At 37.6% G+C, this 57,671-nt stretch carries 52 protein-coding genes, 2 tRNA genes and 1 pseudogene; 37 read left to right on the top strand and 18 right to left on the bottom strand.

Annotated features, from left to right (window positions below):
- The first annotated feature begins 280 nt into the window (after window positions 1-280).
- A tRNA-Asp gene (locus BUC06_RS18130) sits at window positions 281-354 on the top strand.
- 33 nt (window positions 355-387) lie between these two features.
- Window positions 388-461: transfer RNA gene (locus tag BUC06_RS18125), tRNA-Asp, on the top strand.
- A 228-nt stretch (window positions 462-689) separates the two neighbouring features.
- On the opposite strand, the gene BUC06_RS18120 is transcribed toward BUC06_RS18125, so the two are convergent.
- Window positions 690-1,370, bottom strand: coding sequence for an aspartate/glutamate racemase family protein (locus BUC06_RS18120; RefSeq protein WP_073335413.1), 681 nt, complete (start codon window positions 1,368-1,370; stop codon window positions 690-692).
- Window positions 1,371-1,692: 322 nt separating this feature from the next.
- Between BUC06_RS18120 and BUC06_RS18115 the strand changes: the two genes are divergently transcribed.
- The 3 genes from BUC06_RS18115 to BUC06_RS18105 are packed head-to-tail and all read left to right on the top strand — an operon-like array spanning window position 1,693 to window position 2,986.
- Entirely contained in the window at window positions 1,693-2,130 is a 438-nt protein-coding gene (locus tag BUC06_RS18115; RefSeq protein ID WP_073335412.1) for a hypothetical protein, read from the top strand.
- A 4-nt stretch (window positions 2,131-2,134) separates the two neighbouring features.
- Window positions 2,135-2,413, top strand: coding sequence for a hypothetical protein (locus BUC06_RS18110; protein WP_139263392.1), 279 nt, complete (start codon window positions 2,135-2,137; stop codon window positions 2,411-2,413).
- A gap of 18 nt (window positions 2,414-2,431) precedes the next feature.
- Complete coding sequence (locus tag BUC06_RS18105; protein ID WP_073335410.1) at window positions 2,432-2,986, top strand: XAC2610-related protein; 555 nt, start codon at window positions 2,432-2,434, stop codon at window positions 2,984-2,986.
- A gap of 303 nt (window positions 2,987-3,289) precedes the next feature.
- On the opposite strand, the gene BUC06_RS18100 is transcribed toward BUC06_RS18105, so the two are convergent.
- Window positions 3,290-3,676: a hypothetical protein gene (locus tag BUC06_RS18100; RefSeq protein ID WP_073335409.1), complete on the bottom strand. Its 387-nt coding sequence runs from the start codon at window positions 3,674-3,676 to the stop codon at window positions 3,290-3,292.
- Between the two features lie 158 nt (window positions 3,677-3,834).
- On the opposite strand from BUC06_RS18100, the gene BUC06_RS18095 reads away from it, so the two are divergent.
- Together BUC06_RS18095 and BUC06_RS18090 are read left to right on the top strand one after the other, a co-directional pair.
- Window positions 3,835-4,593, top strand: a complete 759-nt coding sequence (locus BUC06_RS18095) for a response regulator transcription factor (protein ID WP_073335408.1) — start codon at window positions 3,835-3,837, stop codon at window positions 4,591-4,593.
- 113 nt (window positions 4,594-4,706) lie between these two features.
- The gene (locus tag BUC06_RS18090; RefSeq protein ID WP_083564120.1) at window positions 4,707-5,744 is read left to right on the top strand and encodes a L,D-transpeptidase; all 1,038 of its coding nucleotides are present in this window, start codon (window positions 4,707-4,709) and stop codon (window positions 5,742-5,744) included.
- Here the strand turns inward: BUC06_RS18090 and BUC06_RS18085 are convergent.
- The 3 genes from BUC06_RS18085 to BUC06_RS18075 form a co-directional block, all read right to left on the bottom strand.
- Entirely contained in the window at window positions 5,737-6,264 is a 528-nt protein-coding gene (locus tag BUC06_RS18085) for a hypothetical protein (protein WP_073335407.1), read from the bottom strand. The genes BUC06_RS18090 and BUC06_RS18085 overlap by 8 nt on opposite strands.
- A 2-nt stretch (window positions 6,265-6,266) precedes the next feature.
- Window positions 6,267-7,589: a PDZ domain-containing protein gene (locus BUC06_RS18080; RefSeq protein ID WP_073335406.1), complete on the bottom strand. Its 1,323-nt coding sequence runs from the start codon at window positions 7,587-7,589 to the stop codon at window positions 6,267-6,269.
- Window positions 7,590-7,711: 122 nt separating this feature from the next.
- Window positions 7,712-8,350 (bottom strand): alpha/beta hydrolase, encoded by a 639-nt coding sequence (locus BUC06_RS18075; RefSeq protein WP_073335405.1) that lies wholly within the window; start codon window positions 8,348-8,350, stop codon window positions 7,712-7,714.
- 225 nt (window positions 8,351-8,575) lie between these two features.
- On the opposite strand from BUC06_RS18075, the gene BUC06_RS18070 reads away from it, so the two are divergent.
- The gene (locus tag BUC06_RS18070; protein WP_073335404.1) at window positions 8,576-8,998 is read left to right on the top strand and encodes a hypothetical protein; all 423 of its coding nucleotides are present in this window, start codon (window positions 8,576-8,578) and stop codon (window positions 8,996-8,998) included.
- 47 nt (window positions 8,999-9,045) lie between these two features.
- Here the strand turns inward: BUC06_RS18070 and BUC06_RS18065 are convergent, their stop codons facing one another.
- Window positions 9,046-9,690 carry a response regulator gene (locus tag BUC06_RS18065; protein WP_073335403.1) on the bottom strand — a complete coding sequence of 215 codons (645 nt, stop codon included), beginning with the start codon at window positions 9,688-9,690 and terminating at the stop codon, window positions 9,046-9,048.
- Window positions 9,680-11,650 (bottom strand): tetratricopeptide repeat-containing sensor histidine kinase, encoded by a 1,971-nt coding sequence (locus tag BUC06_RS18060; RefSeq protein WP_073335402.1) that lies wholly within the window; start codon window positions 11,648-11,650, stop codon window positions 9,680-9,682. Before BUC06_RS18060 ends, BUC06_RS18065 begins: the two co-directional genes overlap by 11 nt.
- 197 nt (window positions 11,651-11,847) lie before the next feature.
- On the opposite strand from BUC06_RS18060, the gene BUC06_RS18055 reads away from it, so the two are divergent.
- A complete protein-coding gene (locus BUC06_RS18055) occupies window positions 11,848-12,264 on the top strand; it encodes a hypothetical protein (protein ID WP_073335401.1) in 417 nt (138 codons plus the stop codon).
- Window positions 12,265-12,345: 81 nt separating this feature from the next.
- On the opposite strand, the gene tyrS is transcribed toward BUC06_RS18055, so the two are convergent.
- Window positions 12,346-13,641, bottom strand: coding sequence for a tyrosine--tRNA ligase (tyrS, locus tag BUC06_RS18050; RefSeq protein ID WP_073335400.1), 1,296 nt, complete (start codon window positions 13,639-13,641; stop codon window positions 12,346-12,348).
- Between the two features lie 145 nt (window positions 13,642-13,786).
- Between tyrS and BUC06_RS18045 the strand changes: the two genes are divergently transcribed.
- On the top strand, window positions 13,787-14,347 hold the full coding sequence (locus tag BUC06_RS18045) for an RNA polymerase sigma factor (protein ID WP_073335399.1): 561 nt from the start codon (window positions 13,787-13,789) through the stop codon (window positions 14,345-14,347).
- Window positions 14,348-14,436: 89 nt separating this feature from the next.
- Here BUC06_RS18045 and BUC06_RS18040 read toward each other — a convergent pair whose 3' ends face one another.
- Complete coding sequence (locus BUC06_RS18040) at window positions 14,437-15,069, bottom strand: hypothetical protein (RefSeq protein ID WP_073335398.1); 633 nt, start codon at window positions 15,067-15,069, stop codon at window positions 14,437-14,439.
- Between the two features lie 115 nt (window positions 15,070-15,184).
- On the opposite strand from BUC06_RS18040, the gene lipA reads away from it, so the two are divergent.
- Window positions 15,185-16,051, top strand: a complete 867-nt coding sequence (gene lipA / locus BUC06_RS18035) for a lipoyl synthase (protein WP_073335397.1) — start codon at window positions 15,185-15,187, stop codon at window positions 16,049-16,051.
- A 599-nt stretch (window positions 16,052-16,650) separates the two neighbouring features.
- Here the strand turns inward: lipA and BUC06_RS18030 are convergent.
- On the bottom strand, window positions 16,651-17,511 hold the full coding sequence (locus tag BUC06_RS18030) for an AraC family transcriptional regulator (RefSeq protein WP_073335396.1): 861 nt from the start codon (window positions 17,509-17,511) through the stop codon (window positions 16,651-16,653).
- Window positions 17,512-17,706: 195 nt separating this feature from the next.
- Between BUC06_RS18030 and BUC06_RS18025 the strand changes: the two genes are divergently transcribed.
- On the top strand, window positions 17,707-18,909 hold the full coding sequence (locus BUC06_RS18025) for an MFS transporter (protein WP_185116985.1): 1,203 nt from the start codon (window positions 17,707-17,709) through the stop codon (window positions 18,907-18,909).
- A 163-nt stretch (window positions 18,910-19,072) separates the two neighbouring features.
- Here the strand turns inward: BUC06_RS18025 and BUC06_RS18020 are convergent, their stop codons facing one another.
- Window positions 19,073-19,453 (bottom strand): SpoIIAA family protein, encoded by a 381-nt coding sequence (locus tag BUC06_RS18020; protein WP_073335395.1) that lies wholly within the window; start codon window positions 19,451-19,453, stop codon window positions 19,073-19,075.
- 117 nt (window positions 19,454-19,570) lie between these two features.
- Here BUC06_RS18020 and BUC06_RS18015 point away from each other — a divergent pair, with 117 nt between their 5' ends.
- Window positions 19,571-20,776, top strand: a complete 1,206-nt coding sequence (locus BUC06_RS18015) for an NAD(P)/FAD-dependent oxidoreductase (protein WP_073335394.1) — start codon at window positions 19,571-19,573, stop codon at window positions 20,774-20,776.
- Between the two features lie 75 nt (window positions 20,777-20,851).
- Here the strand turns inward: BUC06_RS18015 and BUC06_RS18010 are convergent, their stop codons facing one another.
- The 3 genes from BUC06_RS18010 to BUC06_RS18000 all read right to left on the bottom strand — a co-directional run bounded on the left by BUC06_RS18010 (window position 20,852) and on the right by BUC06_RS18000 (window position 24,496).
- Window positions 20,852-22,048 carry a vWA domain-containing protein gene (locus BUC06_RS18010; protein ID WP_073335393.1) on the bottom strand — a complete coding sequence of 399 codons (1,197 nt, stop codon included), beginning with the start codon at window positions 22,046-22,048 and terminating at the stop codon, window positions 20,852-20,854.
- 17 nt (window positions 22,049-22,065) lie between these two features.
- Window positions 22,066-23,667 carry a DUF4139 domain-containing protein gene (locus tag BUC06_RS18005; RefSeq protein WP_073335392.1) on the bottom strand — a complete coding sequence of 534 codons (1,602 nt, stop codon included), beginning with the start codon at window positions 23,665-23,667 and terminating at the stop codon, window positions 22,066-22,068.
- 154 nt (window positions 23,668-23,821) lie between these two features.
- Complete coding sequence (locus BUC06_RS18000) at window positions 23,822-24,496, bottom strand: SIMPL domain-containing protein (RefSeq protein ID WP_073335474.1); 675 nt, start codon at window positions 24,494-24,496, stop codon at window positions 23,822-23,824.
- A gap of 366 nt (window positions 24,497-24,862) precedes the next feature.
- Here BUC06_RS18000 and BUC06_RS17995 point away from each other — a divergent pair, with 366 nt between their 5' ends.
- The 4 genes from BUC06_RS17995 to BUC06_RS17980 all read left to right on the top strand — a co-directional run bounded on the left by BUC06_RS17995 (window position 24,863) and on the right by BUC06_RS17980 (window position 28,780).
- Complete coding sequence (locus BUC06_RS17995) at window positions 24,863-26,644, top strand: tetratricopeptide repeat-containing sensor histidine kinase (RefSeq protein WP_073335391.1); 1,782 nt, start codon at window positions 24,863-24,865, stop codon at window positions 26,642-26,644.
- A gap of 10 nt (window positions 26,645-26,654) precedes the next feature.
- Complete coding sequence (locus tag BUC06_RS17990; protein WP_073335390.1) at window positions 26,655-27,374, top strand: PA3715 family protein; 720 nt, start codon at window positions 26,655-26,657, stop codon at window positions 27,372-27,374.
- A gap of 58 nt (window positions 27,375-27,432) precedes the next feature.
- Window positions 27,433-28,167: a LytR/AlgR family response regulator transcription factor gene (locus tag BUC06_RS17985; protein WP_073335389.1), complete on the top strand. Its 735-nt coding sequence runs from the start codon at window positions 27,433-27,435 to the stop codon at window positions 28,165-28,167.
- Between the two features lie 73 nt (window positions 28,168-28,240).
- Entirely contained in the window at window positions 28,241-28,780 is a 540-nt protein-coding gene (locus BUC06_RS17980; protein WP_073335388.1) for a lipocalin family protein, read from the top strand.
- A gap of 214 nt (window positions 28,781-28,994) precedes the next feature.
- On the opposite strand, the gene BUC06_RS17975 is transcribed toward BUC06_RS17980, so the two are convergent.
- A complete protein-coding gene (locus BUC06_RS17975) occupies window positions 28,995-29,468 on the bottom strand; it encodes a DUF7832 domain-containing protein (RefSeq protein ID WP_073335387.1) in 474 nt (157 codons plus the stop codon).
- Window positions 29,469-29,585: 117 nt separating this feature from the next.
- Here BUC06_RS17975 and BUC06_RS17970 point away from each other — a divergent pair, with 117 nt between their 5' ends.
- From BUC06_RS17970 to BUC06_RS17955, 4 genes are all read left to right on the top strand, one after another.
- Window positions 29,586-30,836, top strand: coding sequence for a CinA family nicotinamide mononucleotide deamidase-related protein (locus tag BUC06_RS17970; RefSeq protein ID WP_073335386.1), 1,251 nt, complete (start codon window positions 29,586-29,588; stop codon window positions 30,834-30,836).
- Between the two features lie 85 nt (window positions 30,837-30,921).
- Window positions 30,922-34,320 carry a polysaccharide deacetylase family protein gene (locus BUC06_RS17965; RefSeq protein ID WP_073335385.1) on the top strand — a complete coding sequence of 1,133 codons (3,399 nt, stop codon included), beginning with the start codon at window positions 30,922-30,924 and terminating at the stop codon, window positions 34,318-34,320.
- 78 nt (window positions 34,321-34,398) lie between these two features.
- The gene (locus BUC06_RS17960) at window positions 34,399-36,456 is read left to right on the top strand and encodes a M13 family metallopeptidase (protein WP_073335384.1); all 2,058 of its coding nucleotides are present in this window, start codon (window positions 34,399-34,401) and stop codon (window positions 36,454-36,456) included.
- A gap of 333 nt (window positions 36,457-36,789) precedes the next feature.
- Entirely contained in the window at window positions 36,790-38,886 is a 2,097-nt protein-coding gene (locus BUC06_RS17955; RefSeq protein WP_073335383.1) for a M13 family metallopeptidase, read from the top strand.
- 63 nt (window positions 38,887-38,949) lie between these two features.
- Here the strand turns inward: BUC06_RS17955 and BUC06_RS17950 are convergent, their stop codons facing one another.
- The gene (locus BUC06_RS17950) at window positions 38,950-39,996 is read right to left on the bottom strand and encodes a hypothetical protein (RefSeq protein WP_073335382.1); all 1,047 of its coding nucleotides are present in this window, start codon (window positions 39,994-39,996) and stop codon (window positions 38,950-38,952) included.
- Window positions 39,997-40,534: 538 nt separating this feature from the next.
- Here BUC06_RS17950 and BUC06_RS17945 point away from each other — a divergent pair.
- From BUC06_RS17945 to BUC06_RS17900, 10 genes are all read left to right on the top strand, one after another.
- Window positions 40,535-40,981, top strand: coding sequence for a type VI secretion system contractile sheath small subunit (locus tag BUC06_RS17945; RefSeq protein ID WP_073335473.1), 447 nt, complete (start codon window positions 40,535-40,537; stop codon window positions 40,979-40,981).
- A gap of 21 nt (window positions 40,982-41,002) precedes the next feature.
- On the top strand, window positions 41,003-42,364 hold the full coding sequence (locus BUC06_RS17940; protein ID WP_073335381.1) for a DUF5458 family protein: 1,362 nt from the start codon (window positions 41,003-41,005) through the stop codon (window positions 42,362-42,364).
- A gap of 28 nt (window positions 42,365-42,392) precedes the next feature.
- Window positions 42,393-42,902 (top strand): hypothetical protein, encoded by a 510-nt coding sequence (locus BUC06_RS17935; protein ID WP_139263391.1) that lies wholly within the window; start codon window positions 42,393-42,395, stop codon window positions 42,900-42,902.
- 153 nt (window positions 42,903-43,055) lie between these two features.
- A complete protein-coding gene (locus tag BUC06_RS17930) occupies window positions 43,056-44,090 on the top strand; it encodes an A/G-specific adenine glycosylase (RefSeq protein WP_073335379.1) in 1,035 nt (344 codons plus the stop codon).
- A 44-nt stretch (window positions 44,091-44,134) separates the two neighbouring features.
- Window positions 44,135-44,692 (top strand): gliding motility lipoprotein GldD, encoded by a 558-nt coding sequence (gene gldD / locus BUC06_RS17925; protein WP_073335378.1) that lies wholly within the window; start codon window positions 44,135-44,137, stop codon window positions 44,690-44,692.
- Window positions 44,693-44,719: 27 nt separating this feature from the next.
- On the top strand, window positions 44,720-45,643 hold the full coding sequence (locus BUC06_RS17920; protein WP_073335472.1) for a PfkB family carbohydrate kinase: 924 nt from the start codon (window positions 44,720-44,722) through the stop codon (window positions 45,641-45,643).
- Window positions 45,644-45,730: 87 nt separating this feature from the next.
- Window positions 45,731-47,095: a peptidylprolyl isomerase gene (locus BUC06_RS17915; protein WP_073335377.1), complete on the top strand. Its 1,365-nt coding sequence runs from the start codon at window positions 45,731-45,733 to the stop codon at window positions 47,093-47,095.
- A 94-nt stretch (window positions 47,096-47,189) separates the two neighbouring features.
- Window positions 47,190-47,693 (top strand): hypothetical protein, encoded by a 504-nt coding sequence (locus BUC06_RS17910; RefSeq protein WP_073335376.1) that lies wholly within the window; start codon window positions 47,190-47,192, stop codon window positions 47,691-47,693.
- A gap of 110 nt (window positions 47,694-47,803) precedes the next feature.
- Entirely contained in the window at window positions 47,804-48,748 is a 945-nt protein-coding gene (locus tag BUC06_RS17905; protein WP_073335471.1) for an NAD(P)H-dependent flavin oxidoreductase, read from the top strand.
- A 15-nt stretch (window positions 48,749-48,763) separates the two neighbouring features.
- A complete protein-coding gene (locus tag BUC06_RS17900; RefSeq protein ID WP_073335375.1) occupies window positions 48,764-49,534 on the top strand; it encodes an alpha/beta fold hydrolase in 771 nt (256 codons plus the stop codon).
- 593 nt (window positions 49,535-50,127) lie between these two features.
- Here BUC06_RS17900 and BUC06_RS17895 read toward each other — a convergent pair.
- The gene (locus BUC06_RS17895; RefSeq protein WP_228423812.1) at window positions 50,128-50,748 is read right to left on the bottom strand and encodes an HD domain-containing protein; all 621 of its coding nucleotides are present in this window, start codon (window positions 50,746-50,748) and stop codon (window positions 50,128-50,130) included.
- 22 nt (window positions 50,749-50,770) lie between these two features.
- A complete protein-coding gene (locus BUC06_RS17890; RefSeq protein WP_073335374.1) occupies window positions 50,771-51,070 on the bottom strand; it encodes a rhodanese-like domain-containing protein in 300 nt (99 codons plus the stop codon).
- Window positions 51,071-51,213: 143 nt separating this feature from the next.
- On the opposite strand from BUC06_RS17890, the gene queG reads away from it, so the two are divergent.
- The 6 genes and pseudogenes from queG to BUC06_RS17860 all read left to right on the top strand — a co-directional run.
- The gene (gene queG / locus BUC06_RS17885) at window positions 51,214-52,158 is read left to right on the top strand and encodes a tRNA epoxyqueuosine(34) reductase QueG (RefSeq protein ID WP_073335469.1); all 945 of its coding nucleotides are present in this window, start codon (window positions 51,214-51,216) and stop codon (window positions 52,156-52,158) included.
- A 350-nt stretch (window positions 52,159-52,508) separates the two neighbouring features.
- Window positions 52,509-53,192 (top strand): TIGR02117 family protein, encoded by a 684-nt coding sequence (locus tag BUC06_RS17880; protein WP_073335373.1) that lies wholly within the window; start codon window positions 52,509-52,511, stop codon window positions 53,190-53,192.
- Window positions 53,193-53,198: 6 nt separating this feature from the next.
- A complete protein-coding gene (locus BUC06_RS17875; protein ID WP_073335372.1) occupies window positions 53,199-53,846 on the top strand; it encodes a murein L,D-transpeptidase catalytic domain-containing protein in 648 nt (215 codons plus the stop codon).
- A 303-nt stretch (window positions 53,847-54,149) separates the two neighbouring features.
- The gene (locus BUC06_RS17870) at window positions 54,150-54,401 is read left to right on the top strand and encodes a hypothetical protein (protein WP_139263390.1); all 252 of its coding nucleotides are present in this window, start codon (window positions 54,150-54,152) and stop codon (window positions 54,399-54,401) included.
- A 107-nt stretch (window positions 54,402-54,508) separates the two neighbouring features.
- Complete coding sequence (locus tag BUC06_RS17865; RefSeq protein ID WP_228423810.1) at window positions 54,509-55,549, top strand: efflux RND transporter periplasmic adaptor subunit; 1,041 nt, start codon at window positions 54,509-54,511, stop codon at window positions 55,547-55,549.
- A 24-nt stretch (window positions 55,550-55,573) separates the two neighbouring features.
- Window positions 55,574-57,577, top strand: a pseudogene (locus BUC06_RS17860) (efflux RND transporter permease subunit); the annotation flags it as partial.
- Window positions 57,578-57,671: the final 94 nt, after the last annotated feature.

Raw genomic sequence — 57,671 nt, 5'->3', positions numbered from 1 at the left:
TTAATTGAAGAGTAAAAATATTTAAGAATTTTATGTTTGAGACTCTGGTATTTACAATGATTTTTTATGAGATTTAGTAAAATAATTTGCGAAAAATAAAAAAAGACCTATATTTGCACCAGTAAAAACAAACAATCTTAATCTTGTTTAAAAAAGTGACCTATTCGGTGACCTAAAAATAAGAGAACGATATAAAGCTTATGGATAGGGAGTTTTTCAAATAAGAACAAGTCCCGTCCGGATCGCAGAAGTTTTTATTCAATTTCTTTTAAAAAAAATTGATCCGGTAGTTCAGCTGGTTAGAATGCCGCCCTGTCACGGCGGAGGTCGCGGGTTCGAGTCCCGTCCGGATCGCAGAAGTTTTCATCAATTTACTTTAAAAAAATTGATCCGGTAGTTCAGCTGGTTAGAATGCCGCCCTGTCACGGCGGAGGTCGCGGGTTCGAGTCCCGTCCGGATCGCAAGATCTTTTCAACCCCTTCAATTGTTTGAAGGGGTTTTTTATTTGTGTCATTGCATTTAAAAACAAATTAAGCCTTTATTTATATTGTAATAAGATTGGTGCAAAAAGTTAGAGATAGAATCATCTGTTTTTAGCGCAAAGCCAGATTCTAACAATAAATATAATCAGGATACAAAGAGGAAAGTTTCTTCGCCCTATTTTTTAGTTATTCCGACGAGAACAATTTCTACGAAACAATATACTCTACAATAGCTTCACAATGTATTTTTGTCGTATCAAAAACAGGAACAGAAATATCATCCTGACTGATTAGTAAAGGAATCTCCGTACAACCCAAAATAATACATTCTGCTCCGCTGTTGACAAGGTCTTCTACAATCGAAATGTAACTGGCTTTTGTTTCCGGATTAATGAGGCCCACTCCCAGTTCATCTTTTACAGTCTGCTGAATATAATCTCTTGTTTCCTGATTTTCCGGAACGAGAACTTCAAGTCCATATTCTTCAAGTTTATTTTTGTAAAATTCCATTTCCATGGTAAACTTTGTTCCGATTAATCCAGCCTTTTTAAAACCTGCTTTTTGTATAGCCCTTGCGGTTTCTGTTCCTAGATGGATAATCGGCAGTTTTAGGGTATTCTGAAGCTCATCAGCAAAGAGGTGAGCGGTATTCGCACACAGAACAATGCTATCGGCTCCGCTGTTTTTAAGATGCTTGCAGGCATTCAGTAATAAATCAAAGGAATGGACCCAGCTTTTAGCCTGGATATCTCCAAAATTCAGAGAGTAGATCATGCATTCGGCGGCATTCAGTCCTCCCAGTCTTGCATTAACTCCTTCATTGATGAACTTATAGTAATCTAATGTAGATACCCAGCTTATTCCGCCTACCAATCCTATTTTTTTCATGAATTTTGCAATTTACCATTCACGACAAATCTAGACAAAAGTTTCCATTGTATCCCGTACATTTGTTGGTATATTGATGATTTCAATGATGGATGAGCCGGTTGAAACTTTTAGATCTGTTAATCCATATCCGTACACTGCTCAGGTATCTATGTTGATTGAGTTTGAGTTATCGGCAAATAAAAGTTCGTTCTTTTTCAAACGAGTGTTTGCCAGGAAAAGAGATATGATAGTACCCTATTTATAGTTATTTTTGTTCAGAAGAAGCATCGAACCAAACGATTTATTGTTATAATATTATTGAAAACTATAAACACCAACAATGTCAAGAAGAAAATTTATTCTGCTTTCCATCCTTAAAACCTGGTTTATTGCTACCATTATTTCTACAGTGATTCTGATGGTTTACATGATGATTACGGAAGTTCCGAATAAACAAACCAGAACCTGTGATATGAGCGGCCTTGCGTATAGCCTTCTGATCATGTGGATTTTGTCTTTGGGTATTGTTTCCTTCAGCAGTCTTTTTTCTCTTTTAAAAGTTTTTCATGGAAAGATAAAAAGAGGGCTGTGCTGGTTTTTACTTCCCATACTTACGGCGGGATATTTTTTTATAGCCATTTCTGAGGGAAAAATCGATGGGGAAGGAGTGATCTATTTTTTGATCTCCAATCTTCCGTGGTTTCTTCTGTGGGGATTTTATTACTCCCGATTTAATTTTTTGTTTAAGTCATCATTAACAACACCATACAACCGATAAAAAAATGAAAAAATTGTTTTTGTTCCTCGCAATTATGCTGTATACCTTTGTCCTTAAAGCTCAGCCACTCACCTTAAAATCTGTCGACGCAGATAAAGAATTCAGGTTAAAGCTATATTACGGAAATGCTGGTAAAGGAGCTTTTGTGCAGTATGAAGGAAAGAAAGGCATTATTCCACTGCGGGTTAAAAGTTATGTATTAGATACCCTTCAGGCAAGGAATAACCAGCCGGACCGTCATTATTTTGTATGGGAAGAGATGGTGAATGGAAAAGTACACTGAACATATCAATTGCTGCAAATGAATCATCTGATTGCTGATGCATCTTACATCAGGGAACAAGATCGAAGACATTTCTTACTTGATCTTGCAGAAATTCATAATGAAAAAGAGGATGGTAATGATCAATACCTTTTGCATGGTGCATTAATCTCATTTAATCATTTTTATAATAGTAATTTGCTGATCGAATATCCGGATGGAAAAAAGATGACTGCCGAGCTTCCTTTTCCGGACAATCCTGAGGCAGCCCAACAAAGTATCATTGAGGATTATAACTTCGATGGCTATGATGATCTCGCCTTCACGATTCCCGATGCAGGAATGGGTGTATACCACAGGTTTACGATTTATCTGTACAATCCGAAAAAGAAACGGTTCGAGAAATTAAAGGAACCGGATTACTCACGTTCAGACTGTTCGTGTCTTTGCGATGTTGATGCAAATAAAGAAAAGAAATTATTACAGACTGGTTGCCGTGGTGGTGCTTCATGGCATCAGGACTCATACCGTTTTGACAAAAATGGAATGTTACAATGGATTGGTAAAAGGGATTTGTCCGAGGAGATTGAGTAAATGAGTAGTGATCTTTGGAGAAAAGGATTAAAGATTCTGGATAACAGAATCCATATAGTTTAAGGCTTAGATAAAGGGAAATACTGCAAAGAAAAATTAAGAACCTTAACTCCCTCCGCATTCAACATCTGAAAAATCTCAAACCGTGAAACGCTTCCAAGTCGGAAGCATACTCCAAAAAACAACATTCCCAATCAATATCCGTAAAAAAAATTACTGCCCAAAAAGACAGTAATAGACAAAGATCAGCTGATATGATATTTCACACAGTTTGCGGTTTTTTTACTACAGAAATTAATTTCGTTATTGAGAAAGCTGATCTCTAAGGGCTGCTTTAATCCGGCCGCTGTTATTGAATATTTTCAGTCTGAACTGACCCTCATGGGCGGAGTTATTTACGATAAAAACTTGATGTTTGAAATCTACCTTAACTTTGACCGAATCGTTTTTTGGCAGCTCCTTTATTTCACGGTTATTGATGACATATTGAAGTGGGTCTTTCTGCGAAGAATTGTATAAAACCACTTCGAGATTCTCCTTTGACGAATTTTTAATGTTTAGATTTTTGTAGGCAGGAATTTTCCATCCATTGCGGTAAAGATGTCTGCCACGGGTAATCTGAAAAGAAGATAGAATAATAACAAAAACTGCTAAGAAGATAAATAGTGAGCAAAAATAGATATTTTTCATTTTTCGGACTATTGATTTGTTTTGGTACAGAACCGACTTTATTTTTGGTAAAATTATATTACGTCATTTTGATAACCGCTACACTTTTGTGTAGATTTGCTTAAATAGGATAAAAACTACACTTTTGGGTAGTGATTGACCGGTTGATTAACAAAGGTATGGAAGAAATCAATAAATTTTTTAATAATAAAAATAATGTACAAAGCGATGCAGCAATTGATCAAAGCCAGGTCGGAGATTATTTGCAGGCCGTAAAGGCATTTTCCAGACTCACTTATCAGAGCCTGTATGTCATCGATTATCAGACCAGAGCTTTTGAATATGTATCTGAAAATCCGCTGTTCTTGTGTGGTAAATCTTCGGAAGAGGTCAAAGAATTGGGCTATGCTTTTTATTTTCAGAATGTAAAAACTGAAGATGTGGAATTGCTGATCAGGATCAATGAGGCTGGATTTGAGTTTTATGAAAATATTCCGGTGGAGGAGAGAAAACTGTATTCTATTTCTTACGATTTTTATCTCATCAACAACAAAAAGAATATGGTTCTGGTGAATCATAAACTCACCCCGATGTTTCTTACTGAGGAAGGGCAGATCTGGAAAGCTTTATGTATTGTTTCCCTTTCAAACAGTACATCTTCTGGTAATGTTGTGGTGAGTAGAGAGGGTTCGGATGAACTTTGGAAATATGATCCTGTAGCGAAAAGATGGGGGAAAGATGAAAAAATAAAGCTTTCTCAGAGAGAATATGAAATTCTGAGATTATATGCCAGCGGGCTAACGATTAATGAAATTGCAGAAAAACTGTTTATCTCTGCTGATACTGTAAAATTTCACAGAAAAAAACTCTTTGATAAAATTGGAGTTAATAACATTGCTGAGGCGCTTTCTTATGCTAAAACTAATAAGTTGCTGTAACACAATACTCTTCGGTACCGTTTTTTTACGGTATTTTTTATAATGTCTTTTATGATTCAAAATTAGGTCTGATATTTGCAATGGGTAATCAAACTAAATGACCTGTTTTATTTATGAAAAACATATCTGTGAAGAAATCATTTTTATACGCATGTATCTGTGCCACGTTCATGGTCTCATGTAAAAAAGAAATTGAAAAAGTAAGCGATACTTTTAAAGATACCATGTCTTCGTCCGAAACACCAGTTGTCGAAAAAGACTCTATTAAAAAAGATTCAGTCATCCAAAAAGAATCTGTACCTCCTGCAATGCAGGAAAACGGTTTTTATAACGCATTTGTACTTCCCAAGGACAAGAAGCTCAGAGACTCTGTTTATGCAGAATTCAGCAAAAAATACAGTGAGAAAGAGCGTTATGCTATCTTGGCCCTGAACAGACTTGATTCTAAAAATAGATTTAACGCTGATACCTTAGTGGTTCCTGCCAAAATAGATACGACGCTGATGTCTTACTCACCTTTCCCGATGCAGTTGGATATTCTGAGCGGAGTAAAAAAGTTTGTGATCTTCTCCTACCCAATTCAGGCTTATGGAGTGTATTCTAACGGAAGCCTTGTCAAATGGGGGCCTACAAGTATGGGGAAAAAAGCGGCCCAGACCACAAGAGGCCTTACTTTTGCCAACTGGAAAAAGAAACTGTCAATCTCAACGGTTAGCAGCGAGTGGAAACTTCCCTATAATTTCAATATTCACAATATCGGTGGTATCGGATGGCACCAGTATGATCTGCCGGGTTATCCTGCATCACACTCATGTTTACGTCTGCTGATGAAAGATGCCCAATGGTTATACTCCTACGCAGACACTTGGATTCTAAATCCGGGAGGGGCAACCACCAAAGCTAAAGGAACAGCGGTAATGGTCTTCGGAGATTATAAATGGGGGGGACGAAAACCATGGAAAAAGCTTTTGGATGATCCCAATGCAAATAATATTTCAGTGGAAGAAATGACCCAACTCCTGGAACCTAGTGTTGACAAAATGATCAAAGAACAGGACAACAGAGAAAAAGTATCAGATTCTATCAAAGCCGCCAAAGCTATGGCAATGCCGGCCCAGAGTGAAAAACCTGCAGAAATTCCTGCTAATTGATTTTCTTCTCAAACTGTGAAGTAGATTCTTCAGCAAATCTTCTTAGCTTAAGCATTTCTTCTTTGCCCTTATATTGTCCGAACCGGGCAGCTACATAAGTAAGAAGAATGAAAAACAACATAACAAATGAAGCGCTCAGGGCCCACGGGAACTCAGCGCTTTTTATCTGTTTTTCCACGTAGAACATCGTGAAAAATGTCATCCAGAGAATAGAAAATGAAAAATACAGGAACATAAAGAACGTCCATACTGCAGAGCTGGGACCAAATATTCCCCGTATGGCAATATCATCCTCCTCAACCTCTATTCTTAAAGAAAGACGGGGTTTCCAGTAATTATCATATTTTGTTTCTACCCAGATGGTAGCTACTTCCTTGTTGATGTTTCCCGAAAACTCATCCTTATGTTCCGCAAGGTATTTTTTTAATTGCTCTGCATATTCATCTTTGGTAAGATGGGTAAACATTTTGAATCTCGGGCGAGTTCTAATTTTATCTATTGTGCTTTCTTTAGTTTCCATATTTATTCTTGATAGGGTATAGGATCTTCCAATACAAAATTAAAGGTCATTTCTTTATTCTTTCTCTGAATCACCATGGTGATGTTTTTTCCTTCTTCAGATTTCATCAGGTCCATGATTTTTTCCATCGTCATATCTGCAGTCTTGCTTCCGTTAATAGTTAATACACGGTCATCTTTCTTCACTCCTGCTTTAAATGCTGGGGAGTCCTTTCTGACGCCGGCAACAGAAAAAATAGGTTTTAAGGTGAATTTATACTGGAATTTATTGGTTACCGAAATTTCTGTACCAGCTTCCGATAATTTTTTCGGTTCAATTTTTACACGGTCTTCCTGCCATTCCAGTCCATCCTGTTTAAAATCTAATCCACTCATATTAAAATGAAAAGGATCGTCAAAATTCTTGTTTTTTTTAAGATACAATTTTCCGCCCGTATAATCAAAAATTACTGAAAATCTGCGCATGATTTCTCCACCTAAAGATCCCTTTCTGTCCGCGACCAGATTCACGTGTTGGATAGAATATTCATCAGGCATTGCTGTGAGCGGTTTTTCAAATTTAAAGTCCTGCAGATAAAAATTATGGATTCTGCTTCTTTTACCATAAATGTCTCCATTGAATCCCCGCCCCAGATAATCTTCAATATTAGGTCTGTTGTACACAAAATCTTTGATGAGGGCAGGGAAGAGCCAGATGGCATCACTGTTTCCAAGATCAATCAACAGTTTTGAACTTTTTTTGTCATTGGTCATCTCAATATCTGCATAAAGATAGGGTTTATCTTTCTCTATGCTTAGGGGGAATTCCGTATACTTTCTGATCTTCTTTTTAAGTATATCACCATTTTCATAAACGGTTATTTTTTTTGCCGTATAATCTATTGAAATAGGATGGTTTTTGAAAAAATGGTACCCGATCACTCCATTCACTGGAATTCCTATATGAGAGGAAATATTAAATTCTTCATCGGTGATAATGAACAAAAGCATGGAAGAATTAATAATCTTGTTACCTATTTTCGCAAGGTTACGGTCAGATTTAAAACCGTCTATGCTTACGTTTCCTCCTAATCCCGAAAATTTTATTTTCTCAACATTTTCAAACTTGATTTCTTTATTGTCAAGACTGAAAAGAATGGTTTCTGCCACCCCCGTATCCAACATAAAAGTAAGGTCTGCACCGTTAACATTAATTGGTATGAAAATGAGGTTATTAATAAGCTTAAAAGGAATAACCGCTTTTTTTACATTAACCAACTCAAAATTGTTCTGAGCATCAATAAAAATGCTAAAGAATATGGTCAGTAAAAAAAGCTTAAGTTTCATTTACTGAATTTAGTGAAATAATTCTTACTGTAAATAAAAAAACATTCCAAAAACAGGAATGTTTATATCAACTGCAATGAAACAGCAGTAAGTTTGAATTTTATTTAAAATAGATGCTGGTCTTATTTCGAAAAGAAATCCATCAGGTCCATATAGTTTTTCTGATTTACGCCGTGTCCACTCATATATTCTCTGAATGTAAAATAGCAGCTCAGGTCATACAGAAGATCTGCCGCTTTTCTGCCCCATTCCATAGGGATCACCGCATCATCTGTTCCGTGGGATACAAAAAAGCGAAGACGTTCCAGTTTCTTTTTATCCTTTACAATACCGTCCAGCAATTTTTCCTCCGGATAACTGCTCAGACAAGCCACATAACTAAACATATCAGGATGTTTTAATGCCAAAGCATAACACAATATTCCACCCTGACTGAAACCACATAAATGCACTTTTCCTTCGGTAAGCCCATAATGATTCACAACTTTCAATATATTTTCCAACACGCCATCCAACGATTCCTTAGCCTGAGCAACATCTATGAAGTTTTCAGGATTATTAAAATCTATGTCAAACCAGGAATACCCTTCAAACTGAGTATCTCTTGGTGCTCTGAAACTTACAATAAGCCAGTCAGCGGGAAGAGTCTCCCTGAAGCTGAAAAGATCCTGTTCATTACTGCCGTACCCATGAAGCATAAAAAGTACAGTAGTATTAGGAGTGATATGTTCCGGTTCTCTTACTATATAATCTAAATTCATACAGCAAATATAATTAATAAATCACATTGTAAAATTCAAAACATGATGCTGTATTTTAATATTTCATCATTAGTGGTTTGTTAGCTTCAAAAGGGGCTGATCCTGCAATTGTGCTTTTTGCTGATTTGATATTATTTACAAAACATTGTTGGAAATTTTTCATAAAAGTTATTTTTATATTAATAAAAAACTTATATTTGAAACATTAAAAATCTATTTGGAGAAATGAAGCAATTTTACAAATCAAAAAGTTTACTTAGACTTTCTTTTTTATTCGTTCTATTATTTTCTGTAATGACCGTGTTGAATTCTTGTAAAAAGGATAATGATGAAGAAGAGTTTGCAGATCATGTTGTTCAGTTTGAAGTAAAAACAACTACCGGAGGTGTTATCAGAGCTATTGTAACACAAGTAGGAACCGTTAAAACTGATATTTTCGATCCTGTAGGAACTACCTGGGCAAGCGGTGAATTTTTCGTAAATTCCAGCCAGGCACAGTTAAACCTTGATGCTAAGGCAGATCTTCCTAGTGCAGATTCAGAACTGGTGGTTAATCTTTATATAGACGGGGAAATCGTAAGAACCAAAAAAATGGTTGGAGCAGGTCCTTTAGTAGCTTCTATTGATTACAGCTTCTTAGAATTATAAGTATCATTTACTTAATATATATAAAACCGCTTTCAGAGCGGTTTTTTTTATATACCGTTTTCAATCATATTCTGCTGGATGGCCCGGTGAATAAGCTCAGTAGAATTTTTCGCCTGAAATTTCTGCAGCAGATTTTTACGGTGGGTATCTACAGTAAGCGGACTTAAAAAAAGTTCATCTGCAATGATCATGCTGGTTTTTCCTTCTGCTACCATTTGCAGGATCTGCTTTTCTCTCTTTGTCAGCCTGGGTATCGGCAGATCATTTTGAGTAGGCTTGCTGATCATTTGTCTGGTCTCATTGCAGAAGACAATATCTCCGGAATAGGCTCCCTGAATGCATACCACCAGTTCATCTATCGATGTGTTCTTAAGAATATAACCGCTCGCACCGTTTTGTATAGACTGCATGATAATACTTCTTTCAGAACGGTTACTGAACATGATCACCGAAGTTGCGGGTGATATTTTTTTAATTTCTCTGCAAAGTTCTGTACCATTGGCATCAGGAAGGGTAATATCCAGAAGAATGATATCTACTGTATGATTCCTGATAAATCCAATGATCTCTGAACCTGTGGTGAAACTTGCGGAAACGGTGAAACCGAGCTGAGTGCTTAACATCATTTTTAGCCCTTCTATGACAATAGGGTGATCGTCTACAATGGCAATATTTATTTTTTTATTCTCCATCAATCTTAAGTTCAATATTAATAGTTGTACCCTGCGGGTCAGAGCTGACCTCCATTTTTCCTTTCAGGTAATTGACCCTGTTTTTTAAATTACGCAGTCCCATACTTTTAGTATGTTCAATCCCTGTATCAAATCCCTTTCCGTTGTCTTCAATGGTAATCATAAAACGGTCATCAGATTGGGAGCATTGGAGCAAAATACTGGTAGCTTCGGCATGTTTCAGGGCATTCGCCAGTAATTCCTGAACGATTCTATAGATATTAAGCTGAATAGGTAAAGGTATTTTTTTTTCAATATCAATAGCCTGAAAGTCAATGTCCAGATCTTTTCTCACATAAAATTCACAAAGATCATTTAAAGCCGTTTCCAAACCAAAATTCAAAAGTGATTCGGGCATTAAGTTTCTTGCGATATGACGAAGTTCACTTACAGAATGGTCTAGCTGTCCCAGGATCTTATAAAACTCTTTATCTTTTTCAGCCGGTAAATGATGGGAAGACCATGTAGAGAAATTAATTTTAACTCCGGCAAGCATTCCGCCTAAACCATCGTGCAGGTCTCTGGCAATACGTTCCCTTTCTCTTTCTTCACCATCAAGAATAGCTCTTGTTAGGGAGAGCTCCTCCTTTTGTTTAATGTCGTTGATTCTTTGTTCGGATATTTTTTTATTTTTTCTAAATAAGATAAAAAGGAAAATCAAAAGGCTTAAAACTAATAATAATATAAGACTAAGTCCCCACAGATACGAATTTTTCTTATTTACTTCCAGATTTTTCTGGTTCCGTTCAGCATCTAAGATGGCTATTTTCTTTTCTTTTTCAGCGGCATTGAATTTTGCCTCAATTTTATTGATCTCAAGCCTTACATTCGCACTGCTCAGGCTATCATTGAGTTTCGAATACTTTTGTTCCCATACCAAAGCTTCCCGGACATTTCCCATTTCTTCATTCAATGCAGAAAGTTGCTTATAGATGGTTTTTCTGTTGTTAAGATCGATGGCAAGAGATTTCTCTGCTAAAATATTTTCCAGTACATTTTTGGCTTCACTGTATCTTTTCAATTTCTTTAAAATATCATATTTGTTGAAATAGAACATTTGTGCCTGGAGATTCTGATTGAATTTTTTGGTATAATAGAGCCCTTTTTCAATAATGGGTAATGCCTCTGAATTTTGCTGTTTCGTAATTAAGTAAAGCGTTTTACCATAATAAAAAAACGAGTTGGCTGAAGACTCTGGATAAGGCATAATCAATTTTTCAGCTTTATCCAGAAACTTTTTGGCTTCATTTCCTTTCGCCTGATAACAGAAATTGCTGGCAGAGTTGAGGTAGGTATAAAATAATTCAGCAGAATCAGGATAATCTTTTTCAAGAATTTTTATAGCCTGTTTGTTGTAGTTTCCAGCCTTTTCAAACTGTGCATTATAAGTAAGGATGATCGCCAGTTGAGTATAGGCAAATCCTAAGTTTTTGCTGTTTCCATATTTTTTTATCAATGGAATACACTTTTCTACCACGGTTTTCACCAAAAAAGGGTAGCCCTCCTTATCTTTTTGGGTAACTCCATAGCCATACCAGGCCAAAGATTGATAGAAGTCAGATTCCCTTGTTTTTAATTTTGATAATACCTTAATGGCCTGTTGATAAGCATGAGCGGCTTTTTCTTTATTTCGGTCCAGATGGTATTGACCTTCGTAGTAATCATATTTTCCGGTAAGAAAAGCATCATGGGTAATGAACGTTTTTCCATGTTCCAGGTATTTTTTGCTTAAAAGAGAATCACTGTTTCTGTAATAATTTGATAAAAGAAAAGATGCTGTTGCTTTTGAAGTATGGGCAGCTGTACTTTTTGTGACATTCTGTAAGCTGTCTAAATATAATTTCTCATTAAGAGGGAAAACTTGCTGGGACTGTAAAGCAAAAGATAATAATATGCTTAGTAGAATCAGTAATCTCTTCATTGGGTATCAGTTCTGTAAATGGATTTGGATGCTCAATTTAATTAAAAATTTCAGTAAATAAAATACCTGATTTTAGGTAGAAAAAAATACACATTTTTCAGGATTGATAAAGTTAGATCACTCTGATAGCTTTGCAGGTACCAAATCGTTGATCATAGAATATTAAATAAATAACTTACATTTTAAACAAAAAGATTATGAAAAGAATGAAATTGAACCAGCTGCTTAGAGGAACATTGGCAGTATTGCTGACAACCCTGTTTTTTGGATTGGTGACCTCTTGTAGTAATGATGATGACGATGACAACAGCCCGGCAAAGAAAAGTCATAAAGTTGTTTTCAAAGCTATAGCGTCCTCAGGAAGTAATATCGATGTAGCGGTATATGGAATTGATGGTAATCCAACCACGGCTTCAAGCCTTAGCGGAACAACATGGACCAGCACGGAGGTAACGTCAGAACCAGGAGCATATAATGCGAATGTTGCGGTCAATGCAATCGGGGCAAATGCCTCTTCTACATTGAAGGTTCAGATATGGGTAGATGGCGAATTGAAAAAAGAAGGATCTTCCAGCGGACAGTATTTATCGGCTTCTGCCAGTTATGTATTTTAAAACTAAATAACTTTCATGAATAAAAACCGGCGCTGAGATCAATCTCAGCGCCGGTTCTTTTATTTTTATAAGGTATTGAAATTAAATAACCTTTACAATGAAATAGCTTTTCTTACCTTTTTGAAGCAGTAGAAATTTACCATCAATAAGGTCACTTTCATTGGCAGTATACGTGTCATTTACTTTCTCTTTATTTACAGAAATAGCATTTCCTTTGATCTCTCTCTGAGCTTCACTTTTAGATTTTAAAAATCCTGATTTTTCAGAAAGAAGATCAACAATGTTAATGCCCAAAACATCAGTTTTCGCCACTTCTTTTTGTGGAACACCGTCAAAAACTTCAAGGAAAGTTTCTTCATCCAGACTGACCAGATCTTCAGCAGTAGAACGTCCGAAAAGAATTTCCGAAGCCTTCAGAGCTTTTTCATATTCTTCTCTGCCATGTACCCAAACCGTTACCTCCTCAGCCAGTCTCTTCTGAAGTTTTCTTTCGTGAGGAGCGGTTTTGTGCTCTTCAACTAAGGCTTCAATTTCTTCTTTTGCTATGAAAGTGTAGAATTTAATGAATCTTTCTGCATCTTCATCCGTAGCATTCAGCCAGAACTGGTAGAATTTGTACGGCGATGTCTTCTTTTTGTCCAGCCAGTAATTCTCTCCGCTTTCAGACTTTCCGAATTTGGAACCGTCAGCTTTAGTGATCAGAGGAACCGTTAATGCAAACGCTTCTCCCTGAGCCTTTCTGCGGATCAGTTCAGTACCGGTAGTGATATTTCCCCACTGGTCAGAACCTCCCATCTGAAGCTTTACATTATTATTTTGATACAAATGAAGGAAATCATATCCCTGAATAAGCTGGTACGTGAATTCCGTAAAACTCATTCCGTCTGCTCCGCCATCTCCCGAAAATCTCTTCTTAACAGAGTCCTTCGCCATCATATAATTAACCGTGATGTTTTTCCCTACATTTTTAGCAAAATCAAGGAAAGAAATATTCTTCATCCAGTCGTAATTGTTCACCAATTCTGCTTTATTAGGACCATCACCCTCAAAATCCAAAAATTTTGACAGCTGGTTTTTTAAACAGTCTACATAGTGAAGAAGAGTCGCTTCATCCAGCAGGTTTCTTTCTGCAGATTTTCCTGAAGGATCTCCGATCATCCCTGTAGCACCTCCCACCAAAGCAACCGGCTTATGTCCGTGCTGTTGGAAATGGGCTAAAATTTTGATCTGGATAAGACTTCCGATATGCAAAGAATCAGCAGTCGGGTCGAAACCAATATATGCAGTAGTTACCTCTTTATTCAGCTGTTCATCGGTTCCTGGCATCATATCGGCAAAAAGACCACGCCATTTTAGTTCTTCTATAAAGGAATTCATCTATACTTTTCTTTAAAATTTTATGGTGCAAAGATAGTAAATTCAGGAGTATCGGTAATCGATGAAACAAGGCAAAAAAAATAAAGGATAAAAAGGCGGATTTGCCCCTTTGCCCTTTCACTTAAAAAAATTATATTTGTTAGTAATGAACGACGAACAGCTATTTCTGCTTATTCAAAAGGCAAAAGAAAAGGACCAGAAAGCCCAGACCAAACTCATCAATGTTTTTTGGGTGGATGTTTTCTCTTTTGTGATGAAGAAAGTAAAAGATGAAAATGATGCAGATGAGATCACGGTAAATGTTTTTTCAAAAGTGCTGTCCAAACTGGATATGTACGATCCCCATTTTCAGTTTAAAACCTGGATATTAACCATTGCCCAAAATACGGTCATTGATTTCTGGAGAAAAAGAAGTCGTGAAAACCAGGACCCAACCGAAAATCTGGATGAAGTTAAAAATCAATTCGCAAAATCACCTGAAGAGCTCATGATCTCTAATGAAGAGCAGAAAAAGATCATCAAAACCATAGAATCGCTGGATGCCAATTATCAGGATATTATCAAATTAAGATTCTTTGAAGAGAAAAGCATCAAAGAGATTGCAGAAGAGCTCGGAATTTCCGTGGCCAATACAAAAGTAAGGGTCATGCGTGCCAAAAAAGTCCTGGCAGAATTACTGAAAAACAATGAATTTGATGATCACTAGAATATCAGATCGTTAATTTGTTCTATCAATTCAAAGTGAGTTGTTTTAATTATTGTAATGACTTAATAAAAATTTGAACTTTCAAAATGTTAGAAATAAACTTCTTCCTTTGTCTTTGGAAGAACAATTTTTCTTTGATCCTTTTGATGTCTGTTTTGCAGATCGATCTTTAATCCCTTTTTAAAATAAGTTTCCTGCTTCGACTTCCCATATTCTTTGGTGTTTTCTACCTCCTTTTTATAGTTAAGCTGACCTGTAGAAAGGTTGAAATCTACTTCTGCCCAGTAATCTCCCGGTCTTCCTGATTCTGAAGAATAGCCTATCAGTTCAAAATGTCCGTTCTGCAACCTGTATTTATCTGTGTAACCCCATTTCCAGCTGCTTCCGCCTGCCTGAGTGATGCTTAAAATTCCTTTTGAAATCGTTGTACTCTGATAAGGGTCGCCCATCATACCTCCGCCGGCACTTTCTAAAATAGCATTTCTTGATTTGCTCAGAATCATCCACGTACCGCCACTTTTCTTCAGAATCTGAATTTCGCGGATGTTGCCCAGTTCACCCTCATCTGCTGTATTATAAATAACCACCTTTTCAGGAATTTTATCACCATCCAGATCGCCCTCGACAGTTTCAATGATTTCCGAACCTGCCGGCTGAAGTTCTTTTTGAGCAAAACAAAATGTACTGATCATAACGGATAGGGTAAAAAGAATCTTCTTCATAATTTAAATTTGGTATTTTAAAAGTACAATTATATTTTGAATTATCTGTTTCATCAATTTCTCCGGTAGATGGTTTCCATTAAAAATTCCTTAACTTTGAACTTCAATTTTAGAAATGGAAAATTTAGTTCAAGATACTACCGTTCAAAAACCAAAGTGGATCCGTGTAAAACTTCCTACCGGAAAGAACTACAGGGAGCTGAGGACTTTGGTAGACAAATATAAATTAAATACCATATGCCAGAGCGGAAGCTGTCCGAATATGGGAGAATGCTGGGGAGAAGGAACGGCGACGTTCATGATCTTAGGAAATATCTGTACCAGAAGTTGCGGATTTTGCGGGGTAAAAACAGGAAAACCGCTTGATGTTAATTGGGATGAGCCTGAAAAAGTGGCCCGTTCTATCAAATTGATGAAGATCAAGCATGCTGTACTTACTTCTGTAGACCGTGATGACCTGAAAGATATGGGTTCTATCCTTTGGGGTGAAACGGTGAATGCTGTAAGAAGAATTTCTCCGGGAACAACAATGGAGACTCTTATTCCGGATTTCCAGGGACTTACCAAACATATTGACAGACTTGTGGAAGTCGCTCCTGAAGTGATCTCTCACAATATGGAAACCGTAAAACGTTTGACACGAGAAGTAAGAATCCAGGCTAAATATGAGCGTAGCTTGGAAGTATTGAGATACTTAAAAGAAGCAGGCCAGAGAAGAACAAAAACCGGAATGATGCTTGGTTTGGGTGAAACTAAAGATGAGGTTTTCCAAACGATTGAAGATATCAGAAATGCTAATGTTGATGTGATCACCCTTGGGCAGTATCTTCAGCCAACTAAAAAACATTTACCGGTGAAAAGATTCATTACACCGGAGGAGTTTGATGAGTTGGGTGACTTTGCAAGAAGCTTAGGTTTCAGACATGTGGAGAGCTCTCCACTAGTCAGAAGTTCTTACCACGCTGAAAAACATATTCACTAAAAATACAGCCGCTTCAGAAACGAAGCGGCTTTTTTTTGTTTAAAAATTTAAGGTATTAATAGATAGGGGCTTCAGAAGCCTCATTCACCACTAATTTTTTCAATATTAAAAGTCGCGAAAGTTTTATAACACTTTAGTTATTTTTAAGTTAAATACTTTGCAAATAGGAAGTGAATTTAAGTTTTTTGACAATCGAAGATTTTCGTAATGACAAAAATATGTCGGAGTTGAATTCCCCTCCCTTGGAGGGGTGGCAAAAATTCAAAGAATTTTTGACGGGGTGGTCCAGCACTTATCCATTCTGAAGCGGCTTTTTTATTTAAAAATTTGAAGGATTAATAAATGAAAAAGGATTTGGTAGTTTCAGTTCTCAATGGTTTTTTCAACCACAAAAGTCGCGAAAGTTTTATAACACTTTAGTTATTTTTAAGTTAAATACTTTGCAAATAGGAAGTGCATTTAAGTTTTTTGACAATCGAAGATTTTCGTGATGACAAGAATATGTCGGAGTTGAATTCCCCTCCCTTGGAGGGGTGGCAAAAATTCAAAGAATTTTTGACGGGGTAGTCCAGCACTCATCCATCATGCACCCAAAAAAACTACTTCCTCACCTCAATATTCCTCAGATACTTTTTCCTAAATTCCGAAGGCGTTTCACCCGTATGCTGCTTGAATAATTTATTAAAATAGGACAAGCTCTCGAAACCCACCTGAAAACAAACTTCCGTTACAGAGTAATCTTTCAGCAGAAATATTTTAGCCTGATTGATTCTGTAATTATTCACAAAATCGGTGAACGTCATATTCGTCTGTTTTTTAAAATAACGACAAAAAGCAGGTGTGCTTAAACTTACAATTTTTGCAATTTCGTTGACGTTGGGCTTTTTATCATAATTTTCATGAATATAATCATAGATGGTTCCCATTCTGATTTTATCGTTCAGAAACCACTTGATTCTTGTATCTTCTTTGTTCAGTTCTTTGACCTCATCGGAGGAAGCTAGAATTTGCAGAATTTCAATCAGTCCGATCAGAGAATCGAACGAACTTTTTTCCTTGATTTCATGAAGCTTTTCAACGACTTCTTTTTTGGTTTCTCCTGAGAATGAAAGCCCCAGGTAAGATCTTTCCAGAAGTCTTTTAATATTTTCAAATTCCGGAACGGGCAAAATAATATCCTGGAGAAAATTTTCTCTCATCTGCAGAACCATCTGTCTGCATTCTGTCTGAATGCCGTAATCAAAATTCAGATGAGGAACATTGGAACCAATCAGGACCAAATCACTCTCTGTAAAACCTGAAATATCCCTTCCGACGTGACGAATTCCATTAATGGCTTCTACATACACCAATTCTATTTCAGGATGATGATGCCAGAAAAAGCAGTTCTTTAAAGACGGTGAAAAAAGTTTAAAAGATTTGCCGTTTTCAAATTCTATAACCTCTTTCTGGATTTTCATCTTGTTCTCATTTGATTGTTTCTGATTTTAAAATTACACAAAAAGGTTAATATGGAGCAAATTTTTATCATTTCAAGAGAAGTAAAAACCAATATTTCTAGCGATTTTTGCACTTTCAAATTGATAATGGACAACCATTTTTAATGTTGGAAAAAATCGTTTAAAATTAAATTCGAAAAAAGAAGTTTACTCACAATGAAGATTGATAAAAGAATTATACCGCTGGCCATAGGTGGACTGGGAATCGGAACTACGGAATTTACCGTTATGGGACTCCTTCCTGATATTGCCAATACCCTAAAGATTACCATTCCTGAAGCAGGACACCTGATTTCGGCTTACGCAATGGGAGTCGTGATCGGAGCTCCCATTCTGATCGGATATTCTGTGAAATTTCCGCCTAAAAAAGTCTTGATGGTTTTAATGATCCTCTTCACTGTTTTCAACGGGCTTTCTGCAGTGGCTCCCGATTATACCAGTATGCTCATCATCAGATTCATGTCCGGACTTCCTCACGGAGCATTTTTCGGAGTAGGAACGGTAGTGGCATCCCGGATGGCAGGAAAAGGGAAGGAAGCATTTTATATATCCTTAATGTTTACTGGACTTACGGTCGCCAATCTGGTCATGGTTCCGCTTGTAACTTACATCGGACACGCTTATCATTGGAAACTCTATTTTGCAATTGTAGCATTGATCGGCCTTTTCGCCATATTGTTTTTGAAATTGTGGCTTCCTGCGATAGAAACGAATCAGGATACCCACTTCCTCGAAGAACTGAAATTTCTAAAAAAGAAGCAGTCGTGGCTGGTTCTGGGAATTACAGCCATTGGATTTGGTGGACTTTTCACATGGTTTAGTTACATCACTCCTTTAATGACAATCGTTGCCGGAATCCAAAGCAACCAGATGGCTTACGTGATGGTGCTGGCGGGTGCGGGAATGGTTGTTGGAAATCTTGCCGGAGGATTTATTTCCGATAGGCTAGGACCCGAAAAGACATGTGCATTATTGATTTTTCTGATGATGATCTCCCTTGGAGGAGTATTTCTGTTTGCAGAACATCAGAATATAGCCCTTATTCTGACATTTGTTTGTGGAGCATTGTCCATGTCTGTGGCGGCACCTATTAATATCATGATGATGAAGGCAGCTCCAAAAAGTGAAATGATGGCTGCGGCATTTATGCAGGCTGCTTTTAATATTGCCAATGCAATGGGAGCATTTTTAGGCGGAATTCCTTTAGAATACGGATATTCATTCAAGTATCCTTCATTAGTGGGCGTTGGAATGACCTTCATTGGTCTGGCAATAAGCTTAAGATACAGATATCTGTATGGAAGAGAAACTCCTTCTGACAATGACACAACTGTGGAATGCGTGCCCTGTGATAAATAAAAAACAGGAAAGCAGTAAGGTGAATCGAATCAATTGACGATTTCTGCTTTGTTTTCTGAACTAAATTATCTGATGAATTAAAGCATCAATAATATAAATGAGACCCAGAAAAAAGACTTTGTTCAAGTAGATGAACAAAGTCTTTTTTGATGATGAATTACGTTTACACCTCTACTTCATCTCCATTTTTACACCAATACAGTGCGTTGTATAAATTCTCTTTAGGGAAAGATTTAAACTCTCCCGGCATCAGAACACTGAAAATATCGGTAAAGTTCTGTACAGCTTCTTTGTCTGTAACAATGGCCGCGCGATTCCACTTGGAAAGATTTTTTAGTCCTAAAAGAGCATCTTGAAGCCATGCTCCCATTGTAAATTTATCCAGATCCGTGTCCAAGTATAAAAGGTAATTCAACTCTCCGAATTCGTCTACTTTCTCTTTTACATGAGGAATGACAAGGTTTTCAAAATCTTCTCTCGTTATTTCTCCCGTTGCATTAAATGCGGCAACATTTTCCGGAGCTTCTGGAATAATCGTTATCATAGTAAATTATTTTAATGTGGTTGGATTTTAAAACTGGGTACAATAATTGCACCATAAACTGATAATAAATAGTTAAAATACTTATAAGTGTTATTTTTTTAAATATAATATTCAATTATGGATCTAAAATCAAACGAACCTTTCTGGCTCATAAAGAATGGACTTATAGAGTCTTATCCGTCACTGAAATCAAATGAAGAATGTGATGTTTTAATTATCGGCGGAGGTATCACCGGAAGTCTTATCGCCCAGCAAATGATAAAAGACGGTTATAAAACAATCCTGATTGATCGACGTGAAATCTGTAATGGGAGTACTTCAGCTACCACTTCGATGCTGCAATACGAAATTGATGTTCCCCTTTATGAACTGATTGAAAAGATCGGGGAGAAAGGAGCGGTCGAAAGTTATAAAGCCTGCTCTGATGCAATAGATACTCTTGAAATGCTTTCTAAACTGATTAGATCTGACGCAGGGTTTAAACGAAAAAAGTCATTGTATTTCGCGGCAAAAAAGAAAGATGTAAAGTGGCTCAAGGAAGAATACAAGGCAAGGAAAAAGGCTGGATTTAATGTGAAATGGCTGGAAGCAGAACAAATTCTAGATCAGTTTGGGTTTGAAAATACCCATGGCGGTATTCTGTCTAAACAGGGAGCCAGTATCGATGCTTTTAAGTTTGCTCATGAGCTGTTTACCCATAATGAAAAAAAAGGATTAAAAATATTCGATAAAACTGAAATGAAAAAGGTAGAATATCATAAAGGTTTTAATCTGGTGACAGTAGACAGCGGTTATCAGATCAAAACGAAAAAGATCATCTACTGTATCGGTTATGAGAGCAAAAATCTGATCAAAGAAGACTTCGTAGATTTAAAAAGTACCTTCGCCATTGTATCAGAAATTGATGACGATAAATTTAAAAATATAAGCAGCACACTGGTTTGGAATACCGATGAACCCTACATCTATATGCGGACAACAGATGACGGAAGGCTTCTCATCGGTGGCGGTGATGAAGATTTTAATGATGCTCAAAAACGGGATGCTCTTCTCGATAAAAAAGAGAAAGAGATCCTGAAAAATCTAAAGAAAATAAAACCGGATTATCAGTTTTATACAGATTTTGTATGGGCCGGAACTTTCGGAGAAACTAAAGACGGGTTACCCTATATCGGAGAGCATAAAAAGTTTAAAAATTCTTATTTTGTCCTTGGTTTTGGAGGAAATGGAATTACTTTTTCTGTAACCGGAATGGAAATGGCTTCCCAGTTTATGAAAAATAAAAAACATTTGCTTTCTGAATATTTTAAGTTTGGAAGATAAAAACCTGATGGCTTCTAAGCCACCGGCACAGGAATAAATTAAAGAAAAATGGTGGCTGAAAAGCCACCATTACTGTTATTTAGAAGTATATCCGCTCATTTTTGCCCGCTCCAAAATTGATTTCTCAATCGCTTTTCCAAGATCGTCGGAATCCGGATTTCCCCGTTTTTTCATTTCGGTATCAATATATTCCTGACGTTTTCTGGAAAGTTCTTCAATCTCCTTCTGAATCTTTCCACGTTCTGCAGATTTTCCGGCCACCGCTTTTATAATGTCTTCCTTACTTTTACCCTTTAGTTCAGCCGGAAGTGCATCATCTTTTACGGTGGCAATAAATCCGGCATCCTTTTCAGCTTTGTCTACCAAATCCCAGTGATCATTTTTATAAGCGTTTTTCTTAGACTTCGCAACCGTTCTTTCTACATAGTTGGAAACCGATTGTACTTCCGCATTTCTGTCCTGTGCAGCCTGTTTTTGTTTATATTCAGAGCCGTGACTTCCATAATAGAGGTAGGTGTCGTTCAGTTTTGTATTACATTCTGAGATTCTCACATCGTAAGGCGTTTCAATGTAAACGACTTTCCTGTCACTGTCGATATTGAAATATTTTCCGCCACCAACTACAGCTCCGTTTTGCCAGAATGTTTGGGTTCCTTCCTCTCTGCTTCCACAGAAAATGGTATTGGTGTAAATATTTTTGCTTTTCGCTTTGGAGATCACTTCTTTGTAATTCACTCTCCCCTGATCAAATGGTTCATTGCCGGCAATGTAGATTAGTTTCATGCTCTTTTCGTTGCCGTCCCAATTCAGATTCATCGAGGCGTCGCGGATTACGGCACCACAGTATTCACTTCCGCCATTGGTTCTCAGAGCAAATAATTTCTCAGAAACCAGATCCAGATCCTGCGTAAGAGGAGTGACCTGACGAATATAGTTATCATCACGGATGCCGTCATTTCCATATTCATAAAGGGCAATTTCAATCTGTGGAGCCTGTCCGTTGTACTTCAATGTAGTTAAAGTATTCACGATATTCCAAAGCCTTGATTTGGCCTGATCAATCAATCCGTCCATACTGTTGGAGGTATCCAGCAGAAGCGCAACCTGAATTTTGTTGTCCTTTGCTGGTGTGGATCGCTCTGTAACAGAAGCATTCTGTACCACTGCAGCGCGGTCTTTTGTATGGCTGCCTGAGCAGCGGATGTCTGAAAAACTGCCTGAGCTCAAAAAAGCGGTAACAGCGGTCAATGCTAAGATTTTTAAAGTTGTCATATTATTTTTTTTATTGGTTATCTGCTGTAATATTGAATCTGCATCTCTTTCGGGTACTTCACTTCATAAGAGAAATTGATTTTATCCGAACCTCCGCTGCTGATGTTTCTGTTCCAAAGGATACTTCCCGTTTTGTCATCAAGACTTCCGTTTCCGATCTCTAATGCTTTTACCAGGATTTTTGAATTTTCACTGATTGGAAGCTGATCAAGAATTTCCAGTTCGATGCTTTCTTTCGTATTATTTCTGATGCTGATCTGGTAAGATTCCGTTTCCCATTTATTGCTGTTGAAGTTTTTCTGAGAAGTTTTATCTTCCAGTTTGATCCTTTTTACTGTGATTCTTTCGTCCACACCCAGAGAAATAGGGAATTCATCTTTCACGTAATTGCTGGCGATGTTTGTTTTTCCAATATAATTATCATCAAAATAAATATTGGCTTCTCCGGAGATCAGGTTAAGATTCTGCCAGTTTTTAATAAAGGCCATCAGGAATACCTGATTGTTCAGTTTTGGAACGGTGTGGTACTTGTACGATGCATCAATCTGTTTTTTATCAAGGATCACATACTGTTCTTTTTCCTGGCTTAAGATCGTTTGGTTATAATTAAGCTCATACATTACATTCATCTGATTATCCGAAACGGTGGCCACAGGGATTTGACTTGGCTGAGCAGCAACCTCATCTCTCATCTGATAGGAATTCACTTCTTTTGCTGCAGCTTTAAGCTTGTAGCCTGCAGTTTCAGCCTGAGCATTATAAGCAGTATATTCAGCGACATAAAGTGGAGATAAAATAGGTCGGTCCTGGTTATAAGAAGGTCTGTAGGTAGAAACAAACAGTTTTATATTGTTCCAGTCCTGTCCGGTTTTTTGATAGATCTTTCCTTTATAAACCATTTCAAGAGGTTTCTTAACCGATTCTGCACGAAGATCATAAGAAGGAACCCAGCCTGCATCAGAAACGATATAGCTTACTCCTAAATTCAGACTCGTTTCATTGTCTGCAAGAATTTCCAGAAGAAGCTCTTTCCTGTTGGTGTTTTTGTGGGTCTGCTCTTCTGCAAACTGATGATTTATTTTAGCAATACCTTCGTCCAAAACTGTTTTCTGTTCGTTCAAAACAAAAACCTGATTGTCGATTTCCAGCATTCTCTTTCTGTAAAACTCGGTCAGTCTGATCAGTTGTTCCTGCGGAGTGGATTTGTCGTTGGTAGAGACCTTTAAATTGTCATTAATGATATTCTGTTCACCCGTCAGGTTCTTGATCTGGATATTCAGTAAATTAACCTGTCTCTGTAATTTTTTCCTCTCGCTATCCAGTTTTTTCTCTCCGTCAGACAAATCCTCATTTTTCAAAAAATGGCTTTGTGGAGTAATGGAAAGAAGCGTTGTATTTTTTTCAAGATTGATCCTGTAGGTATTTTCGTCCAGATTGTTGGGAAGGTTGACGATTCTCACACTGTTTCTTCCTTTCTGCAGATTGACGGTAGTGCTTCCAAACACTTTTGCCCCCTGAAGGAATACAGTCGCCTGTTTTACATCGATTTCTTTTTTTATTTCCTGTGCTCTTAAAAATGAAGCAGAGAATACGATGAGTAATATTAAATAGCGTTTCATAGTATATTATTTTAAATTCCTGAAGTAAAATTATCGGTATTTAAGACTGAAAACCGGGAGACTTGGTGAAACATGACTTTCACTTGGTGAGTTTTTAAATCAACTTTAAAAAAGAAAAACAGCCCTTTCGGACTGTCTCTTAAATCTGTTACTTCTAAAGGATTTCGTATCTGGTTTTGATGCTGTATTTCAGTTTGATATTCTCAATATTATCGAAAGAAAAATCTACTGTAGCGTCGGCGGCTTCCAGCTGCATATTTCTGACACTGCTTTTGTAGTCTACAGGAAGAACCATATCACTGGTGTAGTCTTCAATTTCCACGATCTCAATAGCAGCTCCGGTTTTTTTACCCATACTTTCCAACAGATAATCTGCCTTTTCTTTGGCTGCCTTTAAAGCATTGATTTTAACGGTTTTCTTAAAGTCTGCAATTTTGGTATTCTTCACTTCCGCAACATTCAGATTGCTTACCCATTTCTGGTTCAGATCTTCAAATATTTTGCTGATATTTGATTTTGTACTCGCCTTGAACTGATAGCTTTTCGTGAATTTTCCATTTTTAGCATAGATATTCTGGTACATGGATTTAAATTTAATATCCTCGTTCTTCACGCTGGCATTCTTTAGCGTTTCAAACAGTTTCTTTTCATTATCCGCCAGATCGTTTTTGTTATCCGCTTTGATGCCGATACTGAAGATGATCTCATCCGGTTCCACTTCCATTTCTGCAATCCCTGTTACTTCAATAGCATTTTTCTTTACCTCCTGTGCATTCACAAAACTTCCCAGGGTAAAGATTCCGATCAATAAAAAATGTCTTAATTTCATAATTTCTTGTTTTAAATTCTGAAGTAAAATTACTGCGATCTGAAACCCGAAATTGCGAGACTTGGTGAATGGAGGTTTTGACTTGGTGGATGGCAAAAAAAAAGATAATTCCTTTCGGAGTCGTCTTTTAAAAGTTTTTTTGTAGTATGATTTGAATGATGATAAAAATTTTTAAGTTTTAAAGAACACTGTTGGATCATATAATAATGAACCCGATAACAGAGTCTGTTGCTTAATTGTTACCACTGGAAAATTGAATGATCAGCTTATTCATCAGCTAACTTGGTGAAACAGAGTTTTGACTTGGTAAAGAATAGAAAACGATACCTAAAGTTTTACTTACTTTGCAGTAAAGATTTGAAATCCGTGAAATTAGTTTTTAAAATACTATTGATCTCTGTTCTTGCTGCCGGAAACTTCTGTACAGCACAGGATTCCACGCGGGTTACCCAAGCCTATAAATCTGCGGCTAAGCTTAAAAAAGCAGTAGACAATAATGATAATAAGGGCGTAGCCGACTCTTACGTAGGGATTGCCAGCGGTTATTACAATCAGGGAAATTATGCTAAAAGCGAAGAGTTTTTAGTTAAAGCCAGAAACATTTACAAAAACCTCAACGATAAAAAGAATCTGGAAGCTGTCACCCGGAAAATTGCCCAATCCCAAGAGAAGCAGAATAAGATAACACCGGCTATCAGCAATTACAGCATGGCCGCTGAAATGGGCTACACTGAAAAAAGCAGGGCGGTGAATACTAATGATGCTGCAAGGCTTTCTTCTCCTACATCGGAGCAGAAGGTAGAGGCCATTCAGGATAACATCAATATAGGTCTGAAAGAAAAGGATAAAGGGGATCTCGCGGCGAGCTACAGCCAGATGGCCGATGTGAATATTCAGCAGAAAGACATTCCCAAAGCAGAAGAAAATTTGAATAATGCTTATAAAGTTTCCAAAAAAGCAGCCCCTCAGCAGGCTTTGGAAATCAACCAGAAGCTGACCAATTTTTATGTTGAAAACAGAAATTTTGAAAAAGCCATTGAAGCTAAAAAGAAAGTTCTGAAAGAAGATTTTGTCAAAGAGAATTCGCAGGAAAAAGTTAATCAGATTCAGGAGCTGGCAGATATTTATATTAAAAAAAATGATCCAAAAGAAGCGGCCACTTTATTAGAGAATGCCTACAAAATCGCTTTGGAAAAAGGACATACACTGGAAGCGCAGAAAAGTGTAAAAAGACTGGACAGTCTTTATGATAGAGCAGGTAATACAGATGCCTCAGTTTCGCTGTACAGAGATTTTCTGGGGAAACTTCCTGACCTTGTATCTAAAGACAGAAGTCTGGTAGACAATAAGATACTGGAAGATACCGAACAAAGGATTTCTCAGCTTGAAAAGGAAAAAGAACTGAAAGATGCACTTATCCATAAGAAAAATGTATTCAATTACAGTCTTATTGCGGTGCTGATTCTCCTTACCGGTCTGGTTATCTTTATTTTCAGAATGCTGAAAAAAGTTCAGATTAAAAATAAAAAAATCGCACTGCAGTCGCTACGCCGCGAAATGAATCCTCACTTTATCTTTAACAGCTTGAATAGCGTCAATCACTTTATTGCGACGAATAACGAGCTGGAAGCCAATCAGTATCTGACGAAGTTCTCAAAGCTGATGCGTGGCGTTATGGAGAACTCTGCCGAAGATTTCATCCCTTTCCAGCAGGAACTGGATCTGCTTCAGAATTATCTTGCCTTAGAAAAAACACGTTTTGCAGATAAATTCGATTACGAAATTGAAGTAGATGAAAATCTCAATTTGCATAGCCTGAAAATTCCCGGTATGCTTGTTCAGCCTTTCCTTGAAAATGCAGTCTGGCACGGATTGCGTTACAGAAGTGATAAAGGATTTTTGAAACTGAGTTTTGAAAAAGAAGACCAACTCTTAAAGATCACGATCGAAGATAACGGAATTGGGATTGAAGAAAGCAAAAAACAGAAAACCCAGCACCAGAAGAGCAGGGAAGGTCGCGGAATGAAAAATACCCTGGAAAGGATTAAGCTGCTGAATGACCTCTATAAAAAAGAGATTCATTGTGTCATTATTGATAAGGAAAACAGTAATGGGGTGCTCGTGAATATTAAAATAAAACTAGGGTAAAGAACAAAAGATGAAGAAACATATATTAATCGGAATATTGATGTGCTCATGGGCAGGAATATTACACGCACAGGAAATCAATCTGGCCCGTTTTGAGAATATAGTGAAGAGCTTAAAGCTTGATAAAACAAGGATCAAAGGAGAATTCTGTATCGAAAAGAAAATGCCGAACGCAGAAGATTCCTATATCGCTGTTTTCCCCATTCTTCAGGGAAAAGAAGAAGAAGATTTTTTCGTGGTCCGTAATTATATTGTCATTACAGATGAAAACGGAGCCATCAAAAACCAGTATGTCGATCCTGTGGAAATTACTTCAGATGCTATTATGCTGAGAAGTATAGCAATCGATACCGGATTGTATACCATCAGCAATGGAATTCGCGCCTTTGGTGTAAAAGTGAGCGTTCAAAATGGTAGCCAGCCCAATCCCTATTCCTCAGAAACGATCTCCCTGTATTATCCGGCGGGAAAAACACTAAAAAAAGTGTTGAATGAATTTGAATTAAGCAATTACAGTGCAGAATGGGATACCAGATGCACAGGCGAAGCTGATGATAACCATTCTGTCATTATGATGGATAAAACAAAAACCAATAATTTCACGGATCTAAAAATCAAAACTATTTCTACTGCTAAAAATAGCAAGGAGGTCAATGGAGATTGTAAGGAAAATGAAACCTCAAAAACTTCCTACCGAATCTTAAAATTTAAAAACGGAAAATACCATTAACCGATTGACTCACCCAATACCTGCTCCTTTTTATCTGCAACCTCTAACCTGAAAAAAAATGAAAATAAAATCCGTAATCGTAGACGATGAGATTATTGCAAGAGAAGTTCTGAGAAACTACCTTACAAAATACTGTCCGCAGGTAGAAATCCTGGGCGAGGCTGAAAATATTAAAGAAGCCGTTCCGCTGATTGCCGAAAAGCAACCTCAGCTGGTTTTTCTGGATGTAGAAATGCCATTTGGAAATGCCTTTGATGTATTAGAAGCTACTAAAGAATTTTCTTACGAAACGATTTTTATCACCGCATTTTCACAATATTCGCTCCAGGCACTCAATAAATCCGCCAGTTATTATATTTTAAAACCAATTGATATTCAGGAGCTTATTTTGGCAGTGAATAAAGTAGCAGAGAGCCTTGAAAGTAAAGAAGAACTCAATAGAAATAAAATTCTCCTTGAAAATTTAAAATTAAAACCTGAAAAACAACAGCTGATCCTTCCTACACTGCAGGGATTCGATGTTGTAAAAACAGAAGATATCCTGAGGCTCCAGGCAGACGGAAACTTTACACAGGTTTGCCTCACCGACGGTTCAAAAAAGATGGTCTGCCGTTTCCTGAAACATTTTGATGACCTTCTGGAAAATCCATTTGTCAGAGTTCATCGTTCCCATATCATCAACACCAGATTTGTAAAATCCTATCATAAAAGTGGGACCATAATGCTTTCTGACAATACGGAAATTGAGGTCTCCGGTAGTTTCAAAGATCAATTCCTAAAGGTTTTTTCTTAGAATTTATTCTTTTTAAAAGCTTAAAGGCACTGTTTTTGAAGTTTTCATGGCAATCATTCAAATATATCCAACTATGAAAACGTTTAAGAAAATTGCTATTCCAGTAGCTTTAGGTGTTTTAGGCCTTATTGTTTACAGTTCATGTTCTACAGGAATTCCAAAAGGAGCAGCAGCTGTTACTAATTTTAACGCTAAGAAATATCTCGGAAAATGGTATGAAATTGCCCGTTTTGATTATAGATTCGAAAAAAATATGGACAATGTCACTGCCGAATATTCGGAGAACCCTGATGGTTCCATTCGCGTAGACAATAAAGGCTATGATTATATAAAAAAAGAGCACAAAGAATCGATCGGAGAAGCCCGATTCGTAAATGACAAAACGGAAGCCCGTCTTAAAGTTTCATTTTTCAAACCCATCTGGGCCGGCTATAATGTTATTGATATCGACGAAGATTATCAGTATGCATTAGTTGCAGGAAGCAGCTTGAAATACTTATGGATCTTGTCAAGAACACCCTCTATTCCGGATAGTATTAAGCAACGTTTTATTGAAAAAGCAAAAAAAATCGGCTATAATACCGATGAGCTGATCTGGGTGAAACATAATTAGGCCTTGACAGAGTCAGGAATCAAGATTCTTGATGAAAGATATCAGATATTAGACGTCAGATATTAGATATCAGATGTCAGACATAACAGTATTACTGGTGGCTGAGGTACCCGAAGCCACCAGATATTTTTCTGATTCAATATTTCAATATCAGGCTTCAGACTATTTAAATGGTTTTTTAGTTACTGCCAAGCAGCAACTTTTTTTCACACACTCAAATCCCTGCAAACTCTTTCCACTCTTCAAAACGCTGATCGATAAGCGGTTTTATGAGATCATAGTTTTCATAGGTATCTTCTACATGGTAGAAAGATTCGTATTCAAAATCATTTTCTTCTGCTTTTCTGTCAAAAGTTTCTGAGTAATCATCTGCAAAAGAACTGAATTTCTTCCCAAATGCTGTATCATCATTATAGTAAGCCTTCGCAAAACCATTGCCCTGAGTATTGAGATCATACTCGCTCAACTTTTCATCGCATACATCAATCAGGAATTCGCCTCCTGTCATTTCCCGTCTTTTCACCCTTTGGATCTCATCTGTAGAATCTTCCGCCAATTCTTCAGACATCAGATCGTTGTTGATACACCAAGCCAGAAACATTCCGATATGGGTCGCTGCATTTTCATCAGGTAAATTTTCCGGATATTCTCCGCCATAGTGCCAGGAAGCATCATCATATTTTGCCATCGCCGAATAATTATAGTTTTAAACAGTATCAGCCAAAGATAGAAAAAATCATTTTATGTTGTCGCAGCCATAGATTTTCCCGTCATTTGCAGGAGATTTTCTTTCAAGAATTTATATATGGAAAAAGCAGTTCTGATTACTATCGGTGACGAAATCCTTTCCGGAAACACCGTTGATACCAATTCTAATTTTATTGCCACTGAACTTAAAAATATAGGCATACAGGTTATACAGATTTTCACAATTTCAGATGAAATCGGGACCATTAAAAAAACTTTAAAGGCTGCTTTTGAGATAGGTGACCTGATCATCACCACTGGTGGCTTAGGGCCGACACGCGATGATAAAACCAAAAAAGCACTGGCCGAATATTTCAATGATGAAATTGCGCTCGATGAGGTGACCTTCAACCACCTTAAAAAATACATGGAAAGACGGGGCCGTACTGATATCCTTGAAAGAAACAGAGAGCAGGCCTTCGTTCCTACGAAATCTGTAGTTTTTCAAAATCATTTCGGGACTGCACCGTGCATGATGATGGAGCAGGACGGGAAATTATGTTTCAGCCTTCCCGGTGTTCCTTATGAAGTAAAACCACTGATCAGAGACCAGATTGTTCCGTATTTAAAAGAAAAATTCAACCTTTATTATATCTATACAAGAATTGTTTCTGTAGTGGGAATTCCAGAGAGTATTCTCGCAGATACCATTGAAGACTGGGAACTTGCACTTCCTGAAAACCTTTCATTGTCCTATCTTCCGGTAGGAACACGCGTAAAGCTCAGACTCACTGCCTCCGGAGATGATGAGTCTGCCCTGAAAAAGCAGGCTGAAGAGGAGATTCAAAAACTTCTTCCTTTGGTAAAAGACCATGTCATTGCAGTCACTGAAGATAAAATAGAGAAAATCCTTGCAGAAATTCTTATGGAAAGAAATCTGACCATTTCAACTGCAGAAAGCTGTACAGGCGGTGAGTTGGCAAAAATGATTACCTCCACTGCCGGAAGTTCAAAATATTTTATTGCAGGTATTATACCGTATGCCACAGAAAAGAAAATAGAGATTTTAAAAGTTTCTCAAGAGACCGTAGACGAGTTTACCGTAGTCAGTGAACAGGTGGCCAGCGAAATGGCAAAAGGTTGTCAGAGATTATTTGATACCGATATTTCCATCTCTACAACAGGCGTGGCAGGTCCCGGAAAGGGAGAAGATGGCAATGAGGTAGGAACTGTTTTCTACAGCATACGCATCAAAGACCAGCAAGTGACTTCAAAATTGTATATGCCACATTTAGACAGACTTGATTTCATGAATTTTGTTTCACAGAAAATTATTCAGGATTTGGTAGGGCTTCTTATCAATAGATAACAACCAGGTATTTTTTAATTTTATTTTAATTAAAATGAATGCCCTTTTTCACGCTTTTTGAGATCTCTGTAATAAATTTCATAACGTGAAAGACTCAAAACAGATTTTTCAGACTGATAGTAAAAAACGCTGGAGAAGCGTACAGTGGGGAAGTCGTATTTTTATTTTCGTGGCCGTATTGCTCGTTCTTGCTTTAGGGCTGATGATGAAACTGGAAAAAAGCCCGAAAATTCCATTTAAAGAAGATTATAAAGCAGTAATTACCGCCAGTAAGCCTTATCTTCAGGAAAATAAAATATCCAAAGAATATAAAGGTTTCAGAAGTTTTATTTCTGAAAAAACAATGCATACCAGTCTGGCTAAAATCCAGCAGGCAAGAGCCGAAAGGCTCAAAAACCAAAACAGAAACTGGTCCCAGTTTCCGGGTGGAATACGCTCGGCATTCTACGTAGCCTGGGACCCACAGTCACTGATGTCTCTGAAAAGAAATATCAGACACATCAACCTCGTTTTTCCCGAATGGTTTTTTCTCGATCCTAAAACAGGAGACTTAAAGACCAACATCGATCCTGAAGGCTACAAAATCATTAAAAGAACCGGAGTCGCAGCAATGCCTATTTTAAGTAATAATTCTGATCGTGAATTCCGTTCTGAAGGTCTTGGGAAAGTCCTGAAAGATCCTCAAAGAAGAACAAACCTTATCCAGAAACTTACCCGGCAATGTCAGAAATTCCATTTTAAAGGAATCAACATTGACTTTGAAGATATGAACCTGGATTCTGATGAATATCTTATCGTCTTCATGAAGGAACTTTCAGAAACTTTCAAACAGAACAAACTGCTGGTTACCATGGATATTATGACGGATAATGATGACTATAATATCCAAAAACTCAATCCTTATGTAGATTACTTCATCCTGATGGCCTATGATGAATATGCCGCAGACAGTGATTCGGGGCCCGTTTCTTCACAAAAATGGGTTGAAGCACAGACTGAAAAAATCCTGAAAAAAACATCTCCTGAAAAAATAATTCTGGGATTGGGTGCCTACGGATATGACTGGAGTACCAATAAAGATGACAATACCTCCGTTACTTATATGCAGGCTATTACAAAAGCCAGCGCGAGTAAAGCAGTTATTAATTTTGATGATAATACATTCAATTTAAATTACTCCTACACAGATTCTAAAAACAATACCCACACGGTATTCTTCAACGATGCAGCTTCCATTTTCAATACCATGCGTTTCTCCTCTGAATATCCTTTGGCAGGAACTGCAGTTTGGAGATTGGGTAGTGAAGACAGCAGAATCTGGAATTTCTATGATAAAGATCTCTCATCCGCCGGTCTTCCTACGTTTAATTTAAAAACTTTAGAAAACGTAAAAGGGCAGACCATGGTAGACTACATCGGAGACGGAGAAATACTGGATGTTCTGAATACTCCTCATGACGGAAAAATTGCCCTGGAAATAGATCCGAAAGAGAAAATAATCACAGACGAAAACTATATCACCTATCCAAGTTCTTACGAAGTGAAAAAATATGGAGAAGCACCCCAGAAAGAGCTGGTCCTGACCTTTGATGACGGTCCGGATGAGACCTATACTCCGCAAATTCTCGACATTCTGTCAAAATATCATGTACCCGCCGCATTTTTTCTTGTAGGACTTAATGCCGAAAGAAATCTTCCATTGGTTAAAAGGATATACCGTGAAGGTCATGAGATCGGCAACCATACCTTTACCCACGAAAACGTAGCGAAAGTAAGTCCCGAAAGAGCACTGCTTGAAATGAAACTCACAAGACTGCTTATTGAATGTGTAACAGGTCACAGTACCATTCTGTTCAGAGCACCTTATAACGCAGACTCCGAACCTACCACTTCTGAAGAGATCATTCCTGTAGCACTCGCAAGACAGCAAAATTATCTTGATATCGGAGAAAGCATTGATCCAGAAGACTGGCAGCCGGGAATAAAATCAGATGAAATCATTAAGCGCGTACTGGCAGGGATCAAACAGGAACGGGGAAATATTATTCTTCTGCACGATGCCGGAGGAGATACCAGAGAAGAGACTGTTAAAGCCCTTAAAATTTTAATTCCGATGCTTCAGAAACAAGGTTATCATTTTACCAACCTTTCCAGCATTCTGCATAAAAACAAAAATGTACTGATGCCGGAAGTTCCTAAAACTAGATCATATTATGTGATGCAGCTCAATTTGGTTCTGGCTACAGCCATCTATGGATTAAGTCATTTTCTGGTGGCACTTTTTACCCTCTTTATTGGCTTAGGTCTTATTAGATTGATGTTCATGATGTATTGGGCTTTTAAAGAAAGAAAAAGAGAAAAGTTGCTGGGCGATTTTCCTGCTTTTGAAAACTATCCGAAAGTATCCATCATTGTTCCTGCTTATAATGAAGAAGTGAATATTATTTCTTCCCTGAATAATTTATTGAAACAAACTTATCCGAATTACGATATCATTATGGTGGATGATGGAAGTAAAGATTCAACGTATGAAAAAGCAAATGAAGCATTCTCAAACCATCCGAAAATGAAAATTTTCACCAAATCAAATGGTGGAAAAGCAACCGCCCTGAACTTCGGAATTTCCCAAACTGATGCGGAATATGTAGTCTGCATTGATGCGGATACCCAACTTCAACAGGATGCGGTAAAATATCTGATTGCAAGATTTTTAAACTCAGATCCTGAGGAAAAGATAGCCGCCGTTGCAGGTAATGTAAAGGTAGGAAACACGGTAAACTGGCTCACCAGATGGCAATCGATAGAATATACTACCAGTCAGAATTTCGACAGGTTGGCTTATGCTCATATCAATGCTATTACAGTGATTCCGGGGGCAATCGGAGCATTTAAAAAATCCGTGATCACTCAAGCGGGAGGCTATTCTTCCGATACGCTGGCAGAAGACTGTGACATTACAGTAAAGATTTTAAAAGCCGGATATACCGTTGCTAATGAAAACAGAGCTGTTGCAGTAACTGAAGCGCCTGAAAGCGTAAAACAATTTTTAAAACAACGATTCCGCTGGACCTATGGGATTATGCAGATGTTCTGGAAACAACGTCAGACCTTCCTCAATCCGAAATACAAAGGACTTGGACTTTGGGCGATGCCGAATATTTTACTGTTTCAATATATTATTCCTTTCTTTTCACCTTTGGCGGATGTGATTATGTTCTTTGGAATTTTATCAGGAAATGGCGGAAAAATATTAACGTATTACCTGATCTTCCTTCTGGTAGATGCTTCCCTGGCACTGGCGGCATTTATTATGCAGCGGGAAAAACTAACGGGCTTGCTCTATGTGATTCCGCAACGTTTCGGATACCGGTGGTTGATGTATATCGTGTTATTCAGAAGTTTAAGAAAAGCTTTGAAAGGGGAAATGCAGGCATGGGGATTTTTAAAAAGAACCGGAAATGTAAAAGAGATGGCAACTTCCTGATATTTGTTTAAATTTGTTATTTATAAAAAGTAACAAATCATAAAAAAAAGAGACCTATACTATAAATTTGCTATCATAATGAAAAAACTAACGCTTTCTTTGTTTTTATTGGCAGGTGTTTGTTCACTTAATACCGTGAACGGACAGTCTAAAGCCGTGAAAACAGCAGTTAACAGCACCGATAAAGGCTTAGATATGAGCCTTATGGATACTTCTGTACGTCCGCAGGATGATTTTTATAACTACGTAAGTGGAACTTGGATGAAAACAGCCAAAATTCCATCCGATAAGCCAACTTGGGGTAGTTTCAACAAACTGGCTGAAGATACAGACAACAACTCCATGACTATTTTGAACTCTCTTCTGAAAGATAAATTTGCAGACGGAAGTGAAGGGAAAAAAATTCAGGATCTGTATGCTTCTTACATGAATATGGAGAAGAGAAATGCAGATGGGATCAAACCTATTCAGGCTAACCTGAATAAAATTGATGCGATTAAAAATCTTGCCGACCTTCAGAACTATTTGGTTTCTGTAACGAAAGACGGAGAAAATACGTTATACGGATGGGGTGTGGATGCAGATCTTAAAGACTCTAAAATGAATGCCGTTTACTTAGGAGATGCTTCTTTAGGTTTAGGAAGAGACTACTATCAGAAGGTCAACGAAAAAAATACAGAAGCTATTGCTGAATATCAGAAATATGTAGCCTCTATGTTGACTGAGTTAGGGTATAAAAATGCTGATGCAGCGGCAAAAGGAATCGTAGACTACGAAAAAAGCATTGCACAGACTTATCTTACCAACGAGCAGAGCCGTGATAACACGCTTCAGTACAACCCACGAACAATGGCTGAGCTTTCAACACTGGTAAAAGGGGTTGATATTCCTGCTTATCTTAAAAAAGTAGGGGTCAATACAGATAAAGTAATCATTGGAGAAATCGGTTATTACAAAAACTTTGATAAATTAGTCAATGCTCAGAATCTTCCTGTCATTAAGGATTATTTAAAATTCCACATGATTCACGGAAGTGCTTCTTACTTAAGTGAGAAACTGGGGAATATGAGATTTGGTTTCTATGGTAAATATTTAAGAGGCCAGCAGGAGCAGAGAGCATTGAACAAAAGAGGCTTTGAGCTTATCAATGGTTCTCTTGGTGAGGCTTTCGGTAAATTATACGTTGAAAAATACTTCCCGGCTGAAGCAAAAGCTCAGATGGTGGAATTGATCGACTATTTAAAGAAAAGTTTCGCTGTTCACATCAACAACTTAGCATGGATGTCTTCTACAACGAAAGAAAAAGCAATGACTAAACTGAACAAGTTTACTGTAAAAGTTGCTTATCCGGACAAGTGGAAAGACTATTCAAAATTAGAGATCATTCCTGAAGCTAAAGGTGGAACTTTATACAAAAACCTTCAGAACATCAGCGAATGGCAGTACAATAAAGATTTAGCAAAAATTGGAAAAGCTGTTGATAAGACAGAATGGGGAATGACGCCACAAACGGTTAATGCTTATTATAACCCGGTAAACAACGAAATCGTGTTCCCGGCTGCCATCCTTCAGCCTCCTTTCTTCAATCCTAAAGCTGATGCTGCCGTGAATTTCGGAGGAATCGGAGCCGTTATCGGTCATGAAATGAGCCACGGATTTGATGATTCAGGTGCTCAGTTTGACGCAGACGGAAACCTGGTAGACTGGTGGACGCCGGAAGATAAAGCCAACTTCGAGAAAGCAACAAAAGCTCTTGCCGCTCAGTATGACAAATACGAGCCGGTAAAAGGAACGTTCGTAAACGGTACTTTTACCAATGGTGAAAATATCGCTGACTTGGGTGGAGTAAACATTGCTTACGATGCCCTTCAGATGTACCTGAAAGATAAAGGAAATCCAGGAAAAATCAGTGGATTCTCTCAGGATCAGAGATTCTTCTTAAGCTGGGCAACCGTTTGGAGAACTTTATCAAGTGAGAAATATATGGTGAATCAGGTTAAAACTGACCCGCATTCTCCGGGATACTTCAGAAGTTTTGGTCCATTGATCAACGTTGACGCATTCTATAAAGCATTCGATGTGAAAAAAGGAGACAAACTATACAAAACACCGGAAGAAAGAATTAAAATCTGGTAAAAATAACAGGCCGCTCAGCAATGAGCGGTTTTTGTTTTTTAGGTAGGAGGTGATAGGTGTTGGGAGTTATAGATTAGGATCGGAAGAACGATAATTGTAATAACAACTTCCATCATTTCCCTTTTCCGGAGAGTTGGCGAAAATTCAAAGAATTTTTGCCCGGGTTGTTTCCCCATAAATCTCAACTTCGTTTATATTTCCAAAAGATATCCTATAAACTTTAAATTTTTAATCAAATCATCAATTTCCCACTTCATATATCAATTATCATTAATCACATATTGTTAAAGTTTGTATATTTGGTAAGTTTGTATACAATCAAAATTTTTTTTAATGAAAAAGCTAAATATTGGAATACTTGCCCTTTCCGGCATTGTATTTTTAAACTCATGCGGAACGGCTAAAACTGCTGGTACAGAAACCAAATCTGAAACTACGGCTGTCGTTGCAGAACCTATGAAAGAAGAAGCAAAAGAAGAGGGAATCAATTTATCGTATATGGATAAAAGCGTTCGCCCGCAGGATGACTTTTTTAGCTATGTGAATGGAAATTGGGTGAAAACTACTCAGATCCCTTCAGATAAAGCTAGCTGGGGTTCTTTCAATGCGTTGAGAGAAAATGTGGATGATGCTTCGTTGGATATTTTGAATAAAATTTTATCCGAAAATTATGCTGAAGGCTCAGAAGGGCAGAAGATCCAGAATCTGTACGCATCTTTCATGGATGTAAACAAAAGAAACGCAGAAGGGCTGGCTCCTATCAAAGGAGATCTTGCAAAAATTGATGCCATCAAAAACCTTAATGACCTGCAGAAATACCTTCTTGAAGCAACAAAATTAGGCGACAATTCATTCTACGGATGGAGAGTAAGCGCAGATATGAAGAATTCTAAAATGAATGCAGTATATCTTGGTGGTCCTGATCTTGGATTAGGAAGAGATTACTATCAGAAAGTCAATGAAGCCAACACCAAAACTTTGGCAGAATACCAGACTTATGTAGGGAAGCTGTTCGGAGTTTTAGGAAATAAAAATGCAGGACAGGCTGCACAGAATGTAGTGACCTTTGAAAAGCAACTGGCTAATTATCTGTTGACTCTTGAGCAAAACAGAGATGCCAACTTGCGATACAATCCAAAGAATGTAACTGAACTTTCAGGACTCGTTAAAAATGTCAATCTGGCAAAATATCTTAAGGAGGCAGGCGTAAATACAGATAAAGTAATTATCGGCGAACTGAAATATTACCAGAATATGGATCAGTTCATCACTGAAAAGAACCTTCCGCTTCTGAAAGATTACCTGAAATATCATTTAATTAATGGCAACGCCAGCAACCTGAATGACAGTCTGGAGCAGATCAGATTTGATTTCTATTCAAAATACCTTCAGGGTCAGAAAGAGCAGCGTCCTATGGACAAAAGAGGACTAGCTCTTGTAAACGGAGTTCTTGGGGAAGCTTTCGGTAAATTATATGTTGAAAAATATTTCACACCTGAAGCAAAAGCTCAGATGGAGACCTATATTGACTACATCTTAAAATCATTCAAAACCCACATCAATGATATGGACTGGATGTCTCCGGCTACTAAAGTGAAAGCTCAGGAAAAACTGTCTAAATTCACCGTAAAGATCGCTTATCCTGACAAATGGAAAGATTATACCCAATTAAAAGTGGAATCTCCAAAACAGGGGGCAACGTTGTATTCCAATCTTCAGAACGTATCTGCATGGCAGTATCAGAGAAGCCTAGATAAAGTAGGAAAACCGGTAGACAAAACAGAATGGGGAATGTCTCCACAGACTGTGAACGCGTATTACAGCGGATCAAATAATGAGATTGTTTTCCCAGCAGCTATCCTTCAACCCCCTTTCTATAACCCTAAAGCAGATGCAGCGGTCAACTTCGGAGGGATCGGAGCGGTTATCGGTCACGAGATCTCTCACGGATTTGATGACAGTGGTTCCCGTTTTGACGGTGATGGAAACCTTAACAACTGGTGGACAGACGAAGATCGTAAGAACTTCGACGCTAAAGTAGGACAGCTGGCAGCTCAGTACAGCGCTTATGAACCGGTAAAAGGAAGTTTTGTCAACGGTAAATTTACAAGCGGTGAAAACATCGGTGACCTTGGTGGAGTAGCAGTGGCTTATGATGCTCTTCAGATGTACTTAAAAGATAAAGGAAATCCGGGGAAAATCAGTGGATTCACTCAGGATCAGAGATTCTTTATGAGCTGGGCTACGGTATGGAGAACAAAAGCTACCGACCAGTATATGATCAACCAGGTGAAGACAGATCCACACTCTCCGGGAGTGTTCAGGGCATTTGGTCCACTGGTAAATCAGGATGCCTTCAACAAAGCATTCGATATCAAGCCTGGTGACAAAATGTACAAAGCGCCTCAGGACAGAATAAAAATTTGGTAGAACAACCAAAAATTGTTAGAAAAGAAAGAATCCGTCTCCATTCAATGGAGATGGATTCTCCTTTTAATAGGATTTCTTATAATTCCGGAGAACAAACTTGATTCCGGTTTCTATAATGTCTCCCATGGTTTTACAATACTTGAAATTGACATCGTAAGTGAGTTTTTGTAAAGCTGTTTTCAGCTCTGTAACATGGGCTTCCGGTGCAATATTTTCTTTTTTCATAATAGAAATGAGCTCATCGAATCTGTTTTGGCTGCTGGTCACTCTTTTTACAATCTGTGAGCGTACTTCTTTACGATACTGTTCTATAGAATTAGGCTTCAGTTTTTCTAATACCATACTTACCATTGGGCTGTTTTCTTTGAAATACTGGGGAAGATATACTTTCAGATTCCCTTCATAACTCTGCTGATCAAAATCGATGGGACGTATTCTGTAAATAACCTGATCAAAATCGTGTATGGGAATGATAACATAATTGTAGGAGCGCATGTCACCCAGCAGCCCAATGAGACAACGTTCATTGAATTTTACAAATTCCTTGGAAATTTGTGCCTTTTCCGATTCTGTGCAATTCAATAGATGTTTCTTGATAAAAACATCTCCCGGAATTCCCAAGATATGCTCTTCTATCAAAGTGTTTTTGTAAATTAAAAAGTTGATTCGGTTGGGAGAAAGCAGGTCTTCTATCTCCAATCCGTAGATCCGTGAAGCATCGGCCTGTTTAATGTAAAAATTGGTATAATTGTCGTTCAGAATATTTCTCACCCGAATTCGAAAAGGTTTAGAGTTTCCGAACGTACAAAAGTCGATCGTATCCACTTTCAGATAAGGTAAAGTAGCCTCATCTCCGTCAGAATGCAGAAGGGTATAAATCTTATTTAAATTAGCTTCTATTTCTTTAAACTCATATTCAGAATACAATACACCAAGCCACAAAGTATCTTTGCCCTCCTTATCCAGAATATTGACACTGTCACTGAATCTCAGCAGGTCCTCGTACAGAAACTGAATCTTGGTCGTTCGGTTATGTTTTTCCAAATACAACTCTAATGCTTCTGAAACGGGATATATTGGTTTTCTAAAAGCGATCTTTACATCTTTCATGACTCTGTTTACTTTACTTAAAATATAAAATGAGTTCGGGGTAAGATCTGTTTATTTTAATGATGGTCATGAAGTTTTACTTGGATCTGAACACTCATGCTATCCTTGTCAAGATTCTGAACCTTGACAAGGATAATTAATAACTCCCATTCTCCTTTTTCCAGTTTTACCATCTAAATTTTATTATCCCGGAATCAGGTTAAATATAAAGAATATTTTTTCTTCTCCTCATAGGAATTCTTATTTTAACAGGTGTTTGATGTTTTTTAATCAATGCAAAATGCACCAGGATTTTATTTTATCACGCTATGGTTGATTTTATTTATTTTTTCATAGTTTAGTGATATCGTAAAGTCATGATTTTACGTTATATATATAATGGGTTAAATTAAATAATTCAAGAAAAATCTTGACAAAATTTTGTATGTTACAGTTTTTTTTTAAATTTAAACATTGGATTGGTAATTTATTTGATTCATCGGTAAATTACTCAAAGACAGATCCAAACCAAAATCAACAATCTCAAAATAACAATAATATGGCAATGTTTAATTATGGTGTTGGCGGCAACGAGGTAAAAGTAGACGCTAATGAAGCTATTCAGGAAATACAGGAGAACAAATCGCTGATAGTGAGCCAGCTTACTACCGAAGAATCTTATACCCCTGAAATCATCACAGGATTAAAGTCAGTGGATGATGTCTTCAGACATTTTCAGCCTTCTGTAGCCGTACAGCACGAAACAGAAGATGGAGGTGTAATAGAAGAAGAATTCCGTTTTCAAAATCTTGCAGACTTCACTCCTAAAAATCTTACTCAGAAATCAGACTATTTACAACAGCTTAGTATGGAGCAGGAGCAGTACAATAAAATCGTACGTCAGCTGAAAACCAATAAAATTCTGCGTAATATGCTTGAGAACGATCAGACCAGAGCTGCGTTTATCGAAGTATTGAAAGATGTGGCACAAGAACTTGAAAAATAATCATTTACACTAAATCAAATCATGGATAGCAAATTACAGGCACAAGAAAGCCAACAGCAGGGTCAGCAGCAACACTCAGGGCAGCCGAAAGGCAACCCGCTTGCAGAGCTTAATAAAATGGGAGGTTTTGGCTTTGTTGAATCCGTTGTAGACGGCATCGCCAATATGAACCCTACCAGAAAAGCAAGGAAAGAAATTTTTCTTACTGATAGCAATAAAACAGATGAAAGAAAAGAACTTCTTCAAAAAATAAACCTTTGGGTAAGTCTTTTGGAAGGAAATGAATCTGCAGATAAAATGGCGGATACCTGCAAAACTAAAGCGCAGGCAGCCGATCAGAATTTAAAAACCAATCTAAAAAATACACTTGACGCAGTACGTTTGTTGGAAACCAACTACAGAACCGTAGCCCAATTCTACAAAAACACAGAATTGGATAAAGTAGACAACGTAAGCATTGTCAATGCAAGTCTGGAACAGGTTTCAGATCTTGATAACCCTTTATTCATCGATGCTATTTCCGAAGAATTCAAGAATTATTATGATCGTCTGGATCTTAGAGACAACTATTCTATCCTGGCGATCCCCGGATATTTAGGGTCCAACAAAGTCATTGAAAAGTGGGCAAAGATCTGTAACGAGAACAAAGTAATGATGGTCACCGATTTCGCCAACCTTGATAAGCCGGATGACGTAGTAGACTTATTCCACTCGGCTAACCTTACAGGAGGTGAGCTACACAGAAGTAACGTGATTATGACGTGTAACTGGCTTGTAGGAAGAGGAAGAGCCGAAGAAGTAGGAGAAGAAGAAAACGTAGAACTTCCACCTTCCACTTCATTGGCAGGAAAAATCCACAAAACCCTGATGTCTCAGGTAGCAGCAGGTAAAAAACATGGGAATATCAACGAAGTAGATGCCGTAAAATTCGAATTGAAGAAAAGTGAAATTTCTCAGTTGGAAAAAATGGGTCTTGTGCCGATGGTGAACGAGTACGGAAAGATCATGGCATTCTCTGCCAAAACATTGTTTACAGGAGATAATATCGGTCTTCAGACCTATTCAGTAGTACGTGTATTCGACTATGTGACTAAGGTTTTACTGGATTTCCTGAACAGAAGAGCTTTCGAAAACTGGAATGCCAAGAATGAAGATGATCTGAGAAGACAGATCGTAACATTCCTTGATAACATCAAAGGTCCGGATAAATTGATTGAAAAGTTCAAAATCGTTCGTTTCGAGCAGGACAGAGTCAATAAAGACAGAGTATGGCTTGATATCCGTATGACCCCTTATTTCCCTACAAAAAGTTTCGTTATTAAATTAGACGGGCACAAAGGAGATGATGGTAACGAATGGGATGCACAATACACTCAGGAATAATAAGAACCTAATTTTAAATAACAAACCGATGCATTTTTACATCGGTTTTTTACTGCCAATTCATATGAAAATTAATGTGATCAAAAAAAGTCTAAGCTTTTTCCTGCCGGTATTCCTGCTGATTGTATTATCAGGATGTGAAAAAAAATATGAAGCGCCGGATCATTATGCAGTGGATCTCTTTAAAGACGAGCGTACAGAAGGAAAAGCCTACATCATGAACGAAGAAGAATGCTTTGACGCCAGTGAGCTGGTTATCGCAAGTGGAAATGTAAAGCTGACCGACAGTTCAAACGGAAGAGGAAAAACGTTTTTTCTCTACAAAGTAAAATCTGGAAAGATCATGAAAACAATAAGAGACTCAGTCGTAGACTATCCATTCATGTTCCTTTCTGATCAAAGACTTAAGCTTAAAAATGACTCCATCTATCTTTATCTGAAAAAACTTGAAGGATACCGTTTTATTGCCGCAGAAAGAAACCTTAAATATCAGTGGCTGAAAGCAGCTCCGGTATACTCCGTTAAAAAGGATAAATAATTTTATCTTTGCAGGAGGGAAATTAACATCTGCTACATTTCCGTTGCAAGTCAGTTACTAATATAAACTTCTTATGTTGGACGAAGTCGAAGCATGATAAAAAATAGTGATCGTTAAGAATTCCCTCAAAATCATTTAAACAGACTAAGGTTGTTGGAAATAGATAATAAAAGTTCGGATTTTCTCCATATTGGATATAAATTGTTGAACTGGTACGGAAAAAATGCAAGAGATCTGCCTTTCAGACAGACAAAAGACCCTTATAAGATATGGATCTGCGAAATTGTTTTTCAGCAGACCAGGATCAGTCAGGGACTGAATCATTATAATAATTTCATTAAAAGATTTCCGGACGTCAGAACTCTGGCTGGTGCTGAAGAAAATGAAGTACTGCTTTATTGGAAAGGACTTGGGTATTATTCACGGGCCATTAATATCCATAAAGCTTCACAACAGATCATGAATGATTACCACGGCGTTTTCCCTGCTGATTATGAAGAAATTTTAAAATTAAAAGGTGTTGGGAAGTATACTGCTGCTGCAGTCTCAAGCATCTGCTTTGGAGGTAGAATGCCGGCGGTTGATGGGAATTTTTACAGAGTTTTAAGCCGTATTTTTGCAGATGATTTTGATATTTCCAGCTCACGCGCATTTTCCTATTTTTCTCAATTGGCCGCATTGGTCATGCCGGAAAATGTAGGCGATTTTAATCAGGCCATGATGGATCTTGGCTCAGAAATCTGTAAACCTAAAAATCCACTTTGTGGCGAATGTCCCGTTAATGATGACTGCCTTGCCTTTTCTCTTGATAGAATATCGGATTATCCCGTAAAAACAAAAAAGGTGAAAGCACAGGATCTCGCGTTGAAATACTATTTCGTCCACAGAAACGGAAAGTTTTTGATCCGGCAAAGGAAAGATGACTTCATCTGGAAAAAATTATTCGAGTTTCCGGATACTATTTCAGAAGATCTGGAGCCCTTCATCAGGAATGTAAAAACGGTTATCCACAAACTTACCCACAAGAATCTGACCATTGAAATTTCAAACGTTGAGGTGGATTCAGAAGTCGTTTGGGGCCGTTTCATAGCACAAAATCATTACCTCATTACAGACTTTGAAGACTCTCACGATAAATCTTTTCCCAAGCCTTTGGAAAACTACATTCAAAACGCACTGAAAGACTGAAATTTGTCTCCCAAAATCTAAAATCTAATTTGTACTTTTGCAAAATGATAAAAAACGTCATTTTTATTTTCGTGTCACTGCTTTTAATTTCGTGTGGAAAAGATCATGTTCCAAAACCGTATGGTGAACTCCGTCTGGAATATCCGGAGCCGAAATATCAGAAGTTTGAAAATAACTGTGCCTATACCTTTGAATATTCAGATTTTGCATCCATTAGTGATGCTAAAAGGCCGTGCTGGTACTACATCAACTACCCGAAAATGAAAGCAAAGCTTTTTGTAACCTATTACCCAATACAGAATGATTTTGCAGACCATATCAAAGAAACTGAGAAAATGGTCTATGAACATACCGTAAAAGCAAGTTCCATAGATACCAAGTCATTCGAATACCCTGATAAAAAAGTATACGGGAATTTCTATGAATTGAAGGGACAGACTGCTTCCAATCTTCAATTTTACATTACAGACAGTACGAAACATTTCGTGACTGCTTATTTATACTTTAATACAAGACCGAAACCGGATTCTTTGGCCCCGGCAGTAAACTATATCAAAAATGATATGAAACATCTGCTGGACACTTTTGAATGGAAAAAATAATTGACTTTAAAATACATTGAAAAATATATGAAACTTTTAGTTGTAGGAAGCGTTGCATTTGATGCGATCGAAACACCATTTGGTAAAACGGATAAAATTTTAGGAGGTGCAGCCACTTATATTGGTATCACTTCATCTATTTTAGGGGTTAAATCCGGTATTGTTTCTGTTGTTGGAGGAGATTTCCCACAGGAGCACCTTGATATGTTCACAGACAGAGATATTAATATTGAAGGAATTGAGATCGTAAAAGAAGGAAAAACATTTTTCTGGTCTGGGAAATATCATAACGATTTGAATACCAGAGATACTTTGGCTACTGAAGTGAATGTTTTAGAAAATTTTGATCCGAAAATTCCAGATTCTATGCAGGATGCAGAAATCCTTCTGCTTGGAAACCTACACCCTGGCGTTCAGTTATCCGTATTGGAAAAGATGAACAACCGTCCTAAATTGGTTATCCTGGATACCATGAATTTCTGGATGGATTCAGCTTGGGATATTTTAATGGATATGATCGCTAAAACAGACGTTATTACGATCAATGATGAAGAGGCAAGACAGCTTTCAGGAGAATATTCTCTCGTAAAAGCAGCTAAAAAGATCCACACCATGGGTCCGGACTATGTGATCATCAAAAAAGGAGAGCATGGAGCATTACTTTTCCACGACAATAAAGTATTTGCGATCCCTGCGCTTCCACTGGAAGAAGTTTTCGATCCTACCGGAGCCGGAGATACTTTTGCCGGAGGTTTTGCAGCGTATCTTGCTAAAAAAGGCAAGGTTGATTTCGAAACCATGAAGTCTGCTTTGATCGTAGGTTCTGCGATGGCTTCTTTCACCGTTGAGAAATTCGGAACTGAAAGAATACAGGAGGTAAAAGAATCTGATATGTTCGACAGATTGAGACAATTCAAAGAATTAACCACATTCGATATCGAACTGCAATAAATAAGTCTTTTTAAGAAATATTTATAATAAAAAATTTAGACTAATTCGTTAAGAATTCTAAATTTGCAACTTGTTTAAAATAGTAAAATGACAAATAAACTAAAAATCACTTTTCTTCTTGGGATTTTCATGATGATATTCTCTTCAAACATGAATGCTCAGCTAAAACCAGGAGAGTTAGTGGATGGTATTGCTGCTGTTATCGGTGATGAAATTGTTTTGGAATCAGATGTGAATGAGCAGATGAACTATGCCAAACAGCAGGGAGCCTCTGAAACTGACAAATGTGAGTTCCTTGAAAACCTGATCAGCAACAAACTTCTTGTATACGAAGCCAAAAAAGATACATTGATTGAAAACCGTTCTGCGGCCATTAAGGAGCAGGCCAATGCGAAATACCGTCAGTTGCTTTCTCAATTCCCGGACGAAAAAACAATGCTTACCGCATATAAATTCAGAAACGGATTTGAAATGAAAAACGCGATCGAAAAGATCGATATAGACCAGTATTACGGACAGGCAAAATATCAGCGTATCACTGAAAAGGCAGATGTAACGCCGAACGAGGTGACAGACTTTTATAACCTGTATAAAATGCAGCTTCCGCAGGTAAAAGATGAAATTTCTTTAGCTCAGATCATGATGTATCCGAAGCTCACCGAAGCTCACAAGGAAGATATCATTAAAAGACTAAAGAAAATCAAGCAGGATATTGCAGGCGGAGAAACTTTCGAAAGCCAGGCAAGGATTTATTCTGAAGATGAAGGATCTGCAGCGAACGGAGGTCTGTATAAAAACATCTACAAAGGACAAATGGTGAAGCCATTTGAAGCCGCGGCTCTAAACCTTCAGGAAAATGAAATCTCAGATCCAATTGAATCTGAATTCGGATATCATATTATACAGCTGATCAAGAAATCAGGTAAAGTATATGATGCAAGACACATCCTGTTAAAAGCGACCCCTACAGATGACGAAATAAAAACGGCAAAAGTAAAACTAGACAGTATCAAAGGTCTTATCGTGGCCGGGAAGATCACATTTAAAGATGCTGCTTTTAAATTTTCAGATGATAAGAAGACCAAGTTCAATGCAGGAATTATTGCGGGAGCAGACGGTTCTGATAAAATTGAAAGAGAAAGTATTCCTGGATCTATCAGCTATGAATTGGCAGGTCTGAACAAAGGAGATATTACCGCTGCTTTCGAAGATGAAGACAATAAAAGAAAAGTGGTTAAGATCATCAAGCAGGAAGATGTGATTCCTGCACACCAGATTACAATGGAGACAGATTATAACAGAATCAAGCAGATGGCGCTTAACAAAAAGCGTAATGAAATGATTGAGAAGTTTGTCAACTCAAAACTACCGACAACCTTTATATCGATTGACGGACGTTATGATAACTGTAACTTCAAAGCCAACTGGAAAAAAGAATCAATCAAAAAATAAATACAAAAACCTTCAGAATTTCTGAAGGTTTTTTTGTGGTATGCAGATTCGTTTTCTGAAAAATTCTATATTTAGATAATAAAATCATAAAGCAATGGATGAACACTTTTATCAAAAGGAATTTCAGAAAGCTGTTGACACCATTTCGGCAAAAGACTTTGATGATGCCGGACTTCATCTTTCTGTCAACCTCATTCTTGAATCCGTTGCATTAAAAATATATAAGCCAGAATGGGCCAGTAATGAACAATCTCCTTTGAATGCTCCAGGCAGAATCTTTTTTTCGGTATGGGTGAGTGAAAAATCAATTAAAGAAGGGAAGCTATATTACAATATCCATGCATTAAAATTAAGAGCGCTGAAAGCCTATACAATCCCGGCAAGAAGTTTCGCTGAAGAATTTAGAATTCGTTTTGAAGAGGACAGAGAAAAATGGGACAATGTCAGCGTAAAATACGGACCGTTGACCTTAATGGAAGGCTGGGTTGTATTAAGATCTGATCATCTCCCGGATGACCTCCGGAAGCTGGCTCATCAATTTTTGACCATAAGCCCTGTCATAGATGAAGTACTCAATAAGTACCGCTTAAAGCCATAACTAATATCAAATAATTTCCCCCAATTTTTAATGACTGAAAACCATTGTTTTTAGTATTTTTACGCATGAGCAATTTTATAGATTTCAATTCAGCAAAAAAACTTCACGAAATGAAGACCGGTCAAAATAGAATTACAGAGCTTTTTAATATACAATATCCTATTATTCAGGCCGGAATGATCTGGCATTCAGGTTGGAAATTAGCTTCAGCGGTTTCTAATTGCGGAGGATTGGGAATTATAGGGGCAGGAAGTATGTACCCTGATATCCTCAGAGAAAATATCCAAAAATGTAAAATGGCTACCAATAAGCCTTTTGGCGTGAATGTACCTATGCTATATCCTAATCTTGAAGAGATCATCCAGATTATTCTCGAAGAAGAAGTAAAGATTGTTTTTACCTCTGCAGGAAATCCTAAGACTTATACAGAAACACTTCAAAAAGAAGGAATAAAAGTGGCCCACGTAGTTTCGTCTACCAAATTTGCCGTTAAATGTGAAGAAGCCGGAGTAGATGCCATCGTCGCAGAAGGCTTTGAAGCCGGCGGACACAACGGGCGAGATGAGACCACAACTTTCTGTCTGATCCCGAATGTAAAAAATCATATTTCTAAACCCTTAATCGCTGCAGGAGGAATTGCGCTCGGCTCACAGATGAAGGCTGCTATGATTTTAGGAGCTGATGGAGTACAGATCGGTTCAAGATTCGCTGCAACCGTTGAAGCAAGTGCCCACGAAAACTGGAAAAAGAAAATTACAGAACTGAATGAAGGAGATACTCATCTTACTTTAAAAGAACTGGCCCCCGTAAGGATGGTTAAAAATAAATTCTTTAGCGAACTGGAAGACATCTACCAGTCCGGAAGAGATAAAGATGCTTTGATCGCTTCATTGGGACGAGCCAGAGCAAAACGCGGAATGTTTGAAGGAGATATGGAAGATGGCGAGCTTGAAATAGGTCAGGTTTCGGCTTTGATTAATGATATTCTTCCGGTAGAAACTGTTTTCAGGAATTTACTGAAGGAATTTGAAGAAGCGAATGCGCCGGTATTGTAACAGAAGTTTGGATAAATGGAAGAGAGAATACTGGAAGTAAGAGGTCAGAAACTTTATACAGCATATCATCATTCATGTGAGGGAAAACCTGTTATTGTTTTTCTACACGATTCCTTAGGTTGTACTCAACTTTGGAGAGATTTTCCTGCAAAACTCTCACAAGCTACCCACTGCAATATCCTGGTATATGACAGATTAGGCTATGGAAAATCAGATCCGATGCTTACCCATGAGAGACCAGTCAATTATATGGAATTGGAAGCCGATCTGTTGAATGATCTGCTTGCGGAACTTCATATTAATAATGCTATTCTATTCGGGCACAGTGATGGCGGAACGATTGCCTTGATCACCGCGGCTAAATATCCGGAAACAGTAAAAGCGGTTATCTGTGAAGCAGGACATATCTTTGTAGAAGAAGTGACGCTGAAAGGAGTTTATGACGCCTGGGATGAATATAAAACAACCAATCTTCCCGAACGTCTGCAAAAATACCACGGTGACAAGGTAGAAATGCTCTTCAAAGCATGGACAGAAACCTGGACCCGAGAAGATTACAGAAGCTGGAATATTGAATACCTCTTAAAAAATATTCAATGCCCTTTACTGTTCATTCAGGGAGAAGCTGATGAATACGGAACATTGGAACAGGTTGAAAAAACAGTAAATCAGGTAGCCGGGACTTCAGAAAAATATATAATTCCCGGAACAGGACATACACCACACAAAGAAGTTCCGGAAATAGTTCTCAATAAAGCAGCAGCATTTATAAAACAGAATAGCTGATAAAACAATACTTACAATACGAAGCATCTTGATTGAACAAGGTGCTTTTTTATTCAAAATCAACTTGTTCTGGTGTGTACAGATTTAAAGATAAGTCACCATTTTGTACAGAAGTTACATATTATTAAAATAATCACATCAATTTTCAAGCGTATTGAATGGAGATTTTACCAGGCTTATTATTCTTATTTGTATAGATTTTAATGAAAATAAAAAAATAGATAATTTGTGTTCAAAATAAAATATAAATCTGTTTCCTTAAATTTTTTAAAATATTTAAGTGTCTTTCAGAGAGGAATAAACCTTTACTATCATTGCCTTTAACAGTATTTTTCGATGCTTAAATTACATAATACATGCAAATAAAATCACTTTATGGTGATATTTAAATGTCTATTTTTGAAATGTCAAATGGTGATGCAGATGATTCTAAAAACAAAAATGATGAAAAAAATATCTTAAAAACGTACGAATGTTTTTCAATTCATCCTGGGTGTTAGAATGTGAAATAGTTGTGTTAGAAATGGTTTGTGTTTGAATGGATGTTTTGATGGAGATGTGGCGTTTGCTGCATCTCTTTTTTTATATGATATTCACAGAATCTTAAGTTCTTCTGCCATATTTTTTTTGGACTTAAGCTCATATTTTCCCCTGAATTCATCTGTTTTAAAAACACTTTCGAGCTCCAGAAAATGTTTTAGCACTTTTTTTCTTCCGGGTTTATAAAGCAGATCCGGATAAATGAAATATTCTTTTCTTATTTTCCGGGTATAATCCAGATAGACCTCCGGATCTTTTCCCAAAATAGAAAGGTCAGCATCCAAAAGATAATTTGTGTCTGTATCTTCAGCCTTTTGATGTGTTTTTGTAGCGATAATCTGAGTGGTAATTTTTGAAATAAGATCTTGAGGCAAACCCAGATTTCCAAGTCTTGATTCAGCATACGACGCGCTTTTCTCTTCATTTGATTTTGAAGAGGCATTGTAAATAATATCATGATAAAACACAGCGAAAGAAACAGCAGTGAAGTTTTTAATACGATCTTTTACAGAATCCAGCTCTCTGAACATATTTTCCAGATGCAAAAGGTCATGATAATGCCGGCTTTTTTCAGAATATTTTGTCTCAATTTCATGCCAAAAGTGATTGATAAGACTTTCATCTTTTGAAAAAGGAAGGCATAGCTGTATGAAATTTTCTTTCAGATCCATCATAAATAAGATAAAAAAAGGAACTTTAAAAAGTTCCTTGATTTGATTCCAATACTGCTTTAAGCTCAGCCCAGCCTCCGCCGTTATAACCGTCTTTCAAGCCTTGTCCGTTAAGATATTCCAATGCTTTTCCACTTCTGTTTCCACTTCTGCAGAATAAGATGACCGGTTTTTCAACAGATAAGATCTCGTCTTTTCTGTCTTCTACTTCACCAAGAGGAATGTTTTTAGCTCCATCTATATTTCCGTCCATTTCAAGCTCCATTGGCTCGCGGACATCGATCAATTCATAGTTTCCAGATTGTATTACTTCTATTAAAGACATAACTGTTTAATTTTAGATTAAAAAATAAGAACGAAAATACGCAATTTTTTCCTTAAAAAGCTCCTAAAAATTTACCTTTATCCACTCCTGAATTCAAAAGAGAAAGATTGGTAAATTAATCTTAATTTTGCAAGGTGAAAATTCTGAATTCCAGTGCCGAAAAATATTCCCAACTCATCAAGTCCAAAGCAGAACGTTTTGGGTTTCAGAGCTGTGGTATTTCCAAAGCTGAGTTTTTAGAAGAAGATGCCCCCAATCTTGAAAAATGGCTTAAAAATAATTTTCATGGTGAAATGAAGTACATGGAAAACCATTTTGATAAAAGATTAGATCCAAGACTGCTTGTCGAAGGCTCAAGGTCTGTTATTTCACTTTCCTATAACTACTTTCCAAAAGAAAAAATTTCAGCATTAGAGAATTATAAAATCTCCAAATATGCCTATGCAGAAGACTATCATGAAGTGGTAAAAGAAATTCTTCGCGAAATGGTTTCAGAACTTCAGGACGAAATTGGAGCATTCGGATTCCGGGTCTTTGTAGATTCAGCGCCCGTTATGGAAAGAAGCTGGGCCAGAAAGTCAGGAATAGGATGGGTAGGGAAAAATGCCAATCTTATCACCAGACAAAACGGTTCCTTCTACTTTTTGGCAGAAATCATTTGTGATCTTGAGCTGGTTCCCGATCATGCGACAACAGATCATTGCGGAACCTGCAGGAAATGTATCGATGCATGTCCTACAGATGCCATTGTTTCAGAAAAAATTATTGATGGAAGCCGTTGTATCTCTTACGCGACCATAGAACTTAAAAACGAAATTCCGGACCACTTCAAAGACAAAATGGAAGACTGGATGTTTGGCTGTGATATCTGTCAGGATGTATGTCCGTGGAACAGATTTGCGGCCCCCAACAAACAGAGCAGATTTGCTCCCAATGAATCGTTGAAAAATTTCAAAAAAGAAGAATGGAAAGAAATTACTCAGGAAATATTTTCTGAGATCTTTAGGAAATCTCCGGTGAAGAGAACAAAATTTGCTGGTCTGAAGCGGAATATTGAATTTTTGGAAGGCTCTTCAGGTAAAATCTAGCGCAATTTTTTGGTGACGAATCCTTATCTGGAATTTTTGAGTTCCAAAACTTGGTGGTTAACTGGCCGTCCCTTAAGCCATACGTCTTAAGGAGGATAAGATTGAATTCAGTAAGAATCTTTTGAAAACTTTTCCTAAAAAGAAAAATTGACTTTCATGAGACAAAATCCCACAGAAAATCAACGTTTTTTTTGTACTCTTTTAGGAGCAATTTTCACTCTTACTTTAAATCTTTTTTGTGATTTTACATTTTTACGCATATTTGTGAATATTTCGTAATTAAATTTAATCATTTTTTCGATTAAAACAAATACTTTTACGGAAAATTGAAGATTAAATTGTATTAAAATATGACTGCGAAAATTGTATTAGGATATATCCTCAAAACCATAGGAGTTATTTTAGGAATTGTAGTGTTCTACATTATTTTAGGCCTTGTGCTTCCACTCATAGAAGTTTCTGCAGAGGACGACGGGCAACCGAAAGATATTCCCATCTATATTTATACAAACGGTGTGCATACCGACATCGTAATGCCCGTAAAAAATGATCTTCAGGATTGGGGGGCAAAAGTTCCGTTTTCCAATACCCAATCTAAAAGGACAGATTACAACTATATAGGAATAGGCTGGGGCGATAAAGGTTTTTATCTTGATACTCCCACATGGGCGGATCTAAAGGCTTCCACTGCTTTAAAAGCGGCATTCTGGCTCAGCGATTCTGCGATGCATTGCACTTATTACAAAACCATGAAAGAAGGGGAAGACTGCAAAATGATCATGATCAGCAGAGACCAGTACAAAAATCTCGTCAAATTTGTGGAAGATAAATTCGACAGAGATCAGAACGGAAATTTTATTGTGATTCCTACCAACGCTGTTTATGATGTCAACGATGCTTTTTATGATGCCAAGGGAACCTACAGTTTCCTTTATACCTGTAATACATGGGCCAATGATGCTCTCAAGGCGGCAGGACAGAAAGCGGCATTATGGACCCCTTCTGACTTCGGGATTTTCAGACATTACAAATAATTTTCAATGAAGATAGTTGCAGTAATTCTTGCTATTCATCTTATATTTTCCTGTAATAAAAAGCCCGACGAAATTAAGACGGCTCCCGAAAGTTCTGTGGCAAAAGAAGAAAGAAGACCCGAAATACCCGTTTCTGAAATGGCAGATAAGGCAGAAAAAGCTTTGCAATTCTGCATTTCAAAAAAACTCAGTACAGATTTTTGTATTCTCATCGACATGAGTCTTCATTCAGGAATTAAACGATTTTTTGTATGGGATTTTAAAACGAAGTCTGTTTCTAAAATGTATCTCGTAGGACATGGCTGTGGAATAAACCCATGGAGTAGTGATGGTTCTAAAAGCAACCCGAAGTTCAGCAACGAAGACGGAAGTCATCTTTCATCTTTAGGAAAATATAAGCTGCAGGGAAGAGGTCAAAGTGAGTGGGGAATTCATATTAAGTATCTCATGCATGGTCTGGAAGAAACAAACAGCAATGCATTGAAAAGATATATTGTTTTTCATTCATGGGATCGGATGAGTGACGACGAAGTTTTTCCGAAGGGTTCTCCTGAAGGTTGGGGCTGTCCCACCGTTTCCAATAAGGCGATGAAAGAAATTGATCCTATGATTCAAAAAGCAGGGAAACCGGTTCTCATGTGGATTTATCAATAACTATCTTCAATTAAAATATTACAGAGTTTTATAAAAATATTCCATTAAAATAAATCTAAAAAAGAATTGGGTCTTTGAATTGTTTCAAAGACCTTTATTTTTTAATGATATAAAACATTATTTAAGTTTTTTTAACATTCACAATACCACAGAACCCACCTAAAATTCATAGTTTCGCGGAACTATCGTTTTTACTATAAAACCAAAGCTTTTCTTATTGACATGGCAGGTGTAAGATCACTTATCTTTTTTTATTTCATATTGGTTTTTACCCTTTTCAATTCGAAATGGGCAGAAAAATCAATGGGAAATATTCCCTGTGTACCGACAATAGGGAATATCCATATTCTGGATTTTTATGAGGAAGCAGACATGAACACTCATGCGCTGCCTTCTCTATCGAAAATCATAAAACATTCAGTCCGAAAAGATGAGGTAGCAACTGGAGATTTCTCGGGAATTCTTAAGATTACCTCCAGAATCAGTCTTCCTGATATCGCGATTTCCATTATCTGCGGCGTAAAGTCCTTTCTCCATCTTTTTCAGTTGTATTAATTTAAGTTATTGAAAACCAGTTTATTTTAACGAATTTTTTATAACTTAAATACTTTAAGATGTATTCTAAAAACGTAATAATTTGCATTTTTGCAATATTATTCGCTGTGTCATGCAGTAAAAACAACAAAAAAAACAAAGCGAACGAAAGAGAAGTTCCTGTACTTGAAATCAAAGAAAAAGATACACTTGTCAACAACCAGTTTGTCACCGATATTCAGGCAAAGAAAAATGTTGATATCCGTTCCCGGATCGGTGGAATCATTCAGCATATCTATGTGAATGAAGGGCAGTTTGTCCACCAGGGCCAGACCCTTTTCAAGATCAATGATGCAGAACTCCGGATGGAACTTCTAAAAGCAGATGCTACTTTAAAACAGACTGATGCCGACGTACGCGTGGCAGAAGTAGAATTGAAACAGATCCAGAGTCTCCACGCCAAAAAGTTTGTCGCAAATAATGAACTTGAAATGGTAAAGGCTAAACTTTCATCAGCGAAAGCAAAACACGCTTTTGCAGATGCAGAAAGAAAAACAGTGCTGCAAAAGATCAGTTTTACAAGAGTAACAGCTCCTTTTGACGGTGTTATCGACGTTATTCCTCATAAAGAAGGAAGCCTTGTAGAAAACGGAACCCTGCTCACCACTTTATCCCAGCTAAATGAAGTCTATGCCTATTTTTCTATTCCTGAAAACCTGTATTTCGAACTTCTTGCCAATGATAAGATCGGAAATCACCAGAAAATAGAACTTACCCTTCCCAATGGAGTCAATTATGAATTCAATGGAGCCTTGAAGACCGCCGAAGGAGAAATCGACAGAACTACTGGTTCTATCCGGTATAAAGTACTGTTCCCGAACCCTGACCGCCTGATTAAACATGGTACTTCTGGAAAACTTATTATTTCCGAGCATCAGGCCAATGCGATATTGATTCCTCAGAAATCAACATTCTCTATCCAGGACAAGACCTATGTTTTCGTTGTCGATAAAAATAACAAAGTGAAAATGACCAGTATTAAGATCGGGACGACCCTAAGAGATTCTTATGTGGTAGAGGGTGGTCTTAAAAAAGGAGATGTAATCATTTATGAAGGGACGCAGTCTTTGAAGGATGGTGATATGATCAAAATTAAAAAGAAGTATTAACCTTTCATCTTTAAATCAACTGACATGGTAGAAATGTTTATAAGACGAAAGGTGCTTTCGTTGGTGATTTCCATTGTATTTGTATTGCTGGGAATTATGGCATTAATGAAAATGCCCATCACCCAGTTTCCCGATATCGTACCGCCTTCTGTCACCGTGACCGCAAAATATACCGGAGCCAATGCTGAAGTTTCAGCCAACGCTGTTGCTCTTCCTTTGGAACGGGCCATCAACGGTGTTCCCGGAATGACGTATATGTCCACGGTGACTTCCAACGATGGACTTACCTTAATTCAGGTATTTTTCGAGGTGGGAACAGATCCTGATGTGGCCGCAGTGAACGTCCAGAACAGAGTGACAACCATCCTTGATGAACTTCCCGAGGAAGTAATCAGAGCCGGAGTCACCACTGAAAAGGAGGTGAACAGTATGCTGATGTATCTGAATATTACCAGTGCAGATCCCAGCCAGGACGAGCAGTTCATCTATAACTTTACAGATATTAATGTACTCCAGGAATTGAAACGTATCGATGGAGTAGGACGTGCCGAGATCATGGGCCAGAAAGAATATTCCATGAGAATCTGGCTGGATCCGCAGAAAATGGCCGCATACAGTATTTCGGCTGATGAGGTGATCAGTTCTCTGCAGAAACAGAATATTTCAGCTGCACCGGGAAAAGTAGGAGAGACGTCCGGAAAAACGTCCAGTCAATTACAGTATGTGATCAAATATAAAGGTAAATTCTTTGAGCCCAAACAGTATGAAGAAGTTCCCATCAGATCAGACGTGAACGGAACCATCCTGAAACTTAAAGATATAGCAAAGGTTGAATTTGGTGCCATGAATTACGGAATGGTTTCCAAGACAGACGGAAGACCTTCAGCGTCTATTATGATGAAGCAAAGACCGGGCTCCAATGCATCCGAAGTCATTGAAAGTGTAAAGGCAAAAATGGAAGAATTAAAAGTCACTTCGTTTCCTCCCGGAATGGAGTATAATATGGCGTATGACGTTTCCAGATTCCTGGATGCTTCTATCAGTGCGGTATTGATGACTCTTATCGAGGCATTTATTCTTGTAGGAATTGTCGTGTTTATTTTCCTTCAGGACTGGCGTTCTACGCTGATTCCTGTGCTGGCTGTACCGGTAGCATTAATAGGAACCTTTGCTTTCATGAATATGCTGGATTTTTCAGTGAATTTATTAACCCTCTTTGCTCTTGTTCTCGCCATTGGAATTGTTGTGGATAATGCGATTGTCGTCGTGGAAGCCGTCCATGTGAAAATGGAACAGGGCATGGAACCTCTGGAAGCCACAATCAGTGCGACAAAAGAAATTGCAGGCGCGGTGGTAGCTATTACCATTGTGATGTCTGCTGTATTTATTCCTGTAGCTTTTCTGGATGGGCCTGTAGGAGTGATTTACAGACAGTTTTCATTGACACTGGCTATAAGCATCGTCATCTCTGGAGTAAATGCCCTCACCCTGACTCCGGCACTTTGTGCTATTATTTTAAAACCTCATAACCACAAGAAAAAGAAAACTGTGGTTGACCGGTTTTTTCAAAGTTTCAACAGAGGTTTTGAAAAACTGACCGAAAGGTATGTTGGTATTTTATCAAAATTTGCTACCAGAACAGTAGTCACATTTGGTATTCTGTTTTTATTTATTATACTGACTGTTGTTACCAGTAGATTTCTTCCCACCGGATTTATCCCGATGGAAGATCAGGGAATGGTTTACGTCAGCGTTACAACCCCTCAGGGCGCCACTGTTGAAAGAACAGAAAAAGTACTGGATGAGGTCACTGGTATTGCAAAGAAAATAGAAGGGGTAGAAAATGTGACCACACTTGCGGGATACAGTATTGTGACAGAAATTGCTGGTTCTTCCTACGGTATGGCTATGATCAATCTGAAAGACTGGAAAGAAAGGAATATTTCAGTCAATGAACTGATTGCTGATCTATCCGAAAAAACGAAGAGCGTTGCAGATGCACAGATCGAAATTTTCGCTCCGCCTACATGGACTGCCCCCAAAAAGTTAGACACTTTTTAGGGGCATTTTTTATGTATAGAAAAGAAAAATTTAGCGTTGCTTTCAAATTAGAATGTATTAA

The sequence above is a fragment of the Chryseobacterium carnipullorum genome (genome assembly GCF_900142785.1).
Lineage (GTDB): Bacteria > Bacteroidota > Bacteroidia > Flavobacteriales > Weeksellaceae > Chryseobacterium > Chryseobacterium carnipullorum.
Note: the sequence above shows the minus strand (reverse complement) of the source record. Positions and strands in the feature narration are given on the sequence as shown.

Excerpts from the sequence above, each read along its gene's own strand:
- BUC06_RS18090 (WP_083564120.1), top strand. The coding sequence starts at position 4,707 with ATGAAAAACATATCTGTGAAGAAATCATTTTTATACGCATGTATCTGT.
- BUC06_RS17975 (WP_073335387.1), bottom strand. The coding sequence starts at position 29,468 with ATGGCAAAATATGATGATGCTTCCTGGCACTATGGCGGAGAATATCCG.
- BUC06_RS18030 (WP_073335396.1), bottom strand. The coding sequence starts at position 17,511 with ATGAAAATCCAGAAAGAGGTTATAGAATTTGAAAACGGCAAATCTTTT.
- lipA (WP_073335397.1), top strand. The coding sequence starts at position 15,185 with ATGGAAAATTTAGTTCAAGATACTACCGTTCAAAAACCAAAGTGGATC.
- BUC06_RS17985 (WP_073335389.1), top strand. The coding sequence starts at position 27,433 with ATGAAAATAAAATCCGTAATCGTAGACGATGAGATTATTGCAAGAGAA.
- BUC06_RS17955 (WP_073335383.1), top strand. The coding sequence starts at position 36,790 with ATGAAAAAGCTAAATATTGGAATACTTGCCCTTTCCGGCATTGTATTT.
- BUC06_RS17895 (WP_228423812.1), bottom strand. The coding sequence starts at position 50,748 with ATGATGGATCTGAAAGAAAATTTCATACAGCTATGCCTTCCTTTTTCA.
- BUC06_RS18005 (WP_073335392.1), bottom strand. The coding sequence starts at position 23,667 with ATGAAACGCTATTTAATATTACTCATCGTATTCTCTGCTTCATTTTTA.
- BUC06_RS18075 (WP_073335405.1), bottom strand. The coding sequence starts at position 8,350 with ATGAATTTAGATTATATAGTAAGAGAACCGGAACATATCACTCCTAAT.
- BUC06_RS18110 (WP_139263392.1), top strand. The coding sequence starts at position 2,135 with ATGAAAAAATTGTTTTTGTTCCTCGCAATTATGCTGTATACCTTTGTC.
- BUC06_RS17920 (WP_073335472.1), top strand. The coding sequence starts at position 44,720 with ATGAAACTTTTAGTTGTAGGAAGCGTTGCATTTGATGCGATCGAAACA.
- BUC06_RS17905 (WP_073335471.1), top strand. The coding sequence starts at position 47,804 with ATGAAGACCGGTCAAAATAGAATTACAGAGCTTTTTAATATACAATAT.
- BUC06_RS17990 (WP_073335390.1), top strand. The coding sequence starts at position 26,655 with ATGAAGAAACATATATTAATCGGAATATTGATGTGCTCATGGGCAGGA.
- BUC06_RS18095 (WP_073335408.1), top strand. The coding sequence starts at position 3,835 with ATGGAAGAAATCAATAAATTTTTTAATAATAAAAATAATGTACAAAGC.
- BUC06_RS18120 (WP_073335413.1), bottom strand. The coding sequence starts at position 1,370 with ATGAAAAAAATAGGATTGGTAGGCGGAATAAGCTGGGTATCTACATTA.
- tyrS (WP_073335400.1), bottom strand. The coding sequence starts at position 13,641 with ATGAATTCCTTTATAGAAGAACTAAAATGGCGTGGTCTTTTTGCCGAT.
- BUC06_RS17890 (WP_073335374.1), bottom strand. The coding sequence starts at position 51,070 with ATGTCTTTAATAGAAGTAATACAATCTGGAAACTATGAATTGATCGAT.
- BUC06_RS17970 (WP_073335386.1), top strand. The coding sequence starts at position 29,586 with ATGGAAAAAGCAGTTCTGATTACTATCGGTGACGAAATCCTTTCCGGA.
- BUC06_RS17870 (WP_139263390.1), top strand. The coding sequence starts at position 54,150 with ATGGGAAATATTCCCTGTGTACCGACAATAGGGAATATCCATATTCTG.
- BUC06_RS18000 (WP_073335474.1), bottom strand. The coding sequence starts at position 24,496 with ATGAAATTAAGACATTTTTTATTGATCGGAATCTTTACCCTGGGAAGT.
- BUC06_RS18080 (WP_073335406.1), bottom strand. The coding sequence starts at position 7,589 with ATGAAACTTAAGCTTTTTTTACTGACCATATTCTTTAGCATTTTTATT.
- BUC06_RS18085 (WP_073335407.1), bottom strand. The coding sequence starts at position 6,264 with ATGGAAACTAAAGAAAGCACAATAGATAAAATTAGAACTCGCCCGAGA.
- BUC06_RS18115 (WP_073335412.1), top strand. The coding sequence starts at position 1,693 with ATGTCAAGAAGAAAATTTATTCTGCTTTCCATCCTTAAAACCTGGTTT.
- BUC06_RS18020 (WP_073335395.1), bottom strand. The coding sequence starts at position 19,453 with ATGATAACGATTATTCCAGAAGCTCCGGAAAATGTTGCCGCATTTAAT.
- BUC06_RS18040 (WP_073335398.1), bottom strand. The coding sequence starts at position 15,069 with ATGAAGAAGATTCTTTTTACCCTATCCGTTATGATCAGTACATTTTGT.
- BUC06_RS18055 (WP_073335401.1), top strand. The coding sequence starts at position 11,848 with ATGAAAAGAATGAAATTGAACCAGCTGCTTAGAGGAACATTGGCAGTA.
- BUC06_RS17880 (WP_073335373.1), top strand. The coding sequence starts at position 52,509 with ATGACTGCGAAAATTGTATTAGGATATATCCTCAAAACCATAGGAGTT.
- BUC06_RS18010 (WP_073335393.1), bottom strand. The coding sequence starts at position 22,048 with ATGACAACTTTAAAAATCTTAGCATTGACCGCTGTTACCGCTTTTTTG.
- BUC06_RS18065 (WP_073335403.1), bottom strand. The coding sequence starts at position 9,690 with ATGGAGAATAAAAAAATAAATATTGCCATTGTAGACGATCACCCTATT.
- BUC06_RS17950 (WP_073335382.1), bottom strand. The coding sequence starts at position 39,996 with ATGAAAGATGTAAAGATCGCTTTTAGAAAACCAATATATCCCGTTTCA.
- BUC06_RS18025 (WP_185116985.1), top strand. The coding sequence starts at position 17,707 with ATGAAGATTGATAAAAGAATTATACCGCTGGCCATAGGTGGACTGGGA.
- BUC06_RS17960 (WP_073335384.1), top strand. The coding sequence starts at position 34,399 with ATGAAAAAACTAACGCTTTCTTTGTTTTTATTGGCAGGTGTTTGTTCA.
- BUC06_RS18015 (WP_073335394.1), top strand. The coding sequence starts at position 19,571 with ATGGATCTAAAATCAAACGAACCTTTCTGGCTCATAAAGAATGGACTT.
- BUC06_RS18070 (WP_073335404.1), top strand. The coding sequence starts at position 8,576 with ATGAAGCAATTTTACAAATCAAAAAGTTTACTTAGACTTTCTTTTTTA.
- gldD (WP_073335378.1), top strand. The coding sequence starts at position 44,135 with ATGATAAAAAACGTCATTTTTATTTTCGTGTCACTGCTTTTAATTTCG.
- BUC06_RS17940 (WP_073335381.1), top strand. The coding sequence starts at position 41,003 with ATGGATAGCAAATTACAGGCACAAGAAAGCCAACAGCAGGGTCAGCAG.
- BUC06_RS17915 (WP_073335377.1), top strand. The coding sequence starts at position 45,731 with ATGACAAATAAACTAAAAATCACTTTTCTTCTTGGGATTTTCATGATG.
- BUC06_RS17900 (WP_073335375.1), top strand. The coding sequence starts at position 48,764 with ATGGAAGAGAGAATACTGGAAGTAAGAGGTCAGAAACTTTATACAGCA.
- BUC06_RS17980 (WP_073335388.1), top strand. The coding sequence starts at position 28,241 with ATGAAAACGTTTAAGAAAATTGCTATTCCAGTAGCTTTAGGTGTTTTA.
- BUC06_RS17935 (WP_139263391.1), top strand. The coding sequence starts at position 42,393 with ATGCATTTTTACATCGGTTTTTTACTGCCAATTCATATGAAAATTAAT.
- BUC06_RS17875 (WP_073335372.1), top strand. The coding sequence starts at position 53,199 with ATGAAGATAGTTGCAGTAATTCTTGCTATTCATCTTATATTTTCCTGT.
- BUC06_RS18060 (WP_073335402.1), bottom strand. The coding sequence starts at position 11,650 with ATGAAGAGATTACTGATTCTACTAAGCATATTATTATCTTTTGCTTTA.
- BUC06_RS18100 (WP_073335409.1), bottom strand. The coding sequence starts at position 3,676 with ATGAAAAATATCTATTTTTGCTCACTATTTATCTTCTTAGCAGTTTTT.
- BUC06_RS17945 (WP_073335473.1), top strand. The coding sequence starts at position 40,535 with ATGGCAATGTTTAATTATGGTGTTGGCGGCAACGAGGTAAAAGTAGAC.
- BUC06_RS17910 (WP_073335376.1), top strand. The coding sequence starts at position 47,190 with ATGGATGAACACTTTTATCAAAAGGAATTTCAGAAAGCTGTTGACACC.
- BUC06_RS18045 (WP_073335399.1), top strand. The coding sequence starts at position 13,787 with ATGAACGACGAACAGCTATTTCTGCTTATTCAAAAGGCAAAAGAAAAG.
- BUC06_RS18105 (WP_073335410.1), top strand. The coding sequence starts at position 2,432 with ATGAATCATCTGATTGCTGATGCATCTTACATCAGGGAACAAGATCGA.